The organism is Acinetobacter sp. V102_4 (genome assembly GCF_031799005.1).
In the GTDB taxonomy this organism is placed as follows: Bacteria; Pseudomonadota; Gammaproteobacteria; order Pseudomonadales; family Moraxellaceae; genus Acinetobacter; species Acinetobacter calcoaceticus.
Genome location: NZ_JAVQNR010000051.1, coordinates 346,028 through 403,698, shown reverse-complemented (window position 1 = coordinate 403,698; position 57,671 = coordinate 346,028). Strand labels below are relative to the sequence as shown.

The 57,671-nt window shown below is 37.8% G+C and carries 58 protein-coding genes (2 of these 58 running past the window's edge); 41 read left to right on the top strand and 17 right to left on the bottom strand.

The window, feature by feature from the left end; genetic code table 11:
- The 20 genes from lpxK to pyrF all read left to right on the top strand — a co-directional run.
- A protein-coding gene (gene lpxK / locus RMB13_RS17695) for a tetraacyldisaccharide 4'-kinase (protein ID WP_017390560.1) crosses the window boundary here: on the top strand, positions 1-989 show its 3' portion. The gene continues 22 nt to the left of window position 1, outside the view; 989 of the gene's 1,011 nt are visible here — the last part of the coding sequence; the start codon falls outside the window, past its left edge; its stop codon occupies positions 987-989.
- 9 nt (positions 990-998) lie between these two features.
- Positions 999-1,760, top strand: coding sequence for a 3-deoxy-manno-octulosonate cytidylyltransferase (gene kdsB, locus RMB13_RS17690; RefSeq protein ID WP_017390561.1), 762 nt, complete (start codon positions 999-1,001; stop codon positions 1,758-1,760).
- Positions 1,761-1,773: 13 nt separating this feature from the next.
- Positions 1,774-2,754, top strand: coding sequence for a DNA polymerase III subunit delta' (locus RMB13_RS17685; protein ID WP_132070103.1), 981 nt, complete (start codon positions 1,774-1,776; stop codon positions 2,752-2,754).
- A 10-nt stretch (positions 2,755-2,764) separates the two neighbouring features.
- Positions 2,765-3,106, top strand: coding sequence for a PilZ domain-containing protein (locus RMB13_RS17680; RefSeq protein WP_003651467.1), 342 nt, complete (start codon positions 2,765-2,767; stop codon positions 3,104-3,106).
- A 17-nt stretch (positions 3,107-3,123) separates the two neighbouring features.
- On the top strand, positions 3,124-3,897 hold the full coding sequence (locus RMB13_RS17675) for a TatD family hydrolase (RefSeq protein WP_281833497.1): 774 nt from the start codon (positions 3,124-3,126) through the stop codon (positions 3,895-3,897).
- Positions 3,898-3,933: 36 nt separating this feature from the next.
- Positions 3,934-4,542 (top strand): TetR/AcrR family transcriptional regulator, encoded by a 609-nt coding sequence (locus tag RMB13_RS17670; protein WP_004642629.1) that lies wholly within the window; start codon positions 3,934-3,936, stop codon positions 4,540-4,542.
- 9 nt (positions 4,543-4,551) lie between these two features.
- Positions 4,552-5,106 carry a type II secretion system protein gene (locus RMB13_RS17665; RefSeq protein WP_004642630.1) on the top strand — a complete coding sequence of 185 codons (555 nt, stop codon included), beginning with the start codon at positions 4,552-4,554 and terminating at the stop codon, positions 5,104-5,106.
- Complete coding sequence (gspI, locus tag RMB13_RS17660; protein ID WP_004792732.1) at positions 5,096-5,476, top strand: type II secretion system minor pseudopilin GspI; 381 nt, start codon at positions 5,096-5,098, stop codon at positions 5,474-5,476. The genes RMB13_RS17665 and gspI overlap by 11 nt, the downstream gene beginning before the upstream one ends.
- Complete coding sequence (gene gspJ / locus RMB13_RS17655; protein ID WP_311085935.1) at positions 5,476-6,291, top strand: type II secretion system minor pseudopilin GspJ; 816 nt, start codon at positions 5,476-5,478, stop codon at positions 6,289-6,291. Before gspI ends, gspJ begins: the two co-directional genes overlap by 1 nt.
- Positions 6,291-7,250, top strand: coding sequence for a type II secretion system minor pseudopilin GspK (gene gspK / locus RMB13_RS17650; protein ID WP_132070095.1), 960 nt, complete (start codon positions 6,291-6,293; stop codon positions 7,248-7,250). Before gspJ ends, gspK begins: the two co-directional genes overlap by 1 nt.
- Before the next feature lie 229 nt (positions 7,251-7,479).
- On the top strand, positions 7,480-8,076 hold the full coding sequence (locus RMB13_RS17645) for a 6-carboxytetrahydropterin synthase (RefSeq protein WP_003651480.1): 597 nt from the start codon (positions 7,480-7,482) through the stop codon (positions 8,074-8,076).
- Between the two features lie 49 nt (positions 8,077-8,125).
- Entirely contained in the window at positions 8,126-8,839 is a 714-nt protein-coding gene (ung, locus tag RMB13_RS17640; RefSeq protein WP_005041081.1) for a uracil-DNA glycosylase, read from the top strand.
- Positions 8,836-9,960: an enoyl-CoA hydratase/isomerase family protein gene (locus tag RMB13_RS17635; protein WP_003651483.1), complete on the top strand. Its 1,125-nt coding sequence runs from the start codon at positions 8,836-8,838 to the stop codon at positions 9,958-9,960. Before ung ends, RMB13_RS17635 begins: the two co-directional genes overlap by 4 nt.
- A 5-nt stretch (positions 9,961-9,965) precedes the next feature.
- Positions 9,966-10,469: a tRNA adenosine(34) deaminase TadA gene (tadA, locus tag RMB13_RS17630; RefSeq protein ID WP_311085934.1), complete on the top strand. Its 504-nt coding sequence runs from the start codon at positions 9,966-9,968 to the stop codon at positions 10,467-10,469.
- A gap of 69 nt (positions 10,470-10,538) precedes the next feature.
- Complete coding sequence (locus RMB13_RS17625; RefSeq protein ID WP_004642638.1) at positions 10,539-10,979, top strand: SRPBCC family protein; 441 nt, start codon at positions 10,539-10,541, stop codon at positions 10,977-10,979.
- 10 nt (positions 10,980-10,989) lie between these two features.
- Complete coding sequence (gene cmk, locus RMB13_RS17620) at positions 10,990-11,670, top strand: (d)CMP kinase (RefSeq protein ID WP_311085933.1); 681 nt, start codon at positions 10,990-10,992, stop codon at positions 11,668-11,670.
- 111 nt (positions 11,671-11,781) lie between these two features.
- Positions 11,782-13,455, top strand: coding sequence for a 30S ribosomal protein S1 (gene rpsA, locus RMB13_RS17615; protein WP_005041073.1), 1,674 nt, complete (start codon positions 11,782-11,784; stop codon positions 13,453-13,455).
- A 156-nt stretch (positions 13,456-13,611) separates the two neighbouring features.
- A complete protein-coding gene (locus RMB13_RS17610; protein WP_003651488.1) occupies positions 13,612-13,914 on the top strand; it encodes an integration host factor subunit beta in 303 nt (100 codons plus the stop codon).
- Between the two features lie 25 nt (positions 13,915-13,939).
- Positions 13,940-14,305: a lipopolysaccharide assembly protein LapA domain-containing protein gene (locus RMB13_RS17605; RefSeq protein WP_005041071.1), complete on the top strand. Its 366-nt coding sequence runs from the start codon at positions 13,940-13,942 to the stop codon at positions 14,303-14,305.
- 185 nt (positions 14,306-14,490) lie between these two features.
- Positions 14,491-15,189, top strand: a complete 699-nt coding sequence (pyrF, locus tag RMB13_RS17600; protein WP_005041069.1) for an orotidine-5'-phosphate decarboxylase — start codon at positions 14,491-14,493, stop codon at positions 15,187-15,189.
- On the opposite strand, the gene RMB13_RS17595 is transcribed toward pyrF, so the two are convergent.
- Positions 15,186-16,097 (bottom strand): lysine exporter LysO family protein, encoded by a 912-nt coding sequence (locus RMB13_RS17595; RefSeq protein WP_132070091.1) that lies wholly within the window; start codon positions 16,095-16,097, stop codon positions 15,186-15,188. The two genes, pyrF and RMB13_RS17595, sit on opposite strands and share 4 nt — an antisense overlap.
- 49 nt (positions 16,098-16,146) lie before the next feature.
- Positions 16,147-17,694, bottom strand: coding sequence for an NAD(P)/FAD-dependent oxidoreductase (locus RMB13_RS17590; protein WP_311085932.1), 1,548 nt, complete (start codon positions 17,692-17,694; stop codon positions 16,147-16,149).
- Between the two features lie 121 nt (positions 17,695-17,815).
- On the opposite strand from RMB13_RS17590, the gene RMB13_RS17585 reads away from it, so the two are divergent.
- From RMB13_RS17585 to RMB13_RS17570, 4 genes are all read left to right on the top strand, one after another.
- Positions 17,816-18,838 carry an AraC family transcriptional regulator gene (locus RMB13_RS17585; RefSeq protein WP_042896508.1) on the top strand — a complete coding sequence of 341 codons (1,023 nt, stop codon included), beginning with the start codon at positions 17,816-17,818 and terminating at the stop codon, positions 18,836-18,838.
- A gap of 77 nt (positions 18,839-18,915) precedes the next feature.
- Positions 18,916-20,058, top strand: coding sequence for a cell division protein ZapE (zapE, locus tag RMB13_RS17580; RefSeq protein WP_311085931.1), 1,143 nt, complete (start codon positions 18,916-18,918; stop codon positions 20,056-20,058).
- A gap of 366 nt (positions 20,059-20,424) precedes the next feature.
- Positions 20,425-22,590 carry a malate synthase G gene (locus RMB13_RS17575; protein ID WP_311085930.1) on the top strand — a complete coding sequence of 722 codons (2,166 nt, stop codon included), beginning with the start codon at positions 20,425-20,427 and terminating at the stop codon, positions 22,588-22,590.
- Between the two features lie 100 nt (positions 22,591-22,690).
- A complete protein-coding gene (locus tag RMB13_RS17570) occupies positions 22,691-23,152 on the top strand; it encodes a GNAT family N-acetyltransferase (RefSeq protein WP_311085929.1) in 462 nt (153 codons plus the stop codon).
- A 56-nt stretch (positions 23,153-23,208) separates the two neighbouring features.
- Here the strand turns inward: RMB13_RS17570 and RMB13_RS17565 are convergent, their stop codons facing one another.
- The 5 genes from RMB13_RS17565 to RMB13_RS17545 all read right to left on the bottom strand — a co-directional run bounded on the left by RMB13_RS17565 (position 23,209) and on the right by RMB13_RS17545 (position 28,543).
- Positions 23,209-23,622, bottom strand: coding sequence for a biopolymer transporter ExbD (locus RMB13_RS17565; protein WP_151987985.1), 414 nt, complete (start codon positions 23,620-23,622; stop codon positions 23,209-23,211).
- A 19-nt stretch (positions 23,623-23,641) separates the two neighbouring features.
- Positions 23,642-24,064, bottom strand: a complete 423-nt coding sequence (locus RMB13_RS17560; RefSeq protein WP_056479653.1) for a biopolymer transporter ExbD — start codon at positions 24,062-24,064, stop codon at positions 23,642-23,644.
- Between the two features lie 15 nt (positions 24,065-24,079).
- The gene (locus RMB13_RS17555; protein WP_311085928.1) at positions 24,080-24,958 is read right to left on the bottom strand and encodes a MotA/TolQ/ExbB proton channel family protein; all 879 of its coding nucleotides are present in this window, start codon (positions 24,956-24,958) and stop codon (positions 24,080-24,082) included.
- Positions 24,959-24,998: 40 nt separating this feature from the next.
- The gene (locus RMB13_RS17550; RefSeq protein ID WP_311085927.1) at positions 24,999-25,712 is read right to left on the bottom strand and encodes an energy transducer TonB; all 714 of its coding nucleotides are present in this window, start codon (positions 25,710-25,712) and stop codon (positions 24,999-25,001) included.
- 110 nt (positions 25,713-25,822) lie between these two features.
- On the bottom strand, positions 25,823-28,543 hold the full coding sequence (locus RMB13_RS17545) for a TonB-dependent receptor (RefSeq protein ID WP_311086026.1): 2,721 nt from the start codon (positions 28,541-28,543) through the stop codon (positions 25,823-25,825).
- A gap of 775 nt (positions 28,544-29,318) precedes the next feature.
- Between RMB13_RS17545 and RMB13_RS17540 the strand changes: the two genes are divergently transcribed.
- The 7 genes from RMB13_RS17540 (at position 29,319) to RMB13_RS17510 (ending at position 39,583) form a co-directional block, all read left to right on the top strand.
- Positions 29,319-31,097 (top strand): ABC transporter substrate-binding protein, encoded by a 1,779-nt coding sequence (locus RMB13_RS17540; RefSeq protein ID WP_005041044.1) that lies wholly within the window; start codon positions 29,319-29,321, stop codon positions 31,095-31,097.
- A gap of 15 nt (positions 31,098-31,112) precedes the next feature.
- Positions 31,113-32,936 carry an ABC transporter substrate-binding protein gene (locus RMB13_RS17535; protein WP_311086025.1) on the top strand — a complete coding sequence of 608 codons (1,824 nt, stop codon included), beginning with the start codon at positions 31,113-31,115 and terminating at the stop codon, positions 32,934-32,936.
- 20 nt (positions 32,937-32,956) lie between these two features.
- Positions 32,957-34,969: a M3 family metallopeptidase gene (locus tag RMB13_RS17530; RefSeq protein WP_311085926.1), complete on the top strand. Its 2,013-nt coding sequence runs from the start codon at positions 32,957-32,959 to the stop codon at positions 34,967-34,969.
- 12 nt (positions 34,970-34,981) lie between these two features.
- Positions 34,982-35,920: an ABC transporter permease gene (locus RMB13_RS17525; RefSeq protein WP_003651522.1), complete on the top strand. Its 939-nt coding sequence runs from the start codon at positions 34,982-34,984 to the stop codon at positions 35,918-35,920.
- A gap of 7 nt (positions 35,921-35,927) precedes the next feature.
- A complete protein-coding gene (locus RMB13_RS17520) occupies positions 35,928-37,070 on the top strand; it encodes an ABC transporter permease (RefSeq protein ID WP_311076986.1) in 1,143 nt (380 codons plus the stop codon).
- 13 nt (positions 37,071-37,083) lie between these two features.
- The gene (locus tag RMB13_RS17515; RefSeq protein WP_311085925.1) at positions 37,084-38,817 is read left to right on the top strand and encodes an ABC transporter ATP-binding protein; all 1,734 of its coding nucleotides are present in this window, start codon (positions 37,084-37,086) and stop codon (positions 38,815-38,817) included.
- A gap of 106 nt (positions 38,818-38,923) precedes the next feature.
- Complete coding sequence (locus RMB13_RS17510; RefSeq protein WP_311085924.1) at positions 38,924-39,583, top strand: SOS response-associated peptidase family protein; 660 nt, start codon at positions 38,924-38,926, stop codon at positions 39,581-39,583.
- Between the two features lie 59 nt (positions 39,584-39,642).
- Here RMB13_RS17510 and RMB13_RS17505 read toward each other — a convergent pair whose 3' ends face one another.
- Positions 39,643-40,011: a hypothetical protein gene (locus tag RMB13_RS17505; protein WP_003651529.1), complete on the bottom strand. Its 369-nt coding sequence runs from the start codon at positions 40,009-40,011 to the stop codon at positions 39,643-39,645.
- Between the two features lie 298 nt (positions 40,012-40,309).
- Here RMB13_RS17505 and RMB13_RS17500 point away from each other — a divergent pair, with 298 nt between their 5' ends.
- Entirely contained in the window at positions 40,310-41,167 is an 858-nt protein-coding gene (locus RMB13_RS17500; protein WP_080026964.1) for a 3'(2'),5'-bisphosphate nucleotidase CysQ, read from the top strand.
- A 57-nt stretch (positions 41,168-41,224) separates the two neighbouring features.
- A complete protein-coding gene (locus RMB13_RS17495) occupies positions 41,225-41,959 on the top strand; it encodes a histidine phosphatase family protein (protein ID WP_004642661.1) in 735 nt (244 codons plus the stop codon).
- A 57-nt stretch (positions 41,960-42,016) separates the two neighbouring features.
- Here RMB13_RS17495 and rpsT read toward each other — a convergent pair whose 3' ends face one another.
- Complete coding sequence (gene rpsT / locus RMB13_RS17490) at positions 42,017-42,283, bottom strand: 30S ribosomal protein S20 (protein ID WP_003651535.1); 267 nt, start codon at positions 42,281-42,283, stop codon at positions 42,017-42,019.
- A 212-nt stretch (positions 42,284-42,495) separates the two neighbouring features.
- Between rpsT and RMB13_RS17485 the strand changes: the two genes are divergently transcribed.
- The 8 genes from RMB13_RS17485 (at position 42,496) to RMB13_RS17450 (ending at position 51,741) form a co-directional block, all read left to right on the top strand.
- Positions 42,496-43,161, top strand: coding sequence for an NAD(P)H-binding protein (locus RMB13_RS17485; protein WP_311085923.1), 666 nt, complete (start codon positions 42,496-42,498; stop codon positions 43,159-43,161).
- Positions 43,162-43,173: 12 nt separating this feature from the next.
- Positions 43,174-43,680, top strand: a complete 507-nt coding sequence (gene rraA / locus RMB13_RS17480) for a ribonuclease E activity regulator RraA (protein ID WP_045432975.1) — start codon at positions 43,174-43,176, stop codon at positions 43,678-43,680.
- Between the two features lie 21 nt (positions 43,681-43,701).
- The gene (locus tag RMB13_RS17475) at positions 43,702-44,484 is read left to right on the top strand and encodes a glutathione S-transferase N-terminal domain-containing protein (protein ID WP_311085922.1); all 783 of its coding nucleotides are present in this window, start codon (positions 43,702-43,704) and stop codon (positions 44,482-44,484) included.
- A 130-nt stretch (positions 44,485-44,614) separates the two neighbouring features.
- Entirely contained in the window at positions 44,615-45,547 is a 933-nt protein-coding gene (locus RMB13_RS17470) for a Dyp-type peroxidase (protein WP_311085920.1), read from the top strand.
- Between the two features lie 82 nt (positions 45,548-45,629).
- Positions 45,630-45,986 carry a hypothetical protein gene (locus tag RMB13_RS17465; protein WP_017390587.1) on the top strand — a complete coding sequence of 119 codons (357 nt, stop codon included), beginning with the start codon at positions 45,630-45,632 and terminating at the stop codon, positions 45,984-45,986.
- Positions 45,987-46,120: 134 nt separating this feature from the next.
- Positions 46,121-49,582 carry a transcription-repair coupling factor gene (gene mfd, locus RMB13_RS17460; protein WP_311085919.1) on the top strand — a complete coding sequence of 1,154 codons (3,462 nt, stop codon included), beginning with the start codon at positions 46,121-46,123 and terminating at the stop codon, positions 49,580-49,582.
- A 201-nt stretch (positions 49,583-49,783) separates the two neighbouring features.
- The gene (locus RMB13_RS17455) at positions 49,784-50,218 is read left to right on the top strand and encodes an HIT domain-containing protein (RefSeq protein ID WP_002117900.1); all 435 of its coding nucleotides are present in this window, start codon (positions 49,784-49,786) and stop codon (positions 50,216-50,218) included.
- Positions 50,219-50,274: 56 nt separating this feature from the next.
- Positions 50,275-51,741, top strand: a complete 1,467-nt coding sequence (locus RMB13_RS17450) for an adenylate/guanylate cyclase domain-containing protein (RefSeq protein WP_311085918.1) — start codon at positions 50,275-50,277, stop codon at positions 51,739-51,741.
- A gap of 45 nt (positions 51,742-51,786) precedes the next feature.
- On the opposite strand, the gene fdx is transcribed toward RMB13_RS17450, so the two are convergent.
- The 8 genes from fdx to RMB13_RS17410 form a co-directional block, all read right to left on the bottom strand.
- The gene (gene fdx / locus RMB13_RS17445; protein ID WP_003651552.1) at positions 51,787-52,125 is read right to left on the bottom strand and encodes an ISC system 2Fe-2S type ferredoxin; all 339 of its coding nucleotides are present in this window, start codon (positions 52,123-52,125) and stop codon (positions 51,787-51,789) included.
- A 17-nt stretch (positions 52,126-52,142) separates the two neighbouring features.
- Positions 52,143-54,002, bottom strand: a complete 1,860-nt coding sequence (hscA, locus tag RMB13_RS17440; protein WP_311085917.1) for a Fe-S protein assembly chaperone HscA — start codon at positions 54,000-54,002, stop codon at positions 52,143-52,145.
- Between the two features lie 38 nt (positions 54,003-54,040).
- Positions 54,041-54,559 carry a Fe-S protein assembly co-chaperone HscB gene (gene hscB / locus RMB13_RS17435; RefSeq protein ID WP_003651556.1) on the bottom strand — a complete coding sequence of 173 codons (519 nt, stop codon included), beginning with the start codon at positions 54,557-54,559 and terminating at the stop codon, positions 54,041-54,043.
- An 84-nt stretch (positions 54,560-54,643) separates the two neighbouring features.
- The gene (iscA, locus tag RMB13_RS17430; RefSeq protein WP_003651558.1) at positions 54,644-54,964 is read right to left on the bottom strand and encodes an iron-sulfur cluster assembly protein IscA; all 321 of its coding nucleotides are present in this window, start codon (positions 54,962-54,964) and stop codon (positions 54,644-54,646) included.
- 30 nt (positions 54,965-54,994) lie between these two features.
- The gene (gene iscU / locus RMB13_RS17425) at positions 54,995-55,381 is read right to left on the bottom strand and encodes a Fe-S cluster assembly scaffold IscU (protein WP_003651560.1); all 387 of its coding nucleotides are present in this window, start codon (positions 55,379-55,381) and stop codon (positions 54,995-54,997) included.
- 67 nt (positions 55,382-55,448) lie between these two features.
- Positions 55,449-56,666 carry an IscS subfamily cysteine desulfurase gene (locus RMB13_RS17420; RefSeq protein WP_005041010.1) on the bottom strand — a complete coding sequence of 406 codons (1,218 nt, stop codon included), beginning with the start codon at positions 56,664-56,666 and terminating at the stop codon, positions 55,449-55,451.
- 1 nt (position 56,667) lies between these two features.
- Positions 56,668-57,141, bottom strand: a complete 474-nt coding sequence (locus tag RMB13_RS17415; protein WP_003651563.1) for an Rrf2 family transcriptional regulator — start codon at positions 57,139-57,141, stop codon at positions 56,668-56,670.
- Positions 57,142-57,250: 109 nt separating this feature from the next.
- Positions 57,251-57,671 carry the 3' portion of a hypothetical protein gene (locus tag RMB13_RS17410; RefSeq protein WP_005041007.1) on the bottom strand. It continues 227 nt past the right edge of the window, so the window shows 421 of its 648 coding nt (coding positions 228-648); its start codon lies off the right edge, out of view; the stop codon is at positions 57,251-57,253.

Genomic DNA, 57,671 nt, shown 5'->3' with positions numbered 1-57,671 from the left:
AGAATGCATGGAATAAGCAATCGAGTTGGTTGATTGCTTTACGTCCATTATCTTGTTTGTATCGTGCTGGGTTTCTATTAAATCGTAATTTTTATATTGCTGGTTTAAAGAAAGTCTATAAAGCACCTGTACCTGTCATGGTGATTGGCAATATTACGGTGGGTGGCAGCGGAAAAACTCCATTATTAATACAACTGGTGAATTATCTACAACAGCATAATGTCAAAGTTGGGGTAATTAGTCGGGGGTATGGTGGTACTGGTCCTTTTCCAATGTTGGTTACTTCGGGTGCTCAAGCAACCCAGGTCGGAGATGAGCCTGCATTAATTGTTCAATCGACGAGTGTACCAATGGCGGTGGGTCCTAATAGGCAGGCTGCAATAGAGCTCTTGATTGCATCAACACCACTAGATTTAATTATTAGTGATGATGGCTTACAGCATTGGGCATTGGGGCGACAAATCGAGTGGATTGTACTCGACCAAAATCGAGGCTTAGGAAATCAAAAATTATTACCTGAAGGATATTTGAGAGAGCCAGTTGAACGTTTAGAAACTGGAACAGTAATTGAACATGCGTATAAACCAGCTACAGAATTAAATATGCATCTTGAGACTGGACAGCCATATTTACTCAATCCTTCGCCAAGGGTCGAACACAGTTTTAATCCTCAAAGTAATTATCATGCTGTAGTGGGTATTGGTTTTCCACAGCGTTTTTATCAAACACTTAAAGATTTAGGCTTGAAACAATTTCAAGAACATGCGTTTCGTGACCATCATGATTACACAATCAATGATTTAATTTTTAATGATGAACTGCCACTTATTACAACTGAAAAAGATGCAGTTAAATTATTACCATTGCTTGAAAAAAATCCGGAATTTAAACAGCCTATTTGGGTTGTTCCTGTTAAAGCTATCCTGTCTATAGAGTGTTATCAGGTTTTAAAGCAGCAACTGCAGCAACTTGATATCCAATTATCTTAGGAAGAAAAAATGAAACACATCGTCATTCCAGCACGCTTCTCAAGTTCGCGTTTGCCAGGTAAACCATTGTTGCTTATTCATGACCGTCCTATGATTTTACGTGTGGTGGATCAAGCAAAAAAAGTCGAAGGTTTTGATGATCTATGTGTGGCGACAGATGATGAGCGTATTGCTGAGATTTGCCGTGCAGATGGTGTGGATGTTGTTCTCACGAGTCCTGATCACCCGTCAGGAACAGACCGATTAAGCGAAGTTGCTCGTATTAAGGGGTGGGCAGCAGATGATATTATTGTGAATGTTCAGGGGGATGAACCTTTATTGCCAGCTCAACTTGTTCAACAAGTTGCAAAACTCTTGGTTGATAAACCAAATTGTTCAATGTCTACATTATGTGAGCCTATTCATACCTTAGATGAATTTCAGCGCGATAGCATTGTAAAAGTAGTCATGTCTAAGCAAAATGAAGCATTGTATTTTAGCCGGGCAACCATTCCGTACGACCGTGATGGGGCTGCGCAAGCAGAGCCAAGTTTACATAACCAAGCATTTCGCCATTTAGGTTTATATGCCTATCGAGTGAGCTTATTGCAAGAATATGTGACTTGGGATATGGGTAAGCTTGAAAAGTTAGAAAGTCTTGAACAGTTACGTGTTTTAGAAAATGGACATCGCATTGCGATTGCTGTTGCTCAAGCAAATTTACCTCCTGGTGTAGACACTCAAGCTGATCTTGATCGCTTAAATAAAATGCCTGTCGAATCTTTTGAATAAGCGTTAATTTTTAATGAATCCGAATGTAACCTCAAAGGTTTATCCTTGGCAAAAAACAACATGGGATACCTTAACAACAAGGTTTCCCAATATTGGACATGGCCTATTATTTTATGGCAAGCAAGGCTGTGGGAAACATGCTTTTGCTAAGCATTTTTTGGCATGGGTGCTTTGTCTTAATAAGCAGCCTCATGGCGCTTGTGGTGAGTGTAGCAGCTGTCAATGGTTAAAATCAGACACTCATCCCAATTATGTCCACATCACAACAGATGAAGAAAATAAAAAGCAGAATGCAAAAATAAAAATCGAAAAGATCCGAGATTTACTGCCTTTCGTGCAACAAACGGGAGAAGGCTGGCGCGTTATTCTTATTGAGCCTGCTGAGGCTCTTAACTTGGCGTCATCGAATGCGCTACTAAAAACTTTAGAAGAACCCGGTGAACGTGTTGTTTTAATTTTATTGGCCGATCACTACCTTAAATTACCAGCCACTATTCGTAGCCGATTGCAGCATTTTGCTTTAGATCGTATTTCATATGAACAGGCTACTTCATATTTGGATGAGCATTTATCTGAACTTGCAGAAGTACAACCTGATTTATTACTTGGTCTATCTAATGATATGCCTTTGCAAGCAATAGAAATTGCAAAAAGTGATTGGTTTGCTAAACGACAGATTTTCTTAAATGACTGGCTAAAAATTGTAGCTCAAAAAAATATGCCTCTATTTTTCTCAGGAAAATGGCAAAAAGAATTAAGTTTTAATGATTTTATCGTACTTTTTGAATACTTGTTGGGAGATTTAATTTGTGTCAAGCTAAATCAGCCACAAAAAAATACTGATTTAGATTTTGATCAATTAATTCCATATTACGATTTAGAAAGCTTATTTAATATTTATAGTGAATTACAACAAGCAAAAAAGCTTGTTGAGCAAAATGTACAAAGTCAACTTATTATAGATCAATTATTTATAACGTTAATGAATATTTAAGGGGAAGATTATGCAGCCGCAAATGGGGGGGATTATTCAGGTAAATATTCCTGATAGAGCTACTTTGCAAGCAAGCTATATGGGATATGTGCAAGGTGGAGGCCTATTTGTGCCATCAAAACAAAAGGTAAAGATGGGGCAAGAAATTTTCATTTTAGCTACTTTACCTGAGCAGTCTCAAAAAATTCCTCTCACTGGTAAGGTGATTTGGATATCGCACAAGCAAAGTGGATTTAAACCTCAAGGTTTTGCTATTCAATTAAGTGGAGATAAGGGAATTTACTATAAAGCTGAGGCAGAAAGAGTTTTGGCTGGTAGTATGTCTCTAGATCGTCCAAGTTATACCATGTAATCAAATAGGATAGAACAGTGTTTGTTGATACGCATTGCCATTTAACGATGTTAGATTTAACGCCTTATAACGGTGATCTGGACCTTGCGCTCGCTGCAGCGCGAGCAGAAGGAGTGTCTAAATTTATGGCAATTTCCGTTGATCTTGATGACCATATTGCACTAGCAGAAATTGCAAATAGGCATGAAGATGTTGGTTATACGGTAGGTGTGCATCCTTGTGAAGATGTAGATACGATGGCACGTGCAACGACCGAGCACTTGATTGAATTAGCTCAGTCGGAAAAAGTATGGGCTCTGGGTGAAACTGGACTGGACTATTATCACAGTACAGATTTTATTGAAGAGCAAAAGGCATGTTTTGCAAGACATATCCAAGCTTCGAAAATTGTAAAAAAACCAGTCGTAGTTCATACGCGTTCAGCAAAGCATGATACGGTAGATATTATCCGTGCTGAACATTCCACGCATGGAATTCTGCATTGTTTTACTGAAGATTGGGAAACAGCTAAGGCTGTACTGGATTGCGGTTATTACATTTCTTTTTCAGGTATTGTGTCATTCAAAAATGCACAAGACTTGCGTGATGTGGCTAAACAAGTTCCGCTAGATCGACTTTTAATTGAAACAGATAGTCCTTATTTAGCACCTGTTCCGTACCGCGGTAAAACAAATGAACCAAAATATGTGCCTCATGTAGCCAAAGCGCTCAGTGATGTATATGATAAATCGGTTGAGGAAATTGCAATGATCACCTCACAAAATTTTGAGAACTTGCTAAAAGCGATTTAAGTTATAGAAACTATATAAGAGAGTAATTGCGTGAAGATGGATCGTCAGGCTCAGTTCCGAGCAAGAGAAGTATTAATATTTCAGGTTGCGGAGCAATTATTGCTAGAAAATGGCGAAGCCGGAATGACACTTGATGTCTTGGCTGCGGAGCTTGATTTAGCAAAAGGAACTTTGTACAAACACTTTCAAAGTAAAGATGAATTGTACATGCTATTGATTATTCGTAATGAACGTATGTTACTAGAAATGGTTCAAGATACTGAAAAGGCCTTTCCAGAACATTTGGCCTTTTTCATGTTGCATCATTTACATCATCCTGAGCGGACAGTTTTATTTCATCAAATTGAGGAAAAACTTTCGATTACAGCTCAAGGCGTACATCACCTTTTTAATGAACTTTATCAGGTGCGTAAACAGCGATTACGAATTATTATTCGCATGACAGATCACTATTTAGAATCTATTCAAAGCAATATGCCTACTCGAGATTATTTGGCATCTATTTGGTCATTAACTCATGGTGCAGCAGCTATTCTTAACTCAAGTTTTTACCAACGGTATTTAGGTTCAAGGGACACGTTAAGAGTGGCTTATATTGATCAGGCATTAGCCTTACCTAAACAAGCTGTTGAACAATATGCTTAATAGGTCGATATGAAATCTCCATCACCATCTAAATCACAAAAAGGTTTTACCCTCATTGAAGTGATGGTGGTGATTGTTATTATGACGATTATGACCTCTCTGGTTGTACTCAACATAGGTGGGGTTGACCAAAAGAAAGCGATGCAAGCAAGAGAGTTATTTTTGCTTGATGTACATAAAATTGGTAAAGAGTCACTTGATCAGTCTCGTGTTTTAGCTTTATCTACTCTGAGTGAAACTGACGTTTCTCCATTTTCTTATGAGCTGTATGAATACCACGATCAGAGTAAATTACAGGTCCAAGATTTAAAAAACCGTTGGCAGAAATACCCAGAATTTACTACGCGTCAATTGCCTAAACATGTATCGTTTACAGTACAACCTCTAGATGGTCAAACCTATTCAAAAGCTACGAATACAGATTTAGTTGGCGGGCAGGCTCCGCAGTTAATCTGGTTTGGAAATGGTGAAGCTAAAACAGTTAAAATACAGTTTTACTTTGAACAAAAACCAATTGGTTCAGAAATACAAATTGATCATTTGGGTAAAATAAATGAAATCTAAAGGCTTTACTCTATTAGAAGTAATGGTAGCTTTAGCAATTTTTGCGGTAGCTGCCGTCGCATTAACTAAAGTGGCCATGCAATATACCCAATCTACCTCAAATGCAATTCTTAGAACAAAAGCTCAGTTTGTGGCAATGAATGAAGTTGCTTTAATGGAGATAAATCAAGAATGGCTTCAAGGTACTCAAAGTAAGCAAGTTACTTCTCAAGGTGAAACTTGGCAGATTGATAAATCTGCTGAATCTACAGTCAGCCCGAATGTTCAGAAAGTAGATTTACAAATTAGCTTATATGATTCTGATAAAGGAAAAGTTCAAAATGGTATTACCCATTTGGTGTTTTTTAATTATCCAATGAAAGCAAAATAATGATAAAAAATAAATATTTTTGCTCTCGAAGCACAGCTTCACGTCTTGCAGCACGATCGGAGCAGATGATGAGGGGTTACTCCGAGCAAAGCTCTTCGTCTTGCGCTCAGACAAAGCTTCGCTTTAAAGACTCTCACACTCGAAACACAGTTTCTCGTCTTACGGCACGGTCGAGCAGTGCTCGATTAACTCGTGCCTCAGGATTTACTTTAGTTGAGCTTTTAGTCGCAATTGCAATTTTTGCTGTTTTATCTTTGTTAGGTTGGAAGATTTTTGATTATTTATTAAAAGTCCGTGATCGTAATGCTCAACATGAAGTGCAGCTATTTGAATTACAAGATGCGTATCAACAAGTTTTGCGAGATACATTACAAATTATACCGTTATCGGCAAATCAAGGGGGGCAGCTTCATCCAGCATTAGAACTTGATAATCAAGTTCTTCGCTTTAGTAAGGCTGGTGTTACTGATCCTTTAAAACAAGGGTTATCACCTTTTGAGCGTATTGAATATCGATATGATCCTGATCAAAAAAAGCTTTATCGTCTTAAATATAGCAATTTAAATACTTCAAACAGAGAGCAACCTTTATCTAGCACTTTGTTGAGTCAAGTTGAACAGTTTCAAATTATGGTGCTTACGCCACAAGAAGTGACAAAGTGGCCAGAAATTAATATTGATCCCACAAAGCCAGAAGAGTTTAGAAAACTGCCGAAAGGAATAAAAATACAACTCACAGTTGCTGGTGTAAGTTATGAGTGGATTTATAGCTTAAACCAAGGGAATTCATCGCTCTCCAAACAAGGAGGAGCATAATGTTGCACTATAAAAAGAGCCAGCAAGGTGTAGCTTTGCTCACAATTTTGATTATGGTTGCATTGGCTACAATTTTAGCTGCCTCTATTGCAAAGCATCAAACCAATACGATGGAAAACACTGGTTATTTAATGCGTCAAAATCAGTCATTATTATATGCCAAAAGTGCAGAAGCTTTTTTTTCTGAGTTATTAATTCAAGATGCAAACAATGCAGGTGGCGTTGATCATTTAAAGGAAACATGGGCACAGCCAATGCCACCTTTTCCAATAGAAGATGGATCTGTATCAGGGCGTTTAATCGACGAGTCAGGCAAATTTAACTTAAACAATTTAACAACCAATGAAGGTAAGGTAAATGAAGCTGCCAAAAACTGGTTTGAGCGCTTACTTGTACGTGTAGGCTTGCCAGCAGAGTTAAGTCAAGCAGTTATCGATTGGCAAGATCCAGATGAAGAACCATCTGGACCTATGGGAGCAGAAAGTAGCTATTATGAAGGCCTTGATCCTAGCTATTTAGCTTCAAACGCTAAATTTCATCGCATTGAAGAGTTGAAATTAGTAAGAGGTTTTGATGGCAAGAAATATGATTTAATCGCACCGTATATTTCTGCATTACCTGAAAATACAAAAGTGAATATTAATACTGCTTCTCCATTAGTCTTAGCGAGTATTGATGAAAAATTAGATGTAGGGGCGGTAGAAAAAGAACTTCAAATGCGCCAACAAAATTTAAAATTCTTTCAAAATGTTGATGAATTATGGCAATTGAATGCTTTTTCAACAGTCGATACTCAAAAGAGAACTGAGGTGAATAGCCTGTTAGATGTAAAGTCGAGTTTTTTTCAAGCACAAATTGAGGTAGTGCTTAATAATAGAAAAAGACAATTTACAAGTGCACTCATGCGTAATGATAAGCAGGTTTATGTTTATTCTAGAAATATGTCACCATTTAACTAGTTGAAAAATTGTAATTTATTTGTTTGGGTCATATCGTTGAAAAGTCGTTTTTATGAATTTCTCTAATCGACATAATAGAATAAATATAAATTTTCCATATGCTTATCTTCAATATTTCTTCACAAGTCTTATCATACTTTTCGCTAATTGTTTCTAATTGAAAAGTGGTGCGAAGTTTTTGTCTTTTGCTTTATAATAATGTTCTTAGAAGGAATGATCGATTTGGCACATGTTAATTCGCAAGTTATTTAAGTTTGAAAATGCACATGTTGTACGTAACTGTACATCGGATCGTTGTAAGCGATCAATTCATGGACATAGCTATAAAGTCGAATTATTGCTTAAAGCTTCGAAATTAGATCATGGACAAATGGTTTATGATTTTGGGCTTTTAAAAGGGGTAATAAAAGACCTTATCGATAGCTTTGATCATGCAATCTGTTTTTGGGAAAAAGATGATTCTCAATATATTGATGCTTGTCAGACTTTTAGTGCTCGCTGGATTTCTTTACCGGTTTCACCCTCAGCTGAACAGTTCTCTCGTATTTTCTTTTATCTAGCTCAGCAAGTTTTGCAATCAACAATCACTCAAAATGGGGAAGGTGATGTTGAGGTTTATTCAGTTATTGTTCATGAGACCGATACTGGATATGCTCAAAGCTTTATTGAAGATATTCAAAACGAACAAATGGGGATCTTAAGTCTTGATGGAATTGTTTTTTCAGAACAAATTCAGATAGAGTGGGCAAATCCGCAAATGTATGAAGACTTGAAAAAAGGGATGAAATTTAATAATCCTCAAGTTGATTTGCAAGTCGAAGTGTAAATCGAATTACTCTATTTGTAGAATTGAAAATTGATCTAGGATGACCTTAATGCAATTAACTGAGCAACAGCAAGATAAACTCAGTAAAGTTCAATTAGAAGAAAGCTGGAAAATATCTTTAGCACCTTTTTTGTTAAGTCCTCAAATGGATAATTTGCGCGATTTCTTATTTCAAGAGAAGCAAGCACAAAAAATAATATATCCACCGAGTAAACAAATCTTTAGTGCTCTAAATACGACACCATTGGCTGATGTGAAGGTCGTTATTCTGGGACAAGATCCATATCATGGACCGAACCAAGCGAATGGATTAAGTTTCTCTGTTCAAAAAGGTATTGCATTACCACCATCTTTACGTAATATTTTTCATGAATTGCATACAGATTTGGGTATTCCAGCTCCTCGCCATGGTGACTTAACGAAATGGGCTAAACAAGGGGTGCTTTTACTGAACAGCGTGCTTACTGTTGAAGCTGGGCAGCCAACTTCACATCAAAAGCAAGGTTGGGAAGCATTTACTGATGAAGTCATTGATGTTTTGAATGAGCAAAGAGAACATGTGGTATTTATTTTGTGGGGTGCTTATGCACAGCGCAAAGGACAACGTATAAATAGAGATAGACACTTGGTTTTAACCGCCGCACATCCATCACCTCTTGCTGCAAATAGAGGTGGTTTTTTTGGATGCAAAGTGTTCTCAAAAACAAATCAATATTTGAAACAACATGGCATTGAGCCCATAGACTGGCAATTGGACGCATGATGAACTCTCCCAATGTAAATAACTATCACCCGGACTTGGTGGTTGAAGAAGCAAAAAACGGCTGGCGTATAGTACGTTTGAATCGTCCTAAATCATTGCATGCTTTAGATGAGTCAATCGTAACGGCATTATTACGTGTATTTGAAGATTTTCGTGATGATGAGAGCGTTAAAGCAATTTGGTTAGATTCAACTACACCAAAAGCTTTTTGTGCAGGTGGCGACGTTAGAAAATTGCGTCAACTTGTTATAAATCAAGAAGTAGATACTGCGAATAAGTTTTTCCAGCAAGAATATGCTTTAGACTTACTCTTACATAATTATGCTAAACCTGTGGTTGTTTGGGGTGAAGGCTATGTTATGGGTGGTGGTTTAGGCTTGTTTATGGCAGCACCATTCCGTCTAGTAACCCCATATTCTCGTTTGGCAATGCCTGAGATTAATATTGGTTTATATCCAGATGTCGGGGCGAGTCGTTTCCTAGCAGATCGTGGTCCAGTAGGTTTATTTACGGGTTTAACTGGTTCAATCATGACAGCCGCTGGAGCATATAGCATCGGTTGGGCGACACATATTTGTGAAGCACAGCGTGATAATGTTTTGCAAAAAGTTTTAAATATTAATTGGGCTCATTATCCTGCAGGGGATTTCCGCGCAATTGATGATACTTTAAATAGTTTGCATCGTCCTGTTGCGGCAGGTCCATTGCAAAACTCGCTAGATGTGATTCATAGCGTTTGCCGTGGTTTTAATTTTGAACAAGATTACCAAGCTATTGTTAGCTTGCGTGATGCTAGCAGTGATTGGCTCCGCCAAGCGAGTGAGAACTTGCAAAAAGGATCTCCTAGTACTGCGGCAATTACTTGGTTGCTTTGGCAATGGGGTAAACAAATACATTCTTGGGATGAGGTCTTTGATCTAGAAGCTCAGATTTCTGAGTGGAAAATTCGTCATCCTGACTTTGTAGAAGGTGTTCGTGCACGCTTGGTTGATAAAGATTTATCACCAGAATGGAAACCATGTGAAGACCTAAGCCTAAGAGGTATATTAGCTGATTGTCCACCAGTTACCTCAATAGATAGCTGGAATGCTTTGCTTAGACAACATGGTGTGATCACCTAAAATACATGACTGAATATAGTGATGAATATTGGATGCAGCTTGCTTACGAGCAAGCTGAATTAGCCGCTCAGCAGGGCGAGATCCCAGTTGGAGCGGTTGTGGTGAGCCAAAATAGAGTGATTGGGTCGGGATATAATGCTCCAATTAGTTTGTTAGATCCAACTGCACATGCAGAAATTCAGGCTATTCGTGCAGCGTGTTTATCATTAGAAAATTATCGATTACCTGAAGATGCAACTTTATATGTCACTCTTGAGCCGTGCACAATGTGTGTAGGTGCATTAGTACATGCAAGAATCAAACATGTGGTTTTTGGTACAACAGAACCTAAAGCAGGTTCATTGGTAAGCGCTCGTCAATTACTACAACATGGTTATTACAATCACAGATTTACCTTTGAACATGGTTGTTTACAAGAAAAATGTGCTCAACAACTCAGTCATTTTTTTAAACAAAGACGTGAGCAAAAGAAACTAGAAAAACAACAAAAAACGTCCTTAAATGATTAAAAAGTAACATGAGCTTATGGCAAACTAACGCGATTTTACTGCCATGATTCTATTTAATAAGGAACACCCATGCGTAATGTAATTACCGTAAAAAAAGAATTTAATGCTCCTCTTGGTGATGTATTTAACTTGCTCTCTAAACATGCAACTTATAATACTGCTTTTGCACCGTTACAAGTTGTACGAGTAAAAGACTCAGCAGATTCTAAAAGACCTGATGGTTTAGGTTCAGTTCGTCGTATGGGATTTGGTCCAATCAAGCCACTTAAAGAAGAAATTACATTGCTTGAAGAAAATAAAAGCATTGAATATAAATTAATAGACAATCCTTTGATTAAACACCATTTAGGTCGAATCGAGTTTTCTGAAATTACCCCATATATAACTTTAGTTACATACCGCATCGAGTTAACAGCAAAAGCTCCAGTGGTAAGTAAATTAATCCTTGCACAGCTAAAACTAGCCATTACACTAGGCTTTTCGAGATTAGCTAAAGCAATTGCTTCTTAGTGAGAGTTCAATGACAGTTCAAATTATTACTATTGATGGTCCGAGTGGTTCGGGTAAAGGAACATTGGCCGCAAAACTTGCAGCACATTATCAATATCATTTACTCGATTCTGGTGCCTTATATCGTTTATTAGGGTTGTCATTACATAAACACGATTTATTAGAGAAATTAGACAGTCAGCTCGATGAATGCGTTCAATATGCACGTCAACTGGATATTAAATTTGAAACTTCCGCATCAGGGATTTTAGTTTTTCTAGATGGCGAAGATGTATCTCAAACAATTCGTACAGAACGGGTTGGTGAATATGCATCGAAAGTTGCCGCAATTCCAGAACTTAGACAGGCATTATTTGAGCGACAAAGAGCTTTTGCACAAAATCCTGGTTTAGTTGCAGATGGTCGTGACATGGCAACAGCTATTTTTCCTGAAGCAAATGCGAAAATTTATCTAACGGCTTCAGCTGAGTCGCGTGCCGAGCGAAGAGTAAAACAGTTGCAGGGCATGGGCCTAGATGCTAAAATAAACGACATTTTAGCTAATATACAGGCGCGTGACAAAAGAGATATGGAGCGAGAAGTTGCTCCACTCAAGCCAGCCAAAGACGCTTATATCATTGATAGTTCGGAATTAACGATCGATCAGGTATTTAAGTTGATGGTTGATTATGTCGATAGCCGTACCATTTAGCAAATAGAATTATCAGTTGACGCATAGCTTGATCAGTTTATAAAGACTATGTTGATACTTAACTAAACCGGCCTTGTCTGATCCAAGACCGCTGAATTTATCAGGTATATCATGACCGAATCTTTTGCAGCCCTCTTTGAAGAAAGTGAATTAAACCTCAACGTTGAAAAGGGTGCAGTCATCCAAGGTGTTGTTGTAAACATCGATAGCGACTGGGTAACTGTTGACACTGGCCTAAAGTCTGAAGGCATTGTTGACCGTGCTGAATTTTTAAATGAACAACGTGAACTTGAAGTTCAAGTTGGTGATACTGTTGACGTAGTTGTTGAAGCTCTTGACAACGGTATGGGTCAAACAGTTTTATCACGTGAAAAAGCTAAGCGTGCTGAAACTTGGACTAAACTTGAAAAAATCTTTGAAGATGGCGAAATCGTTACTGGTGTTATCTCTGGTAAAGTTAAAGGCGGTTTCACTGTTGACATCGGTCCTGTTCGTGCATTCTTACCAGGTTCATTAGTTGACACTCGTCCTATTCGTGACACTACTCACCTTGAAGGTAAAGAGTTAGAGTTTAAAGTAATCAAACTTGATGCTAAACGTAATAACGTTGTTGTATCTCGTCGTGCTGTTATGGAAGCAGAATCTTCTGCTGACCGTGAAGCATTACTTGCTCAACTTGAAGAAGGTCAAACAGTTACAGGTACAATCAAGAACCTTACTGATTACGGCGCATTCGTTGATCTTGGTGGTATTGATGGTCTTCTCCATATCACAGATATGGCTTGGAAACGTATCAAGCACCCTTCAGAAGTTGTTGAAGTTGGTCAAGAAGTTACTGTTAAAGTACTTAAATTTGACCGTGAGCGTAACCGCGTATCTTTAGGCCTTAAACAATTAGGCGAAGATCCATGGTTAGCGATCATGAGCCGTTACCCTAAAGGTTCTATCGTTAAAGCTCGTGTAACTAACTTAACTGACTACGGTTGTTTCGCTGAAATCGCTGAAGGCGTTGAAGGTTTAGTTCACGTTTCTGAAATGGACCACACTAACAAAAACATCCACCCATCTAAAGTTGTTCAGATTGGTGATGAAGTTGATGTTATGGTTCTTGAAGTTGATGAAGAACGTCGTCGTATCAGCCTTGGTATCAAACAAACTCGTGCTAACCCATGGGAAGAGTTTGCTAAAGCTCATGAGAAAGGCGAAAAAGTATCTGGTACTATCAAGTCTATCACTGACTTTGGTATCTTCATTGGCTTGAACGGCGGTATCGACGGTTTAGTACACTTGTCTGATATTTCTTGGAACGAGCAAGGTGAAGAAGCTATTCGTCGTTACAAGAAAGGTGACACTGTTGAAGCTGTTATCTTGTCTGTAGACGCTGAAGGTAACCGTATCAGCCTTGGTATCAAGCAATTGAACAGCGATCCGTTCAATGATTTCTTAGCTGCTAACGAACGCGGTGCTTTAGTTAAAGGTACTGTAACTGCAGTTGATGCTCGTGGCGCAACTGTTAAGTTAGCTGACGAAGTAGAAGCTACTCTTAAAGCTTCTGAAATCAACCGTGACCGCGTTGAAGATGCAACTAAATTCTTAGAAGTTGGTCAAGAAGTTGAAGCGAAAATCATCAACGTTGATCGTAAATCTCGCTCTATCAACTTGTCTGTTAAAGCAAAAGACGAAGCTGAAGAGAAAGAAGCAGTTGCTACTTTACGTACAGCAACAACAAGTCAAGAAAATGGTCCTAAGACTATTGGTGACTTGATTAAAGCACAAATGAAGTAATAGGTTAACAAAGTACAGTTTCATGTAACGGAATTGTACTTTTTATACAAATTACTGTAAACGGTAGCCTAGTATTCAACATACTGCGCTACCGTTTTGTATTTAAACAGGTTATTATCAGACGACATAGAGTAGCAATAAATAACGAGGTCGTAGATGACTACTGAAGCTCTTAATAAGTCTGATTTGATTGAACGCATTGCGCTAAAAAACCCACACTTAGCTGAACCTTTGGTGGAAGAGGCGGTTAAAATTATGATTGATCAAATGATAGAAGCACTATCAACTGATAATCGAATTGAAATCCGTGGTTTTGGTAGCTTTGCTTTACACCACCGTGATCCAAGAGTTGGTCGCAATCCTAAAACAGGAAGATCAGTTGAAGTGGCAGCTAAAGCTGTTCCGCATTTCAAACCCGGGAAAGCACTGCGTGATGCAGTCAACGAATCCGGAAAATAAATAAAAATTTATAAGTGGGGTGCCTATGCGTTATATTTTAATTGCATTGCTTATTGTTGTATTTGGTTATTCTTTAGCCCTTGTATTGCAAAATCCAACAGAGCTTTCTGTTGATTTGCTATTTACTCAAGTTCCAGCTATGCGATTAGGCTTATTATTGCTACTCACATTAGTACTTGGAACGGTGGTCGGTCTTTTGCTAGGTGTACAGGTTTTCAGGGTTTTTCAACAAAGCTGGGAAATTAAACGTCTTCGTAAAGATATTGACCATTTGAGAAAAGAACAGATTCAAAGTGCTCAATTAGCAGCAGCAGAAGCCGCTGCAAATGTAAGACATGAAAAAACCGTTTTAGATGTTTATCCTCAAGATAAAAACTCTACTCCGCTATAATTCGAACACTACTCTTTATTCACGAATAAAGAGTAGTATATTCCTTAATTTATCAGTGTTTTCTTCTTTTTATTTTTCTAAAAATTAGTCCCCGTGACATTATTGTCTCTAAATTTGAAAGCCTTCCTTATACATTCCTTTATTACTTGATGACTTGTCTATTATAATGACGCTGATTTTATGTGATGGAAGAAAGTCTCTTGAGTATCATTGTTGCGTTAGATGCAAAAAGCCAATATGACGCTTTAAAAATTGTTGAACAACTTGATCCTACTTTATGCCGTGTAAAAGTGGGTAAAGAGCTTTTTACTCATGAAGGCCCATCTGTTGTAAAAAAACTTCAAGAACAAAATTTTGAAGTTTTTCTTGATCTTAAATTTCATGATATTCCAAATACTACCGCTCAGGCTGTTTGTGCAGCAGCTGATTTAGGAGTGTGGATGGTAAATGTTCACGCTTCAGGTGGCCGTAAAATGATGGAAACCTGTGTAGAGCGTTTAAAAGCAGGTAACTATCAAACCCAGCTTATTGCTGTGACAGTACTCACATCAATGGGTCGAGAAGATCTAAAAGATATTGGTCTAGATGTTGAACCTGTAGAGCATGTAAAGCGCTTAGCTAAACTCACTAAAGAAAGTGGCTTGGATGGGGTAGTTTGTTCTGCTCAAGAAGCTAAGATTCTTCGTGAATTAATTGGGCAAGACTTCTCTTTGGTAACACCCGGTATTCGTCCAGAGGGTTCTAATGCGGACGACCAAAAACGTATTGTAACTCCAAAGCAGGCTATGCTTGATGGTTCTACACATCTGGTCATTGGTCGACCGATTACTAAAGCAGAAGATCCAACAGAAATGTTGAAATCTATTCTTGCTTCAATTGCCTAAAAATTTAGAAATAAGCTAATTAATAACGGGGCGAGTAGGCTTAATAATAAGCCACTCATCATGGCATGTGGTACATAATGTGTACCACATGACTGTTTTACCATTGCTAAGGTAGCATCCATTGACGTTGCGCCAGCACTTGAGATAGCAGGGCGAGGAAAACGCCATCCCATGGTATACATTAAAAATATAGCAACAATTTCTCTAAATAAATCAGTCAATAGCGCGATGCCACCTAGTTCTGCCGAATGTAATTGCGTAAATAAGATCCCTGACATTGAGTACCAGCCATAACCTTGTGCTAATGCTAATGTTTCGTTCAGTGCAAAATGCTTGTTAAGCAAAAAGTAGTTGAAGAAGCCAGCAATACATGACCCTATAAAAGCAGCTAAAGGTACAATTAAAACCTTCCAGCTTAACCACGTACGGTTGAAATGAGTGAAGGCAAGTTCAATACCAATTAAGAAAATAAACAGTAATAATAAATACCAACTATTAAATGCCATATGTGAATTGAATTGAGTGACAATAGCTCCCAATAGAACACCGACACCTAAGGCAAGAAAGGCTTTTGCAATATTCTTTAAAGCATTTACAAAAAGTTGAAGTGAGATTTTTCCTTTTACACTTTGTTTATCAAAAATTGTATAAGCCAATAAACACGTAAAAAAAGAACCAAAAGATGTGGTAAGTGCAATGATTATAGCTGGTGGAAGTATCGCAGAAGGGTTCTCAATTTGATCAAGTGCTAGTGTTAATTCTAAAGCTACACTTGCTAAGAGAATATAAGAAAAATAGGGTAGTATTTTGAAAATAAACTGTCGGATATTTAGAGATAGTCTAGGTGCTAGAAAATAGCCGAAAGCAATTGCTAAAAAAATTTGAATGATAAGATAAAAGGATTGCATATAATAATAGGTGGATTGTTTTTAACCCACCTATTATGTCTTGAACATTTTAAGCTGCATAGCTCTGTGAGCTTTTATTTAAGAGTAAGTAATCTTTAGGATTAACTTTGCGCGTTTCTAACCAATACTTCCATGTATAGGTTGGCCATAACGAAAAGTTTTTTCCATCGGCAGATTGATACCAGCTACTACAGCCTCCAGCTTGCCACACAGTCCCTTGAAGCTGAGTTTGAACTCGCTCGTTAAAAGCATCTTGAACTTCTGGTTTGATCTCAATTGCTTTTTGACCAGATTTCTCTACGAGTTGAATAAGTTGTAAAATGTAATTTACTTGAGATTCAATCATAAAAATAACTGAATTATGACCTAATACTGTATTAGGGCCGACTAATTGAAATAGGTTAGGAAAGTTTTTAGTCATAATGCCATAATAACTTTCTGCACCATCTTTCCATGCCTGTTTTAACTCGATTTGATTACGTCCAATACAAGTGAAATGTTTTAAGTAAATACGTGGGTCTGTTATAAAGCCTGTGCCGTAAATTAAGCAATCAATAGGTCGTTCTTTACCATCTTTAGTAATAATACTGTTTTCCTTAATTTCTTGAATGCTATCTGTTATTAGCTCAACATTTTTACGGTTAAATGTAGGGAAGTATTTATTTGAAATAAGAATACGTTTACATCCCATCACAAAGTCCGGTGTGAGCTTCTTAGCTACTTCCTTGTCTTTAACTTGGAAGCGAATGAAAGCTTCTGCCAACTTTTGACCATATTTCATAATTTGAGGTTGAACAATCGGTACAACACGTGACTCATTACTCCAATAGAGACGACTACGATGAATTTGGCGATAAATATTGGAAGATTTGAATAATGCTTTACTCAAACTGGAGTATTTACGTTCATCTCGTGGTATTACCCATGCTGCCGTTCTTTGAAATACATAGAGCTGCTTAACATCTCCAGCTATTTCCGGAATATATTGAATTGCGCTACCACCTGTACCAATAGATGCAACTGATTTACCATTCAAATTATAGTCATGTTCCCATTGTGATGAATGGAAAACTTTCCCTTTAAATTTTTCGATACCCTGAATATGTGGAATTTGCGGGATATGCAACGGGCCTGATGCAAAAACTACAAATTGAGCTTCGATCGAAGGCTGATTTTTAAAATCTAAAGTCCACACGTGACGTGCTTCATCATATTGGATATTACTCACATCATGGTTAAACTTGCAGTAATCTTTAATCTTATGTTTTTTTGTAATATCTTGAATATATTGAAAAATCTCTGGAGCTTCAGCATAGCGTTTTGACCAGTCTGTTTTAGGTGCAAAAGAGAGGGAATACATATGAGATTGAACATCACATGCTGCACCTGGGTAGCGATTTTCCCGCCAAGTTCCGCCAACATCATTTGATTTTTCTAAAATAACAAAGTCTTGCTGTTGATTTTGCAGTAAACGGATTGCCATTCCTAGGCCACCAAATCCAGCACCAATAATAGCGATTTTAGTTTTTTGAATAGCATCTTGCTTTGCGTTTAGCATTGGAAACCCTGCATAAGCTAAAAGGAGGATTGCAGGCAAGACTAACGTTTTTTAACCAGTTTAAACATGATTGTATCGACGTGAAAATTGATAGATTCGGCAATTAATTTTCTTTCTTGTTTATAGTAAAACATTTGAGTCTAGGGAAATTGATAGAAGAATGAAACGGTCGATACTTGGTTTAATGTATTTAATTCAAGGAATGCGCAATGCAGGCATTGATGTCGACTCACGTTTGGCTGGTATAGGAATTAAGGTTGATGCTTTAGATCCGAGTTCCACAATTCATGATCGCCTAGAATGGGATATTCAGCAAATTATTAGTGAAAATGTTGAGCCTGAAAAGGGCCTATTTATTGGACAGCATTATGCTTTAGCCGGTTACGGACCATTGCTCATGTTGCTTGTCACAAGTAATGATGTTCAAACTGCATTAAATAAAGGGATAAAGTATCAAAAACTTACTCATTTATTTGGTGCTTTAGGCCTAGATGAAACTGATGAGCGTACAATTTTAAGTTATTTGCCTGTTGATTTGAAAACACAAATTGGCAAGTTGCGGGCACAATGTGAAGTTTCGGGGACTTATAAATTTATTCAAGATATTTATACGATGATGGGATTGCAAATGCCCGCTATGCGTATAGAACTTCCGTTTGAAAAACCAACTGACTCAGATACTTTATCTCGCTATTTTGCATACTATGGCGATGATGTGCACTTTAATGGTAAATATGCAGCATTTAGCCTAAGTAAGGATGTGCTTGAAATTAAGATTCCTTCAGCGGATATCATTACACATCGTATTTATGAATCAAAATGTATTACAGAAATAACAAGATTAAATCAACAAGATCACCAAACTCCACATATTATACAATGTGTGCAAGATTATCTTGAGTTGCAACAAGGTATTATCCCGAGCATGGCGGAAACTGCTTTTGCATTGAAAATGCCTGAAAGGACATTAAGGCATCAATTGCAACAGTTAAATACGAGTTATAAGCAAATTCGTGAACAAATCATCAAGAATAAGGCATTAAAGCTTATGGAATATAGGGAATACTCAATAGAAGTTATTGCTGAATTGCTCGGTTATTCTGAACCAGCGGCGTTTAATCATGCATTTAAACGATGGTTTGGACAGAGTCCTCGACAATATGGCAAAGAGTCATCGTCGTAATTCTTGATGCTAAAAGCTAATGTGGTTGAACAAAATGTTCGCTATACTCCTATCAGTTAAAATTGAAATAAAACGATATGTTAAATTTAAAATCTTCTCATAGTACTGCATTCTCACCTTCTTCCCCAGCAGAACGCTATGCTGAGGCTTTAGCTTCAGGCCAGTTTATGGCAGATGAAGCGCAAGCACAGGCAGTGCAAGAATTAGATCGCGTATGGAAAGAACTTTTAAACCGTTATAAAGCTTCTAAAAAAGCTTTCCGTCGTTTTCGCCGCCAAACATCACCTAAAGGTGTCTATATGTGGGGTGGTGTAGGTCGTGGAAAAACTTGGCTTATGGATCAATTTTATGAGTCAGTGCCGTTTCGTCGTAAAACACGTATGCATTTTCATCATTTCATGCAACATGTTCATAAAGAGCTAAATAAGCTTTCAGGCCAACGTAATCCACTTGAAATCGTGGCTGACCAAATTTATAAAGATGCAGTCGTTATTTGTTTTGATGAGTTCTTTGTATCAAACGTAACAGATGCAATGATTCTGAGTGATTTATTTCAAAAATTGTTTGTTCGTGGCGTGACATTAATTGCAACATCAAACATTGCACCAGACGGCTTATATAAAAACGGTATTCATCGTGACCGTTTCTTGCCAACAATTGAAATGGTTAAAAAGAACTGCGCTATTTTAAATGTAGATGCAGGTGTAGATTATCGTTTACGCGTATTAAAACAAGCTCAATTATTTAAATCACCCTTAAGTAATGAAGTCCAAAACTGGATGTCGGAACGTTTTAGTGCATTAACTCATACACAAGCTCATTCTCAAGAGCCCATTGTAATCAATAATCGTATTGTTGAGACTCTAGGGCATACAGAAGATGTATTGTGGTGTGAATTTTCTGAACTCTGCTTTAAACCACGTAGCCCAGCAGATTTTATTGAAATTGCAAATATCTATAATACGGTTCTGGTGAGTAATGTTCCTCATTTAACAGATTTCTTGTCTGAAGGCACACGTCGTTTTATTTATCTAGTCGATGAGTTTTATGACCGTGGAGTAAAATTACTTTTAACTTCTCAAGATAGTATTATTGATATTTATCAAGGTGAAAAGTTAGCATTTGAAATTGAGCGTACTCGTTCGCGTTTATTAGAAATGCAATCTGATGAATATTTGCATTCAGAACATCGCCATATTGATGAAGCTAAAAAAGCATAAAAAATAGATATGAAAAGCGCTCTAGATTGAGCGCTTTTTTTACAACAAAAATAAATAAATTTCGTTAAATAGTGCTTTTTCAAGCTGCAAAGTTTGATATAACTAAATACGCTTTAGAAAAATAAGATAGTGAAATTTTTTGTCTGTTAACAAAAAGTCTAGTTTCAGTATCTTTAAATATTGAATAAATTGTTGGGAATCCTAGTTAGAATTTTAATATTTTCTATATAGAAAAATTTATCTTTGTCAATAGTTTTACAAGGGAAAATGCTTACTATTTAGGAATGTGATATTAGTATTCAGCTTAATTTAAATCGGTATACTAGGATTCTCTTGGTATAAAAAGTAGCAACTTCAGGAAAGACAATGACTGCACGTATTCAAAAAGGCAAGTTAGCGATTGCTAAAGAACTTTACGATTTTATCGAAAATGAAGCTTTACCAGGTTCTGGTTTAGATAGTGAAACTTACTGGAAGAACTTTGAGCAAGTTGTTGTCGATCTTAGCCCAAAAAATAAAGCATTATTGGCTAAGCGTGATGAATTACAAGCAAAAATTGATGAATGGCATCGTAACAACAAATTTGAATTAGGTGCTTATAAGGCGTTCTTAACTGAAATTGGTTATTTATTGCCAGAAGTTGAAGATTTTCAAATTACAACTGAAAATGTTGATGAAGAAATCGCATTATTGGCAGGACCGCAGTTAGTTGTGCCTGTACGTAATGCACGTTATAGCTTAAATGCAGCAAATGCTCGTTGGGGTTCTTTATATGATGCACTTTACGGCTTCGATGTAATTTCTGAAGAAGGCGGAGCTGAGAAAGGTAAAGGATATAATCCTGTACGTGGTGCAAAAGTAATTGAGTTCGCTAAAAATTTCTTAAATGAAGTTTTTCCACTTGTGCAAGGTTCGCATGCAGATGCAACAAAATATGCGATTGAGCAAAATAAACTTGTTGTAACTTTGAAAGATGGTTCAAAAACAGGTTTAGCTCATGAAGCTCAGTTCGTTGGTTTCAATGGTGAAGAGGCGAATCCTACAGAAGTTGTACTTCTAAGTAATGGCCTTCATGTCATTATCGAAATTGATGCATCTAGCCCAATTGGTCAAACTGATTTAGCTGGTGTTAAAGATTTAACATTTGAAGCAGCTGTAACTACAATTCAGGATTTAGAAGATTCTGTTGCAGCAGTAGACGCTGAAGAAAAAGTTGAAGGCTATCGTAACTGGTTAGGTTTAATGAAGGGTACGCTTCAAGAATCTATCGAGAAAAATGGTAAAACGATTGTTCGTGATTTAAATAAAGACCGCGAAATTAAAAACTTAATTGGTGGCACAACAAAACTTCATGGTCGTTCACTTATGTTACTTCGTAACGTAGGTCATTTAATGACTAACCCAGCTATTTTAGTAGATGGGGAAGAAATTTTCGAAGGAATTATGGATGCATTGGTAACACCATTATTGTCAGTTGCTGATATCCGTAGTGAAAACGAAAACAAGAACTCACGTAAAGGTTCTATGTATATTGTTAAACCAAAAATGCATGGTCCAGAAGAAGTTGCGTTTGCTGTAGAGTTATTTGAACGTGCTGAACAGGCGATTGGATTACCAGCGAAGTCATTAAAAATCGGTATTATGGATGAAGAACGTCGTACATCTATAAACTTGAAAAACTGTATCGCTGCTGCAAAAGACCGTACTATCTTTATTAATACTGGTTTCATGGACCGTACTGGCGATGAAATTCATACGTCTATGGAAGCTGCACCAGTTGTTCGTAAAGAAGCTGTAAAAACACAAAAATGGATTGCTGCTTACGAAAACCGTAACGTTGCAATTGGTTTGAAGTCTGGTTTACAAGGTAAAGCACAAATTGGTAAAGGCATGTGGCCAAAACCAGATAGCATGAAAGATATGTTGGCAACTAAAGCTGCACATCCAAATGCGGGTGCATCATGTGCTTGGGTTCCATCTCCAGCAGGTGCAGTGCTTCATGCGATGCATTACCATCAAGTTAATGTAAAAGCGCGTCAAGATCAGTTAAAAGCTGAAGAAATGTTGTCATTAGACGACTTGTTGACTCCGCCGTTTGCACCTGAAACAAATTGGTCAGCAGAAGAGATCAACAACGAACTTGAAAATAACTGCCAAGGTATTTTGGGTTATGTAGTTCGTTGGGTTGACTTAGGTGTGGGGTGTTCGAAAGTTCCTGATATTAACAACGTGGGCTTGATGGAAGACCGTGCAACATTACGTATTTCTTCTCAACACGTTGCGAACTGGTTACGTCACGGTATTGTGACTCGTGAACAAGTTGAAGAAGTGCTTAAACGCATGGCAAAAATTGTTGATGAGCAAAACGCGAATGACCCATTGTACAAACCAATGGCAGCTAACTTTGAAACCAATATTGCTTTCCAAGCAGCTTCTGACCTCATCTTTAAAGGTTGTGAACAGCCTTCAGGTTATACTGAGCCGTTACTTCATGCTGCTCGTTTAAAGTTAAAAGGTTATACAGGTGACTAATTTTAACCTGTCATAAAAAAAGCCTCTTCGGAGGCTTTTTTTTATTTTCGGTATATTTTGTGCTTATAGAAAGTAGATTTATAGCTAAAAGGTTTTAAATTTGATTAATTTAAAAAATCTCAATCGAGAGAATTGGATTCAATGTGCAAGATTATCATTGGATGAATCTCAAAAAGATTATGTTGCGCCAAATGTATATTCTATTGCTGAGTCTAAAGTGGAGGAACATTACTGTCCACGAGTGATCTGTTTTGATGATGAAGTCGTTGGTTTCTTAATGTATTGTGTCGAAATTGATCCACCTGATGAGACATTGTTTTGGTTGTTTCGCTTTATGATTGATGCAAATAATCAAGCCAAAGGTTATGGTACCGCAGCTTTGCAAATGGCGATTGATGAAATATTCACAAAAGGAGCTAAACGCATTCGAACGATGTATAAATCATCTAATCACGTTGCTAATAAACTTTATAAAAAAATAGGTTTTATAGAAACTGGAGAACATGATGAGTGTGGAGATATTATTTTAGTGTTGAATATTTCCCTTCAAAAAAAACGCTAACTGAAGATTCAAGTTAGCGTAGGAGTTAATAGAATTAAATAGATTTAAAAGCAATATTAGTTACTGCTCACAATTCCAATTTTAGTGACACCTAAACGCTGTGCTGTAGCCATAACCATTGCTACGTTTTTATATTCAGCCATTTGGTCAGGTTTAAGTTTGATCTGGTCTTGATCTTTTTTGGCAACAACACTTTGAAATAACGTCTCTAGTGCGGTGCGGTCAGAAACCTGTTGGTTATTCCAAAATACTTTGCCAGCTGAATCAATACGAACATCAATGACTTCAGGTGGCTTTTCATTTGTTGGTGGCGGTGTACCATTTGGCAAATTAATATTAATCGCGTTGTTTGGCGCAGGTATGGTAATAATAAACATAATAATGAGTACCAGCATGACATCAATAAGAGGTGTCATGTTGACTTCCAACATCACGTCATCATCATTATTTGAGCCGACATTCATACCCATAAAATTCTCCTTAAGTTAATTACGGGGAGGCTGGAGGGCTAGTAACAAAGGCAATTTTGCCAATACCGGCTTGTTTGGTGGTGCTAATCACCTGATCTATTGCCTCAAAATGGGTAAGCTGATCTCCACGAATGTGTACCTCTGGCTGAGGTCTTTTTTGTGCAACTGCTTGGAGTTTTGATAACAATATTTCTTTGTTAGGCACATAACTTTCGTTCCAAAAAATATCTCCTTTCTTGTTTACAGAAAGTTGAATATTTTCAGGCGTGGTTGCGTACGGAGTATTTTTTTCTTCTGGCAGTTTCACAGGAACCGTATGTGTAACTACCGGTATCGTAATAAGAAAAATAATAAGTAAAACCAACATGACATCCACGAGAGGCGTCGTGTTAATTGTGCCAATCATTTCATCATCATCTTCAGAGCCAACACTCATACCCATAATGTTTACTCCTGATTATTTAATGCTGCGGTTAATGGAGTTATTGGTATTAATTTCTCCGCTTAATAAAACCGCATGCAAATCTGAACCAAACGAACGGACATTTTCCATAACTGCTTTATTACGGCGAGTTAGCCAGTTGTAACCAAGTACAGCAGGTACTGCGACTGCGAGGCCAATAGCTGTCATAATTAAAGCTTCACCGACAGGACCAGCAACTTTATCAATAGATGCCTGACCTGAAATGCCGATAGCTGTTAATGCGTGATAAATTCCCCAAACCGTACCAAAAAGACCAACAAATGGTGCCGTTGATCCAACTGTTGCCAAGAAAGCTAAACCACCACCTAAGTGATTTTGTATTTTTTCAATTGCGCGTTGAATTGAAATGCTTACCCATGTATTAAAGTCAATACGTTCAAGTAAAGAGCCGCCGTGTGATTTGGTTGAATTAATGCCTTTTTCTGCAATAAAGCGATATGCGCTGCTTTGCTCTAGATTGTCGGCTGCATTATCTAGTGAAGTTGCTTCCCAAAAACTTTTCTCTGCTTCTTTACCTTGGCGCTTTACTTTAGCTTGCTGTAAGAATTTAGAAATAATGATGTACCACGTACCAATCGACATGAGTACTAATATAAATAAAGTAGATTTAGCAACTAAATCTCCCTCACGCCAAAGCGCTTCTAGGCCATAGGGATTTTTAACAGTTTCGCTAGTTGCTGGCTTTGGTGGTGGAGTTGGAGTATTTGCATTTGAAGTGGCTTCAGTAGTTGCTGTTGCAACAGGAGTATTCGTTTCTTCTGCAAAAACCGAGCTTAATGGAAGTAAAGAGCATGCTGCGATTAAACTTGCAGAAGCGAAGCGTACTAGGGGTTGAGTTGGTTTTTTCATCATATTATCTCCAATATTTTTAATTTCTTGCTAATTCAGTTGTTTATTCAATTACGAATGGATATTCAATTTCATACCAGTCTTGCTGAGGCACGCCATCTTTCATTGCTGGTTTGAACGTACATAAGCTGTAGGCTTTAGTTGCCGCCTTATCTAAAATTTTGCTGCCACTCGATTTTTTTACTTTGGCATCAATAACTTTGCCGGATGTATCAACCAGAACACGTATACGCACTGTCCCTTGTTCTTCATTCATAAGTGCTTCACGTGGATATTCTGGTTTTTCACAGCCAGCAGAACCCTCTGAAACACCACGACTTACACCAGCTGGTTTGGGTGTCGGCGCAGCAGCCACTGGAGCAGGTGCGGCAACAGGGCTTGGTGATGGGGTACTAGGTGCAGCAGGAGCTGGAGTAGCCACTTTAGTTGGTTGAGCTACCGGTGTCGTTTTTTGTACCGGTGTTGCTACTTTCTCTACTTGTTTAGGCGGCTCAGGTAATTTGGCTACCTTTTCTACCATTTTAGGTGGCTCAGGCGGTTTTTCCTTAGGCTTGGGCTCCTCTGGTTTTGGAGGAGGCGGTGGCTTAATATCCTGAATAATTTGTAATTCCACAGGTTTTTCTGCTGGTTTTTGAATATTGTTTGCTAAACCTGACATCAGAATATAGGCAACAATAAGATGCAGAAAAAGCACTGCGGCAATACCAATAAGGCGCTTTGCAGATTTATTTTCTATGTCTGTAAAAGTCATGCCCATAGTTACTCCTGAAACTGTAGACAAACAATTTTTTTAAATGACTGTTTGGCTAAGAATGGGTATTTGTTCTGCAAACTAACTGTTGAGAGTTATATTTGCAGAACAACCATTTAGAACTTATATGTACCTCGTACAAAGTACGTACGTCCTAAAGGATCTGCGTAACGTGGGTCATATCCCATTTGGAAGTTGTCACCGACATTTGAAGCTGGAGGATCTTCATCAAAAATATTTTTAATTCCTGCGGTGACTTCTAGATTTTTAAAGCCTTTGTAAGTACCTGAAATATTATAAATTGTATAGTCGCTCACTTTATGGTTTTCATAACCTGCTTTGACAGTGGAGCTTGAATTTTGGTCATCATAACCGCGAGTGAATTGTTGTTGGAAATTTACACCCCAGTTTTGGTAATTCCAGTATAAATTAGCAGTATGTTTCCAACGAATAATTGGGGCATCTCCAACATATGTGCCTAAACTACTAATCCATTCTCCATCTTTTTCATTTTGATATTTATATTTAATGACATAAGTTCCATCGATTCCAAAACCAAATCGACCTGTTGCTGTCATTGGGGTTATATAATTCAGACTTACATCGACACCAGAAGTTTTTAAATCACCCATATTGTCTTGAGTAGTAATGATATGGTTAAGCGTTCCATCTGAGTTGCGTACGAACTTGTCTGCATATTTTGTGGGATTGTTAAAAATATCACTCTCAGATAATGCAGCAATTTGATTTTCAACTTCAATATTAAAATAATCTAAGGTTAGAACTAAATTCTTAATTGGTTCTAGAACTAGACCAGCAGTAAATGATTTTGATTCTTCAGGGTCGAGATCTTTATTTCCTCCATTTTTCCGATCAAATTGGGTTTCGCAATCACGACTGGCAACACCACCAGGTGGAAGAGTATCTCCCGGGTTTTTAGGAGGGCCATTCGGACAAAGTACAGGGTCATTATGGTAGGCTGAAGTATTTGTTATAGAGTTAGGAGCATTTACTTCCCATAAAGTTGGTGCTCGGAATCCTGTACTGTAAGAGGTACGGAACATTAATTGTTTAATTGGTTCCCAGCGAAGTGCGAATTTAGGATTAAACGTATCGCCGAAATCACTATAATCATCGTAACGAGCAGCAAGTTGAGCTTCTAAAGTTTTATGTAAGGGAATATGCAGTTCAGTAAAGACTGCTTTGATATCTCTTTTTCCTTTATTCGTAGGTTCATTTGGATCAACTCCTGTACTTGGTGCTTGACTAGCCACTTCAGATACTACGTTTGAGGTCCATTCATCGTGGCGGTAGCTAGTTCCAATTGCAAAACCAACGTCACCGGCAGGTAATTTAAATATAGGTCGACTGGCGGTGAAATCAACAGTAGTTGAGTCAACGTCTGCTTTTAAATAAGCACCAGTTACACCTAGTGTATCCCATAAGCCTGTATCTTCTGGTGCTTGTGGACCGAATGGGTTTAAAATACCATTATTTAAAGCCTCTTGAGTTTTGTTGTAGTTAAGATACCCACTGTTTAACCGATCTTCCGCTTCGCTATGAGCATAAGTAACACCAGTATTAATATCCCAACCGAATGCTTCACCCTCTAGACCACCGAATACTCGGTGTGACTCATTAATACTAGAACTAACACGATTACCAGCTTGAGAACGAATATAAAGTTCAAGTGGACCGCTCACATTATTCATTCCAGGTGTAATACCATTACCTGGATAATATTTGCTATCAGGATTTAATGTTAAATCAAAGAAAACGTCTGGAGCCACAGAGGTAGTAATTTCATTACGCGCGTAGACGTATTCTGCTACAGCATTTAAATTATCATTGAGTTTAAAAGTAGCACGCCCTAGTGCTGAGATATCTTCAGTTTTTGGAACAATTCCAATCACTGCCTGACTGTTGTAACGGCAGGATCCATTCTGTACGTAAACGAGCGGGTTACTGCCACAGCCTGTGGCTGCATATGGGTTTCCTTCGGCACCAGTTTCCTTGTCATAAAAATTAGCGGGAAAACTACCGCTACTCCCTTTTGTAATACCTAGTTCTGGTATTAATCCACCACGTTTACTAACTTTACGATCTTTTGCCATAACATCGTTACCATGTCTGTAATCGATGACACCAAAGATATTAAATCCATTTTCATCAAGATCACCATAACCACCAAATACGCTTACATCTTGTGTATCACCTCCATTTTGCTCTGGCTGGGTCAACCCGGCGCTGATATTTAAACCAGTAAATTGTTTTTTAGTAATGAAGTTGATTACACCACCAATTGCATCTGTACCGTAAATTGCTGATGCTCCATCTCGTAATACTTCAATGCGATCTAACATTGCGAGTGGGATAATATTTAAGTTTGTGACACCGCTATCATAGGCATTTGCAGCTAAACGACGACCATTAAGTAAGATTAAAGTTTTATTGGCACCAATTCCTCGGAGGTCTGCTGCTGAGCCTACGGTTCCGCTAGCACCTACATTTTGTGCAGTAACAAAACTCGATTGGTTTGCACTAATCTTTGCTAAAGCCTCTTCGGTTGTTGTTACCCCTTGTTTTAAAATTTCATCAACTTTCACGATAGTAATGGGTGAAGCACTTTGCGCTGCAACACCTTTGATTGAAGAACCTGTAACGGCAACTTTGACGACTTTTGTTGGTTTATCATCATTACTTGATGGTTCAGTTTCTGCTGCTTGTGCCAGGGTAAGACACATCATGCTTAAACTAAGGGTGCTTAATTTAAGAATTGTTTTGCCGATCTTGGGGGTTACCTGAGATCGAACATTGTATTTTTTTTCATCGTGGATTTGATCCCTTTTTGTTGTAGTTAGCGATATTGCTGAAAAGTGTTTAAGCAAAGCAAGTGCCAACTATATATTTTTCTTTTTTTAGTTTATGCAAAATATTGATAAATATTGATTTTATTATGGTTGCGGCTGTAATTCAGAGGGTGGAATAAAACAAATTATTTTTCTATTTGGAAAAAAATAATGAGTTGGCGAAAAGTTTCAAATTTATTTGTATAAAAAATAATCATTGTTTGAATCTTCATGTATTACATATCCATTTATGTATCTTTTTAGAACTTTGTTAAGTGTAACTGTATAACGTAACATTATGATAATTTCATATACTTCTATTTATAAATCAAAGCATTGATCTGTTATTTTTTGTGAAAAATAACGATTTTTTCTGAACTAGAATGAAACATTTGTGACTTTTAATTGTGCAATATGGGTTAATGATGGATACGTTATATAAATATAATATTTGGCATAAACTTACTTTTATTTATATAGTCCCAGAAGTTTTAAGTGCCTAATTAAAATGTAAAATTTAAATATTTTTATATGGATTATTTTTGATCACAAAATATGGCATGAAATTCGCTTTATATTAGATAGTTACAGCTTTCTAATTTTATTGTTAGCTTTTTCCATTTGATCAAATAAAAGATTGAATAAAACGGTTAGTAATTTACAAAGAAGAAAGTAGTCAGTTGAGAAAGAACTTTTCTTATGCGGATTTAGATGTTACTCAAAAGGATAATATCTTTAAAATATTAATTAAGTAGGTAGGAACTTGAAATTAAAAATTTTTAAGCTCGCCATTTTAAGTCTGGCTATTACATCAGTTTCTTGTGCTTTCGCCCAAACGCCTGCACAACCAAACAAAATATTACATGTTGCTTATGAAGCGCCTGATGATGGTTTTGACATGGTTAAAACCACCAATTTTTATAGTGGTAGTATTGTGGAAGCTATTTTCGAGCCTTTACTCAAATATGATTATTTAGCTCGTCCAGTACAGTTAGTTCCTTATACGGCTGAAAGCCTGCCTAAGGTGGAACAAGACGGTAAAGTTTATACATTTAAAATTAGGCCAGGTATTTATTTTACCAATGATCCTGCTTTTAAAGGTAAACGCCGTGAGCTGGTAGCCGAAGACTACGTCTATACAATTAAACGCATTTTAGATCCTGAAAATAGGGCACCTTCTGTTTCATTCATTGATGGGAAATTGTTAGGTGCCGATGTGGTTGTAGCTAAGGCAAAGAAAACTGGAAAATTTGATTACGCCGCACCCATTGCAGGAGTGAAAGCGCTTGATCGATATACTCTACAATTCACTTTGACACGTCAAGACTATAATTTTCCTTATATTCTTGCCTATATTGCATTTGGTGGTGTTGCTAAGGAGGTTGTTGATTATTACGGTGATCGTATTGGCATGCATCCAGTAGGTACTGGACCTTACATGTTAAGTAAATATGTTCCAAGAAGTAAGGTCGAGTTGGTTGCTAATCCTGATTATCGGGGGTTCGTGTGGAACTTTAAGTCGACAGGAACACCTTGGGATAACCAGCTTGTTAAAGAAATGAGCGGTAAGAAAATGCCGCAAATTGGTAAAGTTGTAGTCAGTATTATTGAAGAACAACAGTCACGATGGTTAGCTTTTCAGTCTGGTCAATTGGATTTTGATAGACTTACTGCGAATGCAGTTCCTCAAGCTTTAGATAAGGGACAACTTAAAGCATCTTTTCAAAAAAAGGGAATTAAGCATTTCCCTAATAAAGAACCTGAAATTACCTATACGATGATGAACATGCGTGATCCGGTGATTGGCGGTTTTAGCCCAGACAAGATAGCTCTTCGTCGAGCAATTACTTTGGCATATGATCAAAAAGAAAGTATAAGACAAGCTTACAAAGGGCAAGCTGTTAGAGCAGAAATGTTTATACCTGAAGGTGTAAATGGATATAACCCGAAGTACAGAAGTAGCGTAGGATACAATCCACTATTAGCCAATAAACTACTTGATCATTATGGTTATAAAAAAGGGGCTGATGGTTACCGAAACTTACCAAACGGGAAGCCTTTGGTTTTAAAAATTAATAATGAAAATAGCTCAGCATCGGTTATTCATTCTGAACTCTGGAAAAAAAATCTGGATGCCATTGGCATTCGCGCTGACTTCAAGGTGAGTAATTTTGCGGATAATTTAAAAGCTGCAACTCAATGTAAATATATGATTTGGAGTGGAGCATGGATTGCTGACTATCCTGAAGGAGACAATTTTGCACAATTACTTTATGGTCCAAACGCGGGGCAAGGAAACCATGCTTGTTACCAGTCTAAAACTTATGATGCCCTTTATAATCAAGTCACTCATTTGCCACCCCAACAACGTCTACCATATTATGAAAAGCTTAACCGCCAGATTGAAGCTGACAATCCGTGGATTATTCATGTAACTCGACTTCGTAACTGGTTGATACAGCCGCAAGTTCAAGGATTTAAACCTCATCCAATAATGAATACGAACTGGCAATATCTTGATATTACTCCTGTTAAAAAATAATTTTAGATAAAGATAATTATGACTGAAAATTTAATAAAACAGCTCAAGCATTGTAGTGTCAGCCTATTATTCGCCAGTATGGCATTAACTGGATCTACAAGTATTTTTGCGAAAAGCCCAGCCGATCCAAATAAAGTTCTACGTTATGTATTCCCGACAGCTGAAACAGGTTTCGACCCAGCTTATATCCATGATTTATATTCGGCGCATGTAACCACTTCAATATTTGAAACTTTATATACGTATGACTATTTAGCAAGGCCTGCAAAATTAGTTCCTCATATTGCTACAACTATGCCCGAAGTCAGCGCAGATGGTCTGACTTATACCATTCACATTAAAAAAGGCATTTATTTTACGCCGGACCCTGTTTTTAAAGGGAAATCTAGAGAGTTAACAGCCAATGATTATGCGTACTCTTTTAAGCGCTTATTGGATCCGAATTTACGTTCTCCAAATAGCTGGTTGTTAGAGAGCAAAATCGAAGGTATGGATGCATTAATAAAAGCAGCCAATAAAACCGGAAAATTTAACTATGACCAAAAGGTAAGTGGTTTACAAACACCTGATAAGTACACTTTGGTGATCCGATTAGTTAAACCAGATTATAACTTTCCTTTATTACTGGCACATGACCCGACAGGTGCTGTGGCGCGTGAAGTCATCGAAAAGTATAAAGACAAAGCTGGTTTTGTCATGGGACATCCTGTAGGAACTGGACCTTATGTACTCAGTAAATGGGTGCCTGCTTCGCGTATTGTTTTAAAATCTAATCCAGATTTTCGTGGTTTTACTTGGAACTTTGCAGCCAGTAGCCCTGAGGATGAGGCAATTGTGAAGCGCCTGAAAGGCAAACAAATGCCGCAAATAGGTACAATTGATATTCAAGTTATGGAAGAAAACCAATCACGATGGCTGGCATTTCAGCGTGGTGAGATTGATATATTTCAGCTTGAAGGGCAATTGGTCGCGAAGGCGATTAAAGACGGTAAATTAAGACCTGAGCTTGCTAAAGAAGGTGTGCATTTATCTCGTATTGTTGATCCTGAAATTAGCTATATTTATTGGAACCTTAAAAATCCGGTTGTTGGGGGAATGAGTAAAGAAAAAATTGCTTTACGCCGTGCAATTGCAATGTCTCGCTCACTAGATCAAGAAATTAAATTAGTAAGAAATGATGATGCCGAGCGTCTACATTTTCCAGTTCCACCCGGTGTAGTGGGATATGACCCTCGGTATAGAACCAGTACGCCATATTCGGTGAAAGCAGCAAATTTACTGTTAGATAGATATCACTATAAAAAAGATGCATCAGGTTGGCGCACTCAACCAAATGGGAAACCCCTTGTCATTGAATATATGGCTCGCAGTGACAGTATTGGTCAGCAAAGTGCTGAACTTTGGAAAAAAAACTTTGATAGTTTGAATATTCGAATGGTGTTTAAACCAATGCTTTTTGCAGATCTAATTCGAGCACAAAAACAGTGTGAAGGTATGTTTGGTGCTTCTGCATGGATTGCTGATTATCCTGATGGTGATAATTTTATGCAGAATTTTTATGGTCCAAATACGCATATGACGAACTGGTCTTGTGGTCCGATTCCAGAGTTTGACCAGTTGTATCGCCAAACCCAACAAATGAAAGCTGGCTCTGAACGAGATGCACTTTATCGAAAAATGACGCGTTTGTTAGAAGTCTATATGCCTGTGCAGATGTCCTATGCCCGCTACCGAAATATGTTGGCCCAGCCGCGTGTCATTGGCTATAAAAAGCATCCAATTTTACATGCTGAGTGGATGTACTTTGATATTGATACAAATACTAAATCTAATCATTAAATGAAAAATCTGGAGATATGATGAAGAATAAAACACTAAAAATGACAACGTTATGTATGTTGACTATATGTATAAACCAATATGCTTCAGCTGAAACAACTCGTAGTACATTGCCACTACTTAAAGCAAAGCAGCTTCCAACATGGTGTGATTCTAATTTAAAAAAAATTCAGCAACAGATTACAGACTTTGAGAAAACACCTGTTAATGCTAACGCGGCAGCGGCACCTATTTTGGCAAAATGGGATAAAATTTTTGCTCATTTTGAAGATTTTTCAGGTCCGATAAGTTTATATAGTAACGTAGACCCAGATGCAAAGTTGCGTAAGGCAGCCGAAGATTGTGAAATCAAAATTAATCAATTTCACACTGATATGTTTCAAAATCCCAAGCTATATAACTTAATTAAAAATACACAAGCAACGGACCCAGTTGATAAAAAATATCGTCAAGATATTTTGAGCCAATTTGAAGATACAGGTGTTCAACTTGAACCTGCAAAACGCGTAAGAATGAAAGCTATTCTGGATGAATTGACTAAATTAGAACAAGAATATGCCCGTAACGTTCGTGATAACCCTGAAAAACTTGAGTTTACTCCTGAAGAGATGAAGGGTTTACCAGAAAGTTATATTTCAGGTTTGAAAAAGAATGCAAAAGGAAATTATTTGGTTGGTTTTGAATATCCAGAATATCGGCCATTTATGGAGTTGGCAGACAACGATGATGCCCGAAAAAGATATCAGATTGCTTTTACAAGACGTGGTACTGAGCAAAATTTAAAACTACTCAAGCAGGCAGTAGATTTACGTTATGAGTTGGCACAATTGTTTGGAAAAGCAAGTTATGCGGATTGGGTTTTAAAAGATCGTATGGCTAAAACCCCTGATGCTGTAAACCAGTTTTTAGCAGACGTACAAAAAACAGTAGCACCCCTTGAACGTAAAGAAGTCGAAGAACTCCGAGCATTTAAAGCGCAAACTTTAAAAACGCCATTAGATAAAATTGAGATAACACGTTGGAGTGAAGCTTACTGGAGCGAAAAACTTCGTAAGAGTAAATATCAGATTGATCAGGAAAAGCTTCGTGATTATTTCCCAACTTTAGCTGCTCAAAAGTGGTTGTTTGCCATTTCATCTGACCTTTACGGTATTGACTTTAAACCTGTCAAAGTTAAAGCATGGCAGGACGAAGTTGAATATTACGATGTAGTTGATAAAAAGACAGGAAAACTTTTGGGCGGCCTATATATGGATAAATTTCCTCGTGAGGGGAAATATGGCCATGCCGCGGTTTGGGGAGTTTATGGTGGCAGTACTTTAACCAACCGCTTACCAGTTTCAGCATTGGTCACCAATTTTAACCGCAAAGGTTTAAATAGTGATGAGCTAGAAACTTTTGTTCATGAGTTTGGTCATGCCTTGCATGGCATTTTGTCAAATACACGTTATGCCAGTCAGTCAGGAACATCCGTAGAACGTGATTTTGTAGAAGCACCTTCGCAAATGTATGAAGAGTGGGCACGCCGTAAAGAAACCTTATCTAAAGTTGCCGATTATTGTGATCCAGCATGCTCGCGCGTTGACGATGAGTTAATTGCACGTTTAAAAGCGGTACATAACTATGGACGAGGCTTGCGTTATGCACGTCAGACACTCTATGCCCAGTACGATATGGCCCTTCATAGCGCTGATGCCTTAAAAGTAAAACCTTTGGAAACTTGGCAAAAAATGGAAGCCGCTACAGCCTTAGGTTATGTACCAACGACTGAATTTCCAGGTCAGTTTGGGCATTTGATGGGCGGGTATCAAGCAGGTTATTACGGCTATATGTGGTCTGAAGTTTTGGCTTTAGACATGCTTTCTGCTTATGGCGATAACCTCAATAATCCGCAAGTAGGGCAACGTTACCGTCAAACGATTTTATCGCAAGGTAGCCAAAAGCCAGCTGCTGAGCTAGTGAAAGATTTTCTTGGTCGTGAGCCTGACAATAAAGCGTTCTTTAATGAAATTACCGGACAACGGGTTAAATAAGGAATTATCACTATGCTGGCATATGTTATTCGGCGTTTATGGCAGATGATTCCAACCATGTTGGGAGTAGTCTTACTTATTTTTATTCTTTTTAACTGGGTCGGTGGAGATCCTGCTTATATTTTAGCAGGCAAGATGTCTAATCCTGAGCAGATCGAAAACATTCGTAAACAGCTAGGTGTCGATCAGCCGTATTACGTTCAACTCTGGATTTTCATTAAGCAGATTCTGACTTTTGACTATGGTGCGAGTTGGAGTACTGGCGAACCTGTTTCCCAAATTATTTTAACCCGATTAGGGCCATCGCTCACGCTTTTAATTCCGCTCACTATTTTACAAACCGTTATTTCAATTATTTTGGCTTTGGCTGTTGCTGCGGTACGAGGTTCTCTAACCGATCGTATGGTCATGATGCTATGTACCATTGCTATGTCAATTAGTATTTTAGTTTACATTATTGTTTTTCAATATGTTTTGGCTTATCAGCTCAGTTGGTTCCCTGTACAAGGTTGGAGTGACACCTTTACCGAGAATTTATTTAAATTTGCCTTACTTCCAATTTTAATCATGTTAGTTGTGAGTATTGCACCAACCTTACGTTTGTATCGTAGTTTTGTGCTTGATGAAATTAATCAGGACTATGTTCGAACAGCACGTGCCAAAGGTGTAGGTGAAAGCCGAATTTTAGGTGTGCATGTACTGCGTAACGCTTCAATTCCTATTATTACCGACGTGATGTCAACTTTACCTGCATTACTCATAGGCGCATTTTTAATTGAGCGTTTTTTTGGCATTCCTGGTATTGGTCGAGAGGTCATTATTGCAGTTGAACGAAGTGATTTCCCTGTTATTAAGGCAATTACAGTATACATCGCAGCTGCAACCATGATTTTTAACCTGATTGCCGATTTGGTCTACAAAGTGGTTGATCCACGTGTACAGTTGAAGTAGGTGGGCTATGCTGAGCGTTTTATCAAAAAGAAAAGAACAAACAAAAGCCGAAACTCATTCATCTGGCCTGTGGAAACTTGCCATGCGACGTCTTCGGGCTGACAAAATCGCGATGTCATCACTAGCGATTGTATTACTTTATTTTATTATCTTGATTCTATCAATGACGGGTGTGATTGCATCTGATTGGAATAAAGAAGTTGCAGTGAGTTATGCACCACCCACATTTATAGGTGCAGATAAGACCACAGATGCTGGACAAAATGCAGCGGCGGTTGACGAGGAATTACCAGAAAATCCAGTCGATCCATTAAAAGATGTTATCAAAAAACTGAATGAGCAGATTAAGCAAAGCAAGAGTTCTGGTGACGCGATTGATTATTATGGTGTAGTTGACCCATTAGCCGATGATATGAAAGCGATCGATCAGCAACTTGGCGGACATTTATTAGACCAGCAAGCCGAGCTTAAAAGCACACTTGTGTTTGGTGCTGATAAGTGGGGACAAGACGTTTTAAAGAAAACAATTAAAGGGGCTGAAACTTCAATTATTGTTGGGGTGATATCTGCTTTACTTGCGGTAGGCATTGGTACACTTTTAGGTGCAATTTCAGGATATTTTGGCGGTTGGGTGGATGATATTCTCAACTGGTTTTACAACATTTTTACCTCAATTCCATATTTATTATTAGTGCTTGCTATTGCTGCCGTGCTTCAACAAAAAGGCATTTTATCTATTGTTCTGATTTTAGGTTTAACGGGTTGGACAGGCGTTTATCGCTTAATTCGTGCTGAATATATGAAACATACTGCACGTGAATACGTTCTTGCAGCTAAAGCAATTGGCGTTGGACATTTCCGCCGTATGTTCATTCATATTTTTCCTAATGTGAGCCATATCGCTTTAGTCCAAATGTCGATTTTGGTGGTTTCTTTTATTAAATCTGAAGTCATTTTGAGTTTCTTGGGTTTTGGTGTACCAGTAGGTGTGGTGTCTTGGGGGAGCATGTTAAATGAAGCGCAAAGTGAACTTCTTTTAGGTAAATGGTGGCAGCTAGTCGCAGCCTCTGTCGCAATGGCTGTTTTGGTTACGGCATTCTCAATGTTTACTGATGCACTTCGTGATGCGTTAGACCCAAAGCTAAAATAAGAGGAAGGTCCAAATGATAGAACAAGAATATAAAAATGCGCCGTTGCTTCATGTTAAAAATTTACGAGTAAGTTTTAAAGGTGAAGATAAGCAATATATTGAAACCGTAAAAGGAATTTCTTTTGATATTCCAGCAAATACTACGGTTGCTTTAGTCGGTGAATCGGGTAGTGGTAAATCGGTAACTTCGTTGGCAACAATGGGATTACTGCCTGTAGGGCAAAGCAAAATTGATGATCAAAGTAAAATTATATTTGAAGGCAAAGACCTACTCAGTTTATCTCGTAAAGAGATGCGGAAAATCTGTGGTAAAGACATTGCCATGATTTTTCAGGAGCCGATGTCATCTTTAAACCCAGTTTTTACAGTTGGTAATCAAATTGCGGAAGTGTTGTGTTTGCATATGGGATTGAACCGTAAACAAGCACGACAACGCGTTTTAGAATTACTTAAAGAAGTAGGTATTCCTTCACCTGAAATTAAAATTGATGCCTATCCAAATCAACTTTCAGGTGGTCAACAGCAACGTGTCATGATTGCAATGGCGATTGCTTGTGAGCCTAAATTGCTCATTGCCGATGAACCAACCACTGCACTTGATGTCACCATTCAAAAGCAGATCATTGATTTACTCGAATCGTTGCGAAAGCGCCGTCAAATGTCGATGCTTTTTATTACCCACGATTTGGCACTGGTCGGTGAAATTGCAGATAAAGTCATTGTGATGCGTCATGGTGAAATTAGAGAGCAAGGCGCTGCTGAGCAGGTTCTGGAACAGCCTAAAGATGTATATACCCGAGCATTACTTTACTGTCGTCCACAAATATCACAGCGTCCTTATCGATTGCCTGTGACCAGCGACTTTATGTTCCAAGAAGATAATATTTTGGTTGAGAAAAGTTTTGATGCTTCGGAAATTCCGCAGCGCAAACGTGGCTTAAATGGCGATGAGCAAATTATTTTAGAAGTAAAAGATCTGAAAAAAAGCTTTTATAGTCGTAAAGGATTATTTGGCAAAGAAGAGTTTCAAGCCGTAAAAGGAGTTTCTTTTAAACTTGCTAAAGGAAAAACTTTAGGTTTAGTCGGCGAATCCGGTTCAGGTAAAACGACGGTAGGCCTATTACTTATGCGGTTACATGAAGCTTCAGGTGGGCAAGCTTTCATTGAAGGAAAAGATATTCTTTCATTAACTGAAAAAGAGTTTGCTAAATATCAACGGAAAATCCAGATTATCTTTCAAAACCCATATGCTTCTCTTAATCCACGCTTTACGATTGGGCAGATTTTATTAGAACCCATGCAAATTCATGGCATTGGTAAAGATGATGCTGAGCGTAAACAAATTGCACTTGGATTACTTGAGCGAGTAAATTTACCTGAGCAAGCTTATTATCGCTATCCACATGAGTTTTCTGGGGGACAACGTCAGCGTATTGCGATTGCACGATGTTTAACGCTAAAACCTGAAATTTTGATTTGTGATGAATCTGTTTCAGCACTAGACGTTTCGGTTCAAGCACAGGTACTTAACTTATTACAAGACTTACAAGATGAGTTTGGACTCAGTTATATCTTTATTTCCCATGACTTATCGGTTGTGAAATATATATCTGATCAGGTCATGGTCATGAATCATGGTGAAGTTGTTGAAATTGCCAATTCGGATGAGCTTTATGCACATCCTCAACATGATTATACCAAACGACTATTACAAGCCATTCCTCAAGGGATTCACCACTTTTCATAAGCGTAAAGTTATGTCGTTAAAGGCACTTTCAAGTGCCTTTTTATTTGGTTTATCGCGTAAATACTTATAAAATAAGAGAGTAAAAATACAGTAGTTTAGTCTTGCTATGTGTGCCAACTTTAAACCTTTAACTCTTGCCCAATTGCAGCAACTCCAGTTGCCTGTGGTTGGCTTTAGCTATGCCGAAGAGGTTTATCCTGCGGGAACAATGCCGCTATTATTTAAATCACCACAAGGTCTTGAATGGCGTGAAGTCATGTTTGGTTTAGTTCCAAAATGGGCTGAAGATACAAACATAGCAAAACATACTTACAATGCCCGTCATGAAACGATTTTTCAAAAACCGAGTTTTCAAGAAGCTGCACTTAAATGTAAGTTTGGTGTGATTCCGGTGATGGAATTCTATGAAAGTAAATATATAAATGATAAACCTGAGCGGTGGGGTGTACGCCGTAAAGATCGACAGGCTTTTTTTATTGCAGCAATCTATGAAATTTGCAAAATAAATGAAACGATTATTCGTTCTGCAAGTATGTTGACCATGGATGCCATAGACCATCCTATGATGAAAGATTTTCATGAGCCTGGAGATGTCAAAAGATCAGTTATTGTGATTCCACATGATCGATTAGAAGAGTGGTTGAGTTTGGAATCACCTGATATTTCAAGCTTTATCGAAGGTTTTCCAGTTGAAGAATTTGAATGCTTGCATGTACCAAAAGAAAAAATTATAAAACCTACACCACAGTTAAGCATGTTTGACTAACATAAATAAAATCAAGATGAGGTTATTGATGTCAAATCTGAATCAATAACCTATATTGCTTATTCAATAGTTTTACTTAATGTTTGTACTTCTGAATCTTGAGCTAGATAGCTCAACTCAATTGGTGAAATCACAAAAGTGGTATTGTCTGATGTCTGTTTAAATACAAAGCCATATTCAAAAGACTGGCTATTTTTACTTGGTAACCAGAATAGATAAGGACATCCTGTGTAACTGCCATCCCAACCCATTTCTCTTGCTAAAGCTAAAGCTGTATCTGATTTCGCAATGATTTCTTTGAGAGACTCTTTATCTCTTGTTGAAACACCACCATCATCATCTGCAAATGTTTGTAGGAACTCATTTAAGGGAGTAAGTTCTTCCCAGTTATGTTCTATTGTCGAGAAATGATATCCATATAGCATCATGTGCGCTCTCTTCCATCTTGTTATTGTGTGATTGAACATAGCAAGAAATAGATGAAAAGGAAATGGATAAATCTTATTTAAGTTGTTTATTTTTCATAACTTATAGATTGTTTTTTGTACGTGATAAGGACTTCTTTTAAACATCTTAATTATTCATATTAGCTATATAGCATGCACAGAAAGCAGCGCTTACCTAATGATTAAGATAAATGACTATTTTAGTAAATCAAACTGTTGGCGAATACTGAATTGTTCATAATTCACCTATAATAGAAATGAAACTATGTAGAGCATATTTATGTTTATAACAACTACGCGCCCACAAGATACTTTGATTAATCAGCTTCTTCCAGTTTTGGAACAAGCAAGCCAGATTTTATTACAAGAATATCAAAATTATTCTGCGGGTTATGAGTTCACTATTCACGAAAAACAAGATGATTCACCTGTAACTCAAGCAGATTTAAAAGTGAACCTTTTCTTATTAAAGCACTTGGCAGAGATTACGCCAGACTTGCCGGTTTTGTCTGAAGAAAGTGATTATAGTGCTCGGCATGAGTGGTCCACATGCTGGATGTTAGATCCTCTTGATGGAACTAAAGAATTCATACATGAGCGTGATGAGTTTACGATCAACCTAAGTTTGATTAAGGGTAAAGAAACGATCTTTTCAGTTATTGCTGTGCCATGTGAACAAGTCGTGTACTTGGGATATCTGCAAGATTTACCTTTTAAATATAGTTTCACTCAAAAACAGTGGTATCAATATCAAATAACTTCGTTTTCGCCAGACGAGCCTATTCAAATAGGACTTAGTCATGGCAGTAAAAATCCGAAATATCAAAAATTTATTCAACCTATTGAAGAAAAACATAGCATTATTCGGCGAGAAGCAGGAAGTGCCTACAAATTCTGCATGATGCTAGAAGGTGAAATCGATATTTATCCACGATTTCATCCAACTTCTGAATGGGACACAAGTTCTGGGCAAGGTTTATTAGAAAGTATAGGCGGTGGTTTACTTACCCTTGATGGAAAACCTTTTGAATATAATCAGAGACACACGGTTTTAAATAAGGGCTTTATCGCATTTCGTGATCAGGAAAGCAAAAAAATAGCATTTGAAGCATTGGCCCAAGCAGGTGTTATGGATTGAGAGTTATGCCAGACATGTTATAGTGGCAAAGTATTGAAAAAAGATGACAAGATAAAAATGGCACTCGATTTATTGCCTAAAAGTATGTTTGAAGCAATTGATTTATTGCCCGATGCTTCAACTCCTGTAACCTTATTTACGCGTCATTCTCTAAGAGAACTTGTGGATGGGCAGGGCTTAGCTGGATATGATCTCCAACTCACTCCTCAAGGGCGTGAGCTTGCGCAGGCATGGGGTAATTATTTAATTAAAAATACAGATCGTGTTATTCAGCATTGTATTTCAAGTCCAATACAACGTTGTGTCGATACGGCTGCACTCATGATCGAAGGGGCGGATGCCGTAAGCCCTGAATTTAATACACATACGATTGAAATTATTGAGCAAGGATTACTGGTTGAGCCAGGGAGTTTTGTACTAGACATACAACAAGCTGCCCCTTATTTTAAAAAGCAAGGTGCTTTGGGTTTTATTAATAGTTTTGTAAATAATGCATTACCTGGTATGAAACACCCAATTACTGGTGTTTTAGATGTACTAGAGCTTATTTATCATACGCATCCTAAAACTCAAGGCGGGCTTAGTTTAGCTGTCAGCCATGACACTATTATTGCTGCAATTGTTGCTGTAATTTCTGGTGAAAATGAAATTAAGAAAGAAGATTGGCCTGAAATGATGGAAGGCCTATTTGTATGGTTTGAAGGCGAAGAATTTCCAAATTGTAAATTAAAATGGATTTGGAGAGGTAAGGCCTATGAGCTAAATGTAGCCAAATTTGGAAAAACGCTATAAGCTCAAAAATGATAGATAATAAAAAAAGCCCTATTGGGCTTTTTTTACATGCTTTAATTAGTTAGCTAACGCTTTAACTTGAGCATTTAAACGGCTCTTATGACGAGCAGCTTTATTTTTGTGGATGATGCCTTTATCAGCCATACGGTCGATTACAGGAACAGCTTTTTGGTAAGCTTCTGTAGCAACAGCATGATCACCACCAGCAATTGCACTTAAAGTACGTTTGATGTATGTACGAACCATAGAACGCAAGCTTGCGTTGTGTTTACGTGCAGTAACGTTTTGACGCGCACGTTTTTTAGCTTGAGCAGAGTTTGCCACTCTTGCACTCCTTGAAAATAAGTTGGTCTGGGCGGGCTGTGGTCAATCCAGTAAACTGGTGCAACCATCACCAGCCCGTAAACAAGTGCCATATTGTGATGAATAGACACCGTGAAGTCAAGCCTTGAGAACGTTTTAAGCTGTTTTAGGGGCTGTTAAAACGGTAAGAAAAGGTTAAATTTAAAACAAAGTTAAAGAGGGATGGATAAAAAATGACAGCAAGTAAGAAAAAAGCGATTGTGCTCGGCGCAACAGGGTTGGTCGGATTGGCACTTGTTGAAAAGCTCCAGAAGGCTCCGGAATTTGAAGCTATTACGCTGGTGGTTAGAAAAGAATCTCAAGTATTTAATACATATGAAAAAGTTAATCAGCTCATCATAGAAGATTTCTTAATGTTGAATGATGAAGATGTGAATGGTCATACCCATGCATTTAGCTGTCTGGGAACAACATTAAAAAATGCGGGCTCAAAGCAAGGCTTCTACGCGGTAGATTATGAAATCAATGCCCATTTGGCAGATTTAGTACAAGATAAACATATCCATCTTTTATTAGTGAGTGCCCTTGGCGCAAATGCAAATTCACCAATTTTCTACAATAAAGTGAAAGGACAGTTAGAAGATTATATCGAGAGCTTGGGAATTGAAAAATTATCTATTTTTAGACCCTCTTTACTGATTGGTAAGCGCAGTGATGTGCGGTTTATAGAGGATTTAGGGCAAAGTCTATTTAAATTTATTGAGAATAAATGGCAAAAACCATTCAAATATAAACCTGTGACTGCGGAGCAATTGGCTCATACCATGGTCGTAGCGGCGCTAACGCAAATTGAAGCATTCAAACGATATGATAATCTGAGCATACAGAAAACTCGATAAGGGAGAATAGAAGTGTCCACAGTACCGTTTGTAACATGTGATTTATTAGATGATAACCCTGAAAAAGACTTACAAGTTGTAATTCCCTCAATGGATGGAAAGTTCTTTCAAAGTTATGGGGCGCGTAAAACTTTTGGGGGGCAGGTTGTAACAGTAAAGTGTTTTGAAGATAACTCGCGTGTAAAAGAGTTATTGGCAACAGATGGTACAGATAAAGTACTCGTTGTAGATGGTGGTGCATCTATGCGTTGTGCGCTTATGGGTGACCTGATTGCAGAATCGGCAGTTAAAAATAACTGGAATGGTGTCGTAATCTATGGCTGTGTACGCGATGTCGATGCTATTGCTACCCTTGATTTAGGTATACATGCATTGGCAGCAATTCCCCAAAAAAGTAATCGTAAAGGCATTGGCGAAGTAGATACCACTTTGTATTTTGGTGGTGTCACAATTCAATCAGGCGATTATATCTATGCTGATAATAATGGAATTGTGATTTCAAAAGAAAAATTAGTGTAATCACAGTTCATAAAGGATCGCATGATGGTGAATCATCAAATTAAAGTATTACAGGCAGTTGTCTCTGCAATTGCTGAAGGTGGTCGGGGTGTAACAGGTACCGCATTTCCTCAGCAACCTGTAAAAGCCTTGAAGTTATATGAATTTGAAGGTTCACCATTTTGCCGTCGTGTCCGTGAAGTCCTTACACTTTTAAATCTGGATGTAGAAATTTATCCATGTCCTAAAGGTGGGACAAAACATCGTTCGGTCGTAAAAGAAAAAGGTGGCAAATTACGGTTTCCTTTTTTAGTAGATGAAAATACAGGTGACTACTTATATGAGTCACAAGAAATTATTCATCATTTATTTAAACACTACGGTAAGACTGGGAAGACGCCTCAGAAATTTTCGAGTTACCCTAATGTCCCTTATGCTGCATTTGCTGGGACCATATTAAATGGTGCTCGGGGAGTTTGGATAAATAAAAAAATCATTAATAGAGCTGTGCCTGAACAAAAACTTGAGTTATGGAGTTTTGAGGCAAGTCCTTATTCACGAGTTGTAAGAAGTCTACTCTGTGAGTTGGAGCTTCCTTATATTCTGCATAATGTTGCAAAAGAAAGATGGCAAGATCAAGGCCCAGCTATTTTTCGCTTAAAACCGGGTAAATATGTGCCTCTAAAAGGTGGAAAACGAGAAAAAACATTGCCTGTTATGCAAGGTAAAATGCAGGTACCTTATTTGGTAGACCCAAATACGGGAGTGAAGATGTTTGAGTCTGCTCAAATCGTAAAATATTTAAAGAAGCAATATGGTCGTTAATTAATATCTATTTTAGTAAGAGTTTAAGTCAATTTACTTAAACTCTTAGAAAGATCAGATTTCATAAGAACATGAATATGCTAAATTAAAGAAGTTAAATACCCAAATAAGGCATAATTTTATGGAATGTATGAGAATTCAACCTGTAACGAGCAGTCCTGGTGAGAATGCATTATTTATTGTATTAGGATTAGCTCAAGGTGATTCTGTAGCGGAGAAAGTAAAAGATTTTGCTAGTAATTTTTCGGCATTAACTAGAAGTCTAACTAATCGCTATCCGGATAGTAAGTTTAATGCCACGCTAGGTTTTAGCTCAAATGCATGGGATGTATTGTTTAATGATCAGCCAAAGCCACAAGAATTAGAAACATTTAAAGAACTTAAAGGGCCGAAATATACGGCTGTTTCAACACCTGGTGATCTATTTTTTCATATTCGTGCTGATCGCCAGACTTTATGTTATGAGCTAGGTAATATAATCAATCAACAGCTTGGTAAAGTGACCTATTCAATTGATGAAGTGCATGGTTTTCGTTATTTTGATGGACGGGCAATTATTGGCTTCGTAGATGGAACAGAGAATCCAGAGCCCGTCATTGCAGCGCAATGGGCATTAGTGGGCAATGAAGATCCTGATTTTATCGGGGGAAGTTATGCTTTTATCCAGAAATATACACACGACATGGAAAAATGGCGTTCATTAACCGATGAAGAGCAAGAAAAAGTGATTGGGCGCAAAAAGTTCAATGATGTTGAGTTGGGTGATGACGAAAAGCCACTAACTGCCCATAATGTAGTAAGTAAAGCGCATGATGCAGAAGGTAATGAGCTTAAAATTATGCGAGCTAATATGCCTTTCTCAAATCCTTCAAAAAATGAATATGGTACTTTCTTTATTGGTTATTCACGTAAATTCAGTACTACGCGTCAAATGCTTGAAAACATGTTCTTAGGAAATGAGCAAGGCAATCTTGATCGGTTGCTTGACTTTAGTACTGCTCAAACAGGAACTTTATTTTTTGTACCAACGGTCGATTTTCTTGATGATTTAGGTGATGACTAGTCGTTAAGCTAGAAGGCTTAAAGGATGGAAGTAACTAGATTACTTCCATTGCTTGAATTGAAAATTAATATGATGTGATGAAATGTTTAAGAAGATAACGCAGCTTTTTCAAGGCTCAAAAGAAACGCCAGAACAAATTTACTTGCAAGAGAATCTATTAAAATTTGATTCTGAACGCGGCCCAATAATTAAGGATGTAGTGATTAATGAGGAATGGTCAGAGCATCTTGAGTATTTCTCAAACCGTAAATTACAAAATTTTGATAATCTTCAGAAATTATTCCTAATTACTCCACAAATTAATGAAAAGATTGATCTGGAAATCGCAACCCAACGTTATGTAGAAAGATTAGGAAATACACAAGAAAAGCTACTTCAGCTTAAAGCGATTATACAAATATTAAATCAATATTACGTTTTGTTTTTGCGTGATAAATAATCATAGCTGATTGATTAAAAAATATAAAAAGTAGAGCTAACTAGTAGTTTGATTTTCAAAAAAATAACTCATTTCACTAAAAACATCATGCTACTATTAGGCTCATATCTTCTTAGCTGATAAAAGCCAAATACATGTTTCAACAAGAAATCTCTCAATTGAATTTACAACAGCTCAAAGCCGGTGAAAAGCGTTGGGTGGGGTCGTTATTAGGTTCATCTGCTGCATTATTATTTAAAGAAATTGCTGTCCAGCATCCTTCTTTACTTGTTGTAGTCGCCAGGAATAACCAACATGTTGCTCAATTAGAAAGTGAACTTGAGTTTTATGGCATAAAACCGACAATTTTTCCTGATTGGGAAATCTTGCCGTATGATCGCTTGTCACCTCATCAAGATATTGTTTCAGAACGTCTCGCGATCCTTTCTAATATGCCTCAGAAGGGTGTATTGCTCATTTCAGCAAGTACTTTAGCTCAAAGAGTTGCACCGTATTCATGGGTTTTGGGCGAACATTTTGATATTCATGTTGGACAGAAATTCGATTTAGAACAGCAAAAGTTACGTTTAGTACAAGCTGGTTATCATTTGGTAGATACTGTTTATGATCACGGTGAGTTTGCTGTACGTGGCAGTATTATGGATATTTTTGCGTCAGGCCAAGAAGCGCCTATTCGTATTGATCTGTTTGATGATGAAATTGATACATTAAAATTCTTTGATCCAGAAACGCAAAGAACAACGAAGCCTTTAAAAAGTTTTACAGTTTTACCAGCAAAAGAATTTCCGCTAAAAGAAGCCCGTTCAATTTTTAGAGGTCGGTATTCTGAACTTTTCCCTACGGCTAATCCTAAGAAAAACCCGATTTATCAAGATGTTTTAGAGGGAATTGCTTCACCAGGGATTGAATTTTATTTACCATTATTTTTTGATAAAGCACAAATGCAATCACAGAGTACACTTGCAACGTACTTCCCAAAGAATTGCATTGTAATTACAACCAGTGATATAGATACTGATTTAACAAATTTTTGGAAAGAAGTTTTTCGTCGTTATGAAGACAGACGTCATAACGTAGATCAGCCAATTCTTCCCCCTGAAGAATTATTTATTGCCCCAAATCATCTGCTCAGTGCTTTAAATCAGTTTCCGCGTATGTTGGTGAGCGCAGAAATAGTTGAAGAAAAAGCTGGCGCGTTAAATCTTAAGGTAGAACAGCCACCCAAGTTACCAGTTGATCCAAAAAAAGAAAAACCATTCGCTGTAGTCAAAAAATATATTGATGAAGTAAATCATCCGGTCTTGTTGGTTGCAGAAAGTGCAGGTCGACGTGAAAGCTTAAGAGATGGTTTACGTGCCAGTTTAGGAGATATCCCTGGCGTAGACAGTTTTGAGCAATTTCAGACTAGTCAGTTTGCGATTGCTATTACAAATGCACCGCTAGACCGTGGTTTACTTTTAACAGACCAATTGTCGGTTATTTCAGAAAATCAATTATATGAACATCGGGTAGTTCAGCGTCGTCGTAAACGCCAGCAAGAAGTTTCAGAAGAGTTCTTAATTCGCAGTTTGACTGAATTAAGTATAGATGCTCCTGTTGTTCATATTGATCATGGCGTGGGGCGTTATGCAGGATTAGTTACTTTAGCAATTGAAGGGCAAGATTATGAGTTCTTGCAACTAAATTATGCTGAAGGGGCAAAAGTTTATGTGCCTGTGACTAATTTGCATCTTATTAGTCGTTATAGTGGTGGAGACCCAGATTTAGCTCCACTTCATAAAATTGGAAGTGATGCGTGGAGTAAAGCTAAACGCAAAGCTTTAGAACAAATCCATGATGTTGCAGCCGAATTATTACATATACAAGCACGTCGTCAGTCAAAACCCGGTTTTGGCTTTGAACTCGATCAATCACTTTATATGCAATTTGCCAGTGGATTTGCTTACGAAGAAACACTCGATCAGGCGAATGCTATTGAAGCCACGCTTCACGATATGCAACAAGCTAGACCTATGGATCGACTTGTTTGTGGCGATGTTGGTTTCGGTAAAACTGAAGTAGCGATGCGAGCCGCGTTTGTTGCTGTGCAAAACGGTAAGCAAGTTGCTGTTTTGGTACCTACAACTTTACTTGCACAACAACATTATGAGTCTTTTAAAGATCGTTTTGCTGATTGGCCTGTGCGTATAGAAGTGTTGTCACGCTTTGGCTCAAATAAAGCTCATACAAAAAATATTGAAGATTTAATTGCTGGTAAAGTGGATATTGTGGTTGGAACACATAAACTTTTACAAGAAAATGTGCAATTTAAAGACTTGGGCCTAATGGTAGTCGATGAAGAACACCGATTTGGTGTGCGTGATAAAGAGCGTATCAAAGCATTGAGAGCTGATGTCGATATGTTGACGCTTACCGCAACACCAATTCCACGAACTTTAAATATGGCTTTTTCGGGAATGCGTGATCTATCTATCATTGCTACACCACCAGCCCGTCGTTTAGCGGTTAAAACATTTGTACAAGAACATACGGAAGCTTCTATTAAAGAAGCGATCTTGCGTGAATTACTACGTGGTGGCCAAGTATACTTCTTACATAATGAAGTCGATACGATTGAACGAGCTGCTGAAAACATCCGTGTTCTTGTGCCTGAAGCTCGTGTGGCAGTAGCTCATGGCCAAATGAGAGAAAGAGAGCTCGAACAAGTCATGCAGCAGTTCTATCACAAAGAATTTAATGTATTGGTATGTTCAACCATTATTGAAACCGGAATCGATGTTCCAAATGCCAACACAATTTTGATAGAAAGAGCTGACAAACTTGGTTTAGCTCAATTGCATCAATTACGTGGCCGTGTGGGACGATCACATCACCAAGCCTATGCTTATTTACTGGTTCCTTCTATTAAACATTTAAAAGGTGATGCAGAAAAGCGTTTAGATGCAATCCAGCGTGCTTCAACTCTGGGTGCTGGCTTTATGCTAGCTACAGAAGATTTAGAAATTCGCGGTGCGGGTGAGCTTTTAGGTGAGCAACAAAGTGGTTCAATGCAGGCAATTGGCTATAGTCTGTATATGGAAATGCTGGAGAAAGCCACTAAGGCAATTCAGCAAGGTAAAACCCCGAATTTTGATGCACCTTTGTCATTAACTGCAGAAATTAATTTACATATTCCAGCACTTATTCCAGATGAGTATTTGGGAGATGTTCATCAGCGTTTATTGTTCTATAAGCGTATTAGTAATACAGATACGCAAGAAAAACTGGACAACATCCGTATGGAGTTAATTGATCGTTTTGGAGTGCCACCACAATCTGTAAAACACTTATTTAGTGTTCATCAGATTAGGCTGAAAGCAGAGCAGTTGGGTATTACCAAAATTGATATCAATACACAAGGCGGTAATATTGAGTTTTCCCCGGATACTCCAGTTCAAGCCATCAGTATTATTCAGTTAATGCAAAAAAATCCGACCTATTATCGCATGGATGGTGGGCAGCGTTTGAAGGTTATGGTTCAGCTTGAAGAACATGAAAAACGCATTCAGTTCATTAACGATTTGTTAGCGAAATTATTAACTGAAATACATGTATAAATGATGTTTTGAAGCATTTTTTACTGCGTGTGAATTTTATGTAAGTTGATAGCATGGTTTTATGCATGATTTCTTGGAGCATAGAAGGAATAAGTGCATAAAATCATTGTTATTTGTAATCAAACCAGACACTACCAATACTCACATCAAAACTGATGTGATAGTATTAGCCATTATTGTTTATTGTCATTTATAAAAGATATGTTTAGTTTGCATCCACAACTTGCTCAAGATACTTTTTTTGTAGGCGATTTTCCGCTTTCAACATGTCGTTTAATGAATGATATGCAATTCCCGTGGCTGATTTTAATCCCTCGTGTGCCGGGAATCACAGAATTATATGAATTGAGCCAAGCTGATCAAGAGCAGTTTTTACGCGAATCAAGTTGGTTGTCTAGCCAGCTATCTCGAGTATTCCGTGCTGATAAAATGAATGTTGCAGCTCTAGGTAACATGGTGCCTCAGTTGCATTTCCATCATGTCGTGCGTTATCAAAATGATGTTGCATGGCCTAAGCCAGTTTGGGGCACACCTGCTGTTCCATACACAAATGATGTACTGGCTCACATGCGTCAAACCCTTATGCTTGCTTTACGTGGTCAAGGTGATATGCCTTTTGATTGGCGCATGGATTAAATCAATGCAATGCCACATTTATATGAATGTGGCTACATTGAGGTGTGGAGGACAGGGTGCAATTAGAGAGGTTTATCGATAGAGAGCCTAAGCAGTTTGCATATTTTCATCGCTTGATGGGATATTCAATTCTGTCCTTAATTTTAGTGATCTATGCTTTTACCTCACCTAATACAAATTATCAGATCTATGTTCCACCTTTTTTCCTATTTTTGCTTTTTATTAGTTCGAAGTTAGAATACTGGCTTCAATACCAATTTGATAAGAAAACTCAAAAAAGTGTCTTTTTTGCAATTGATGCAATTGTTGTAGCAGTTACCTTGGCGGGTCTGCATCTTAATTTGGTGCCTACATTTATTGCTCTTTTTGCATTATTTTATTCTGCAATTAATAGTCGTATTTCTTTTGCAATCATTTGTTTGACTAGCTTGCTAGGCGCTATTATTTTTTATTTAAGTACTTTTTTCCTATTTGGTTTTTATACGTATTTTGAACCTACCAGCCAAGAGTTAACTGTAATTACACTCTTAGGTTTGGTCATGTTTATCACCATTGGAAATTATTACCAACATCGTTGGGTTAAAAAAATCAGTCAGCAGCGCCAACATTACTATGATCAAATGACGCGCTATATTGCTTTTGCTAATCAGTTAAGTCGTTATGCACCGCTACAGTTGTGGCAGTCTATTATGCGCGGTGAAGCGGAAGCAAAAATTGAATATAAACGGAAAAAAATGACTGTATTTTTTTCTGATATTCAGGGCTTTACAGAGTTATCAGAAACATTAATTCCTGATGATTTGGCATTTTTGCTTAATGATTATTTAAGCCATATGACGGAAATTGCGAAGCAGTATGAAGCTACTGTCGATAAATTTATGGGGGATGCCATCCTCATATTTTTTGGTGATCCGAATTCTCAGGGTGTAGAACAAGATGCTAAAGCCTGTGTAGAAATGGCAATCGCTATGCGTCAGCAAATGAAATTGTTACGTGAACGATGGAAAAAAATGGGCTATTCAGCCTTACACATTCGTATGGGAATTAGTACCGGTTACTGCCACGTAGGAAATTATGGGGCAACGCATCGTATGGCTTATACCATTGTAGGTCGTGATGTGAATTTGGCAGCTCGTTTACAATATGCTGCTGAAATAGATGAAATCTTAATTTCAGATGATACTTATCAAATAATCAAAAGTGATTTTCTTTGTGCTCCCAAAACGCCAATTTACTTAAAAGGTATTCAAGGTGCAGTAAAGACATGGCAGGTGATGGAGAAGTACACGGGGAATAAGTCAGATCATCAACAATGGTTTGACTATGAGTATAAAGGCTTTCATTTAGTACTTAATTTAGAAGAAGTACAAAATTATGAGTATCCAGAATTGGTAGAAGTACTTGAGAAAATGGTTCAACGACTTAAAGTTCAACAAACTTTAATTAATACTCAAGGCATTGCACGGTTAAGACTTGAAGATGAAGTTAAGCCAGTTGAAATTGATCAACAAGATCAAGTTTAAAAACGTGAAGTAAAAAAAAGCTGCTTTTAAAGCAGCTTTTTTATTTTAATGATTTTCGGAAGCGTGATTGATTGTGTATTTAGGAATCTCAATTTCTAAATCTTCATCAACAATTTTCACTTGGCAAGAGAGACGAGAATCTGGTTCAAGACCCCAAGCCCGATCTAAAAGATCTGCTTCAACGTCATCCATTTCTTCTAGACTGTCAAAGCCCTTGCGAACGACTACATGACAAGTTGTACAAGCACACGACATGTCACAAGCGTGTTCAATTTTAATTCCTCGATCAAGCAAACTTTGACAAAGATTTGCATTTTGTTCGACTTCAAATTCTGCGCCTTCCGGGCAGATCTGAGCGTGAGGAAGTACTTTAATGCGGGGCATATTGATCACCTATACCTTTAGTTTGAATTTGACCAATCTTCAAGTTTTGTACCTTTTAAGGCGTGGTCAATATGTCGATTCATACGTAGTGCGGCAAAAGCATCACTATGTACTTTAAGTTGTTCTACAGCTTTTTCAATCGCTTGAATATCATTGCCTTCAAGTTGTACTTTTAGCAAGTTTTCAGCAGTTTTTAGTGCTTCAAGCTGTTCATCATTGAGTAAATCAGCATCAACTTTGAGAGCTTGTTCTAAAGCTTCAAGCTCACGTTGGGCTTCAACTTTGGTTTCTTTTAAATGACGCAGATTTTTATCTTCTTCTGCGTGCTGGAAACTTTCAATTAATAAGCGCTCAGTATCAGATTCTGATAGGCCGTAAGATGGCTTAATATCAATTTGAGCTTGTACACCAGAAGTGGTTTCGCGAGCTGAAACTGTAAGTAAACCATCAGCATCTACCTGAAAGGTAACTTCAATGCGTGCTTGACCAGCAGTCATTGGAGGAATGCCGTGAAGGACAAATCTTCCTAATGAACGACAATGCTCTACCAAGTCTCGTTCACCTTGAACCACATGAATAAGCATGGCAGTTTGGCCATCTTGATAAGTAGTGAATTCTTGACGACGAGCGACTGGAATAGCGGTGTTACGTGAAATAAGACGTTCTACTAATCCACCCATGGTTTCTAAGCCAAGTGAAAGAGGAGTGACATCTAAAAGTAATGAGCCGTCTTGACTGTTTCCAATTAATTGGTTTGCAGTAATGGAGGCACCAATTGCAACTACTTCATCAGGGTTAATCGTACAAAGTGGTTCTTGATTAAATACATTACGAACTGCTTGCTGGACAGCATAAGAACGGGTAGAGCCACCAACTAAAACAACATTCTGAATATCAGTTAACTCAAGTTTGGCATCACGTAAAACACGTTTACAAACACTGATTGTTTTATCTAAAGCAACTTGAATAATGCTTTCAAAAGTTGGACGATCAAGTGTTAGTACATTCTCAAGTAGTTTTAATTGAACTGATTCTTGAGTTGATAATTGTTCTTTCGCTTGACGAGCAGCAACAATAAATACTGCATAAGTTTCATCGTTAAGAGTATCGATATTGAGCTGCTTTTTAGCCCATTTAACAATGAGACGATCTAAGTCATCACCACCTAAAGCAGTGTGGCCACCTGTAGCTAATACTTCAAAGACACCTTGTGTGAAACGCAAGATTGATACGTCGAAAGTACCACCACCTAAATCATAAATTACATAGTTGTGATCTGTAGCTAAATTAGTTTCTTGGTCTAAACCATAAGCAACAGCAGCAGCAGTTGGCTCGTTTAATAAACGTAATACATTTAAGCCAGCAAGCTGGGCAGCATCACGTGTTGCTTGTCGCTGAGCTTCATCAAAATAGGCTGGAACAGTAATCACTGCGCCATTTATTGGATTTTGTAAGCTAGCTTCAGCACGGTCTTTTAATTGCTTTAAAATTTCAGCAGAAATTTCAACTGGTGTTTTTCGTCCCGCACGTGTTTCAAAAGCTGGCATTTCATTTTCGGAACCCACTAACTCATATGGGTGTTGAAATTTAATATCTGCTTTTGAACGACCCATAAAACGTTTTACAGAAACAATTGTATTTTTAGGATCGGCAATAAGGAAAGGCTTTGCTTCTTCACCATAGTGAGTTGCATCATTTCCATAGTGCACGATAGAAGGAAGGAGTCTTCTTTCTTTTTCGTCATTGAGTACTTTAGGTTTGCCTGATAACACTGTCGCAACTAAAGAATGTGTTGTTCCTAGGTCGATACCAATCGCAATGCGGTGTTGATGTGGGGCACTGGATTGACCCGGTTCAGCAATTTGCAAAAGTGCCATGAGTTAAATCCCTTGAATATAATTTGGAAAAAGCAAAATTAAAAATCGTCGTCTAAATCAAAGTTGTCTTCGTCATCCAACATTTGATCTTCTGCTTTTTCAATGTCGTTAAGAACGCGCTGAAAGAAACGTAATTTACGTACAGTATCTCGAGCTTCGCCCCAGTCCTCATCTGCGTAATCAATTTTAAATTCGCGAACTAGGCCATCCATCCATTGAAACACTTCTTGTTTAAGTGTGGTCAGATGCTCTTGTGAAGTTGCTTCATCAAGTTGTTCACGAATTTCTAAAGCTGATTGTAAGAACTCAAAATCGCTAATGGATTGATCGAGGTGGTGATCTTGCTTTTTGAGTGACAATAGATAAGCAGCGCGGCTATCTACTTGCGACAAAGTTTTAAAAGCTTGATTGATTTCACTTGATTTGATCAATGCCTGATCTTTATCTTCAGCTTTATCTGGATGATACTGCTGCTGCAAATTCAAGAAACTAGATTTTAAGCTCGCCAAATCGATATCGAGTGCTACGGGTAAATTGAACAACTCAAAATGATTCATTGGAAATGAAGTCCACATTAATTAAATACATTAAAACAGTGCTATAAAAAGACACTGTTTTAATGAGAGATGAAAGGAGAAAGCTTAGACAGTGAAAGATTCACCACAGCCACATTCACCTTTTTTATTAGGATTGTTAAATTCGAACCCTTCATTAAGGCCATTTTTAACGTAGTCCATTTCTAAGCCCTCTAAATATACTGAGCTTTTTGGATCTACAAATACCTTAACGCCAAATTGTTCGAAAACTTGGTCATGTTCATCAATAGAGTCTACAAACTCAAGAACATAGGCCAATCCAGAACAACCAGAAGTTTTCACACCCACGCGAATGCCTTCACCCTTACCTCGATTTTTAAGGTAATTGCTAATATGAGTCGCAGCATTTTCAGTTAAATGAATCATGAAAACTCCAACGTTTACAATGGTAACAAATTATGCTTTAGATTTTTTAGTGCGGTAATCTTCAATCGCAGCTTTAATCGCATCTTCAGCTAGTACAGAACAGTGAACTTTTACTGGTGGAAGTGCAAGCTCAGTCGCAATATCAATATTCTTGATGGTTTGAGCTTCATCAAGAGTTTTGCCTTTTAACCATTCGGTTACAAGAGAACTTGAGGCGATTGCAGAACCACAACCATAAGTTTTAAAACGTGCTTCTTCGATGACACCATTATCGTTTACTTGGATTTGTAAACGCATTACGTCGCCACACGCAGGTGCACCCACCATGCCTGTACCAACATTTTCAGAGTTTTTATCTAAAACACCAACATTACGAGGGTTTTCGTAATGATCAATTACCTTTTCGCTATAAGCCATGTCGCTTCTCCAAACCTCGGGGTCAGCCTAATATTAATATGAGGGTAAAAATACTAATTTCAATGAATTAGTGTTCAGCCCATTCAACTGTAGAAAGATCGATACCTTCTTTATACATATCCCAAAGCGGAGAAAGTTCACGTAATTTCTCAACAGCGGCTTTGGTAATTGTAAGCACATGATCAATGTCTTCTTCAGTTGTGTATTTACCAAAACTGAAGCGGATCGAGCTGTGCGCTAGCTCATCAGATAAACCTAATGCGCGAAGAACGTATGAAGGCTCTAAAGTTGCAGAAGTACAAGCAGAACCACTTGATACAGCAGCATCTTTAAGTGCCATCATTAAAGATTCACCTTCAACAAAGTTAAAGCTGACGTTTAAATAGTTAGCAACGTTTTGAGTTGGATGGCCGTTTAAGAAAACCTGTTCAAGGCCTTGTAAACCATTCCAAAGTTTGTCACGTAGTTTACGAATGCGTTCTTGTTCTGCATGTAATCTTTTGCCAGCAAGTTCAAAAGCTTCACCCATACCAACAATTTGGTGAGTTGCTAAAGTACCAGAGCGCATACCACGTTCATGACCACCGCCATGAATTTGTGCTTTTAAACGAACACGTGGGCTACGACGTACATATAATGCACCGATACCTTTTGGACCATAAATTTTATGAGCTGAGAAACTCATAAGATCAATTTTCATGGTAGATAAATCAATTTCAACTTTACCAGCAGCTTGAGCAGCATCTACATGAAAGAAGGTTTTATTGGCACGTGTTAACTCACCAATTGCTGCTACATCTGTAACTGTGCCGATTTCGTTGTTTACCATCATAAGAGAAACAAGGACAGTATCAGGACGAAGTGCAGCTTTTACCATTTCAGGGGTAATTAAACCTGTTTGTGGTTCTGGTTCTAAATAAGTAATTTCAAAACCTTGTTCTTCTAATTCACGACAAGGATCTAGAACAGCTTTGTGTTCAATTTTACTTGTAATAATGTGTTTGCCTTTAGAAGCATAGAATTGAGCTACGCCTTTAAGTGCAAGGTTGTCTGATTCGGTAGCACCAGAAGTCCAAACGATTTCACGTGGATCGGCTTTAATTAAATTTGCGACTTGCTCACGCGCATATTCAACTTTTTCTTCTGCCTGCCAGCCATAAGCATGGGAACGAGATGCAGCATTACCAAAGGTACCGTCGAAAGTTAAACACTCCATCATACGTTCTGCAACTTGCGGATCTACTGGAGTGGTTGCTGCGTAATCAAGATAAATTGGACGTTTCATATCAAATACCTGTACCCGATAAAAGAGCTGAATCTGTGCCAGTCACATTTTGGCGCAATGCAACAGTTTGAACGTTGTCTCGGCTAATGAGGTCGGCAAGAGAGATTTTTGCTAAATAGTCGGCAATATGATGAGAGAGTTCTTGCCATAAATCGTGAGTAAGACACATTGCACCATTTTGGCAGTTAGCTTTGTGGTCGCAACGTGTTGCATCAACGGTTTCATTTACGGCTTCAATAATTTCTAACACAGTAATTTCATCAGCGTTTCGAGCCAAATGATAACCACCATTTGCACCACGGACACTAGAAACTAACCCATGACGCTTAAGTTTAGCGAATAACTGCTCTAAGTAAGCAACTGAAATAGATTGACGTGCGGCAATTTCGGCGAGCGTGATCGTTTGTTCAGTTGGCTGCAAAGCTAAATCAAGTAGAGCAGTCACTGCGTAGCGACCGCGAGTTGTAAGGCGCATGATTCGATACACATGTTAAGACTAGATAATAGGATTTTATGAATCCCGACTAAAATAGTCAAGTTTTTTTATTTTTAATTCAAGTGCAGGAACAAAATGGAAAAATAATTTAAGCAACCCACAAATTATATATGAAAAAAACAATAAATATCAGGCTAATTATACCAAAGCCTAAGTTAATGTTGCGTTGACGTTGTTGTAAGCGAGTAATTCGATTTTGATATTGTTTAATTTCTACATGAAGTGAATTGATTTCTGAACGTTGTTGATCAATTTTTTCAAGCAATGGAGCAATTCGTTTACGTGAAGCAAGGGTTTCAGCTTCATCATCTGGTGTGTTAAACCATTGCTTCCAGTCAGCTAAAAGTTTGGGCAGAGTAAGATGAGAAATTAAATCTAATAACTCTTTTTTTGTTTCTTCATCACCATCAATACGCATGTTCTTAAGGCTACGCTGGTTTGAAAAAGCAAAAATCTTAATCAAATCGATAAGCGTACTATTGATTTCAAGATCAATACGTCGATCAAAA

Bases quoted from the DNA above. Each gene is read 5' to 3' on its own strand.
- RMB13_RS17515 (WP_311085925.1), top strand. From the start codon at position 37,084: ATGATAGAACAAGAATATAAAAATGCGCCGTTGCTTCATGTTAAAAAT.
- RMB13_RS17665 (WP_004642630.1), top strand. From the start codon at position 4,552: ATGAAATCTCCATCACCATCTAAATCACAAAAAGGTTTTACCCTCATT.
- RMB13_RS17680 (WP_003651467.1), top strand. From the start codon at position 2,765: ATGCAGCCGCAAATGGGGGGGATTATTCAGGTAAATATTCCTGATAGA.
- ung (WP_005041081.1), top strand. From the start codon at position 8,126: ATGCAATTAACTGAGCAACAGCAAGATAAACTCAGTAAAGTTCAATTA.
- rpsA (WP_005041073.1), top strand. From the start codon at position 11,782: ATGACCGAATCTTTTGCAGCCCTCTTTGAAGAAAGTGAATTAAACCTC.
- RMB13_RS17500 (WP_080026964.1), top strand. From the start codon at position 40,310: ATGTTTATAACAACTACGCGCCCACAAGATACTTTGATTAATCAGCTT.
- RMB13_RS17420 (WP_005041010.1), bottom strand. From the start codon at position 56,666: ATGAAACGTCCAATTTATCTTGATTACGCAGCAACCACTCCAGTAGAT.
- RMB13_RS17575 (WP_311085930.1), top strand. From the start codon at position 20,425: ATGACTGCACGTATTCAAAAAGGCAAGTTAGCGATTGCTAAAGAACTT.
- cmk (WP_311085933.1), top strand. From the start codon at position 10,990: ATGACAGTTCAAATTATTACTATTGATGGTCCGAGTGGTTCGGGTAAA.
- RMB13_RS17470 (WP_311085920.1), top strand. From the start codon at position 44,615: ATGAGAATTCAACCTGTAACGAGCAGTCCTGGTGAGAATGCATTATTT.
- RMB13_RS17465 (WP_017390587.1), top strand. From the start codon at position 45,630: ATGTTTAAGAAGATAACGCAGCTTTTTCAAGGCTCAAAAGAAACGCCA.
- RMB13_RS17525 (WP_003651522.1), top strand. From the start codon at position 34,982: ATGCTGGCATATGTTATTCGGCGTTTATGGCAGATGATTCCAACCATG.
- tadA (WP_311085934.1), top strand. From the start codon at position 9,966: ATGACTGAATATAGTGATGAATATTGGATGCAGCTTGCTTACGAGCAA.
- pyrF (WP_005041069.1), top strand. From the start codon at position 14,491: ATGGAAGAAAGTCTCTTGAGTATCATTGTTGCGTTAGATGCAAAAAGC.
- fdx (WP_003651552.1), bottom strand. From the start codon at position 52,125: ATGCCCCGCATTAAAGTACTTCCTCACGCTCAGATCTGCCCGGAAGGC.
- RMB13_RS17670 (WP_004642629.1), top strand. From the start codon at position 3,934: ATGGATCGTCAGGCTCAGTTCCGAGCAAGAGAAGTATTAATATTTCAG.
- RMB13_RS17485 (WP_311085923.1), top strand. From the start codon at position 42,496: ATGACAGCAAGTAAGAAAAAAGCGATTGTGCTCGGCGCAACAGGGTTG.
- iscA (WP_003651558.1), bottom strand. From the start codon at position 54,964: ATGATTCATTTAACTGAAAATGCTGCGACTCATATTAGCAATTACCTT.
- RMB13_RS17625 (WP_004642638.1), top strand. From the start codon at position 10,539: ATGCGTAATGTAATTACCGTAAAAAAAGAATTTAATGCTCCTCTTGGT.
- RMB13_RS17550 (WP_311085927.1), bottom strand. From the start codon at position 25,712: ATGGGCATGACTTTTACAGACATAGAAAATAAATCTGCAAAGCGCCTT.
- RMB13_RS17415 (WP_003651563.1), bottom strand. From the start codon at position 57,141: ATGCGCCTTACAACTCGCGGTCGCTACGCAGTGACTGCTCTACTTGAT.
- RMB13_RS17520 (WP_311076986.1), top strand. From the start codon at position 35,928: ATGCTGAGCGTTTTATCAAAAAGAAAAGAACAAACAAAAGCCGAAACT.
- RMB13_RS17555 (WP_311085928.1), bottom strand. From the start codon at position 24,958: ATGATGAAAAAACCAACTCAACCCCTAGTACGCTTCGCTTCTGCAAGT.
- zapE (WP_311085931.1), top strand. From the start codon at position 18,916: ATGTTAAATTTAAAATCTTCTCATAGTACTGCATTCTCACCTTCTTCC.
- RMB13_RS17595 (WP_132070091.1), bottom strand. From the start codon at position 16,097: ATGCAATCCTTTTATCTTATCATTCAAATTTTTTTAGCAATTGCTTTC.
- RMB13_RS17505 (WP_003651529.1), bottom strand. From the start codon at position 40,011: ATGATGCTATATGGATATCATTTCTCGACAATAGAACATAACTGGGAA.
- gspJ (WP_311085935.1), top strand. From the start codon at position 5,476: ATGATAAAAAATAAATATTTTTGCTCTCGAAGCACAGCTTCACGTCTT.
- gspI (WP_004792732.1), top strand. From the start codon at position 5,096: ATGAAATCTAAAGGCTTTACTCTATTAGAAGTAATGGTAGCTTTAGCA.
- RMB13_RS17565 (WP_151987985.1), bottom strand. From the start codon at position 23,622: ATGGGTATGAATGTCGGCTCAAATAATGATGATGACGTGATGTTGGAA.
- iscU (WP_003651560.1), bottom strand. From the start codon at position 55,381: ATGGCTTATAGCGAAAAGGTAATTGATCATTACGAAAACCCTCGTAAT.
- RMB13_RS17685 (WP_132070103.1), top strand. From the start codon at position 1,774: ATGAATCCGAATGTAACCTCAAAGGTTTATCCTTGGCAAAAAACAACA.
- RMB13_RS17645 (WP_003651480.1), top strand. From the start codon at position 7,480: ATGTTAATTCGCAAGTTATTTAAGTTTGAAAATGCACATGTTGTACGT.
- kdsB (WP_017390561.1), top strand. From the start codon at position 999: ATGAAACACATCGTCATTCCAGCACGCTTCTCAAGTTCGCGTTTGCCA.
- RMB13_RS17560 (WP_056479653.1), bottom strand. From the start codon at position 24,064: ATGGGTATGAGTGTTGGCTCTGAAGATGATGATGAAATGATTGGCACA.
- RMB13_RS17475 (WP_311085922.1), top strand. From the start codon at position 43,702: ATGATGGTGAATCATCAAATTAAAGTATTACAGGCAGTTGTCTCTGCA.
- RMB13_RS17585 (WP_042896508.1), top strand. From the start codon at position 17,816: ATGAAACGGTCGATACTTGGTTTAATGTATTTAATTCAAGGAATGCGC.
- RMB13_RS17455 (WP_002117900.1), top strand. From the start codon at position 49,784: ATGTTTAGTTTGCATCCACAACTTGCTCAAGATACTTTTTTTGTAGGC.
- RMB13_RS17610 (WP_003651488.1), top strand. From the start codon at position 13,612: ATGACTACTGAAGCTCTTAATAAGTCTGATTTGATTGAACGCATTGCG.
- RMB13_RS17635 (WP_003651483.1), top strand. From the start codon at position 8,836: ATGATGAACTCTCCCAATGTAAATAACTATCACCCGGACTTGGTGGTT.
- mfd (WP_311085919.1), top strand. From the start codon at position 46,121: ATGTTTCAACAAGAAATCTCTCAATTGAATTTACAACAGCTCAAAGCC.
- gspK (WP_132070095.1), top strand. From the start codon at position 6,291: ATGTTGCACTATAAAAAGAGCCAGCAAGGTGTAGCTTTGCTCACAATT.
- RMB13_RS17495 (WP_004642661.1), top strand. From the start codon at position 41,225: ATGGCACTCGATTTATTGCCTAAAAGTATGTTTGAAGCAATTGATTTA.
- RMB13_RS17510 (WP_311085924.1), top strand. From the start codon at position 38,924: ATGTGTGCCAACTTTAAACCTTTAACTCTTGCCCAATTGCAGCAACTC.
- hscB (WP_003651556.1), bottom strand. From the start codon at position 54,559: ATGAATCATTTTGAGTTGTTCAATTTACCCGTAGCACTCGATATCGAT.
- hscA (WP_311085917.1), bottom strand. From the start codon at position 54,002: ATGGCACTTTTGCAAATTGCTGAACCGGGTCAATCCAGTGCCCCACAT.
- RMB13_RS17530 (WP_311085926.1), top strand. From the start codon at position 32,957: ATGAAGAATAAAACACTAAAAATGACAACGTTATGTATGTTGACTATA.
- RMB13_RS17605 (WP_005041071.1), top strand. From the start codon at position 13,940: ATGCGTTATATTTTAATTGCATTGCTTATTGTTGTATTTGGTTATTCT.